Genomic DNA, 57671 nt, shown 5'->3' on the forward strand with positions numbered 1-57671 from the left:
GTCACCGAGTGGTACCTCATCCAGACCTGGCCGGCACCCGCCAGAGAAGTGACCGTACTCCGCCATACCGATAACTACGGGGCGTCGCTCCCTGCACGCTGATGAGTGAAGGCAGGCATCAAGTAGCGCAAATCGGGTGCCTGTTGATCTATTGCATCCCTTCAAATTGGTTGACATTCAGGGGTGGAATGTCGGACGTTCAGCCTTGACCCACCGATGCGCCACAGGGCCGGAGAGATGGCACGCAGATGACGTTCAGAGACAGGCACCCGAAGCCGGGGCGCGGGAGGCGCCCGGCGGCGCTTGCCGCGGTGGACGCGGGCTCGAGGGATGAGCTGATCAACCAGGGCAGCGGCAAGGCGCTGGACGTAACCGGCGCAAGTACTGCTGAGGGAACCGCCGTTCAGCAGTGGACCCGCAACGGCGGTGCCCATCAGCGGTTCCAGTTCACCGACTGGGCGGCGCCGACCAGCAAGGGCAACTGGTCTCCGTGAAGAGCGTCTCGGAGCAGGTGCACACCGCAGGTCGGGTCAAGGACCAGGGGAAGACGACGCAGTTCAGCTGGCCCGGGGTGTACTTCGAGGGCCGCTTCCGCGGGACCGGCCTCGGGGTGGTACTCGACTGCGCGGCCGCCGACTACGACGTCCAGGTCGACGGGGCCACCGTCGCCACCCTGGTCACGCCCGGCGACACCACGCACTGGATCAACGGCCTGCGGGACGGCGAGCACACGGTCCGGGTCGTCAAACGCAACGAGACCCCGGGGGACACCAGCACGTTCGGAGGGTTCGTCGCCGCGCCCGGGGGCGCCGTACTGAGCAAGCCGGCGCCCCGGGACCGCCAGATCGAGTTCATCGGGGACTCCCTCACGGTGGGCTACGGCAATGTCTCGGGCACCCGCGACTGCGATCCGGAGCAGGTCAAGCGGAACACCAACACCGACGTGAGCTACGGCGCCCTCACCGCCCAGCAGCTGGACGCCGATTACCAGATCAACGGCCTCTCCGGCCTCGGCATGGTGCGCAACGTCGCCGGCATCTCCCCGGACGTCACGTACCGGACCTTCTACGACCGCGCCCTGCTGAACGTGGACGGCGATGTCTGGCAGAACCCGGGGACGTGGCGCCCCCAGATCGTGGTCGTCAACCTCGGCGCCAACGACTTCTCCGACCTCACCCCCGGCGAACCGTGGACGCCCGACAGCCTCGCGGCCGCCTACCGCGCCGCCTACGGCGAGTTCCTCCGGAAACTGCGGACGCGCTACGGTGCCGCCACCACCCTCGTGGCCGTCGGCTTCGACGGAAACGCCGAGCATGTGCGGCAGGTGGTCGAGGCGCGCAACGACGCCGGCGACAGCGGGGTCCACTACTGGTTCCTCGATCAGTCGGGCCTGGACTTCCTCGGATGCGACCGGCACACCTCAGCTCACGACGACCGGGTGATCGCCGACCGGCTTGCCCCGTTCCTCAGCAGCCTGTCGACGGGATGGTGCGGGACATGACCACCCGTGAACCGGGCCAAGGACTGCTTTCCCGCTCGTAGCCGAACCGGACGTCGCCGATGGTCTTGCTCCCGGACATCCAGCCCTTGCCCGGGGCTGCCTGGCTGGGTAGGGCGTACTGCCGCAGATACTTGAGCACCGGGTTCTCTGGGCGAGAGTGAACTGACGCAGGCACGTCGTGGGTTCAATCGTGCCCCCCTGACAACGCCGCCAGTGGAAGATTCGCGCTTGGCCGGCCATCGACCACGCCGCAGAACTCTCTGGGCGGTGCCGGTGAGTGCCTGGTGCGGGTCACCGATGCCTAGTGCCGCATCAGGCTACGTTCGCCCTGATGAGGAACCAAGCCAACACAGCCACGCCGATGGGCATCGCAACAAGGTAGCCGACGAGGATTCCGACGCCCGGATCAGCCAGCGCAGGAAAGGCCCAGTTCACTGCCGCAGCCACGAGCAGTCTCACTGTTGCCAGCGCAAGGAGAGCGGCAACAACAGCAAGCCGACGCGGCGGGCCCGCCTCGCGGTACAACTCAGCCGCAGGCCCGATCGCGACCAGGCCCGTCACGAGGCCGACGAAACTGGTGTCGGGCAGCCACCCGAACGGCCACCCCACCAGAGCGACCAACCCGCAGAAAGCGAGGCCGACCAGTTCCAGCGCGACGGTGGACACTACCGGGTGGTCCCACGAAGGGTGTCGGATCGAGCCGCTCCCACTGTCCTTCTCATCGGCCACGTCGCCAGGGTAACCATCGACAGGGCGAACGTTGCCTGGTGCGGCACTAGCGCTGCAGGGGGGAACGGTCGGTCGAGGGACCACCGGCGTGCAGTTGTCCTGCACTGTGGTGAGGGTGCGTGGTCGTGTGTGCGGAGCTCCGTCGCCGGACAACCTGCATGTGACCTCGCTTCATTGTCGGCTGACGGTGGCAGCGGAGACGCGGCCGGAACACGGCGGAGCGGCGGCGGCGATTCAGTGGCGCGGTCGCTGAATGCGTTCTCTTTCTTCTATTGGACCTTGTGCCACGGGACGACCAGGCTGGTGTCGGTCCGGTTACCGCACGACAGCCGAGAAGAGGGGTCACGAACCCATGCCCACCCGCCGCATCGGGAACGTCGAGGTCAGCGCGATCGGTCTGGGCGCGATGCCCATGTCCATCGAGGGGCGCCCGGACGAGGCCCGTTCCCTCGCCACGATCCACACCGCGCTCGACGCCGGCGTGACCTTGATCGACACCGCGGACGCCTATCACCGGGACGCCGCCGAGGTCGGTCACAACGAGACCCTGATCGCCAAGGCCCTCGCCTCCCACGACCGGGGCAAGGACGTCCTCGTCGCCACGAAGGGCGGCCATCTGCGCCCCGGCGACGGAAGCTGGACGCTGGACGGCAGCTCCCGGTACCTCAAGGACGCCTGCGAGGCATCCCTGCGCCGGCTCGGCGTCGAGGCCATCGGGCTCTACCAGTTCCACCGCCCCGACCCGAGGGTGCCGTACGCCGAGTCGGTCGGCGCCGTACGCGACCTGCTCGACGAGGGCAAGATCCGGATGGCCGGGATCTCCAACGCGAACCCGGACCAGATCCGGCAGGCGAACGACATCCTCGGCGGCCGGCTGGTCTCCGTGCAGAACCAGTTCTCCCCGGCGTTCCGCTCCAGCGAGCCCGAACTGCGCCTGTGCGACGAACTCGGTATCGCGTTCCTGCCCTGGAGCCCGCTCGGCGGCATCTCCCGGGCGCGTGAACTTGGCTCCGCCTACGCCCCGTTCGCGCGGGTCGCCGCGGCCCGCGGGGTGAGCCCGCAGCGGGTCTGCCTGGCCTGGATGCTCGCCAAGTCGCCGGTCGTCGTACCGATCCCCGGATCGAGCCGGCCGGAGACGATCCTGGACTCGCTCGCCGCCACCGACCTCGGGCTCACCGCTGAGGAGCTGGCGGAACTGGACGCCGTCTGAACCACTGTGGGATCCGCTGCGAAACCCGCTTGTACTCCCTCCCGGAGCCGGGTAGGAAAGCGCTTGCCATGCAGGTGGCTGCAACTCATCCGGAACCCTGGGAAGGACAACGCCGATGGCGTCGTCACACGAGAGACCGCTCGACCACCGCTACCGCGGCGAACACCCCGTACACACCCTCGCCTATCTGTTCCGCGCCGACCGCCACCGCATCGCGGCGGCGGTCGGCGTGTTCACCGTCAAGCACAGCCCGGTCTGGCTGCTGCCGCTGATCACCGCGTCCATCATCGACACCGTCGTCCAGCACCAGCCGGTCAGCCGACTCTGGCTGAGCACCGGCGTCATCATGTTCATCCTGCTGGTCAACTACCCCCTGCACGTGCTGTACGTCCGCCTGCTGTACGGCAGCGTGCGCCGGATGGGCACCGGCCTGCGCTCCGCGCTGTGCACCCGCATGCAGCAGCTCTCCATCGGCTACCACTCGCGGGTCAGCGCCGGTGTGCTCCAGGCCAAGGTCGTGCGCGACGTGGAGACCGTCGAGCAGATGGTGCAGCAGACCGCGGAGACGGGGCTCGGCGCGGGCACCGTGCTCATCGGCGGCCTCGTCATCATCGCCATACGCACACCGGAGTTCGTGCCCGTCTTCCTCGTCGTCGTGCCCGCCGCCGCACTCGTCGTCGCCCGGCTGCGGGCTCGTCTGCGCACCCACAACGAGCACTTCCGCCATGAGGTGGAGACCCTGTCCTCCCGGGTGACGGAGATGACCCGTCTGATCCCGGTCACCCGCGCCCACGGTCTGGAGGGCAAGGCGCTGCGCCGCATGGACGGCACCCTGCACCGGCTGCTGACCTCCGGCATGCGCCTCGACCTGGTCAACGGCCGCTTCGGCTCGCTCGCCTGGGTCGTACTGAACGTCGTCGGCGTGCTCGTCCTGACCAGCGCGGCGCTGATCTCGTACTACGGCGTCTGGGGCGTGAGCGCCGGTGACGTCGTCATGCTGAGCGCCTTCCTGACCACCCTCACCAACTCCACGACAACGTTGGCGGGGTTGGCCCCGGTCATCACCAAGGGCCTGGAGTCGGTGCGTTCCGTCGGCGAGGTCCTCCAGGCGCCCGAGCTGGAGGACAACGAGGGCAAGGCCGAACTCACCTCGCTGCGCGGGGCGGTCACCTTCGACCACGTCGGGTTCGCGTACGAGGACGGCGGCCACCCCGCCGTACGGGACTTCAGTCTCTCCGTCACACCGGGGGAGACCATCGCCCTCGTCGGCGCGTCCGGTGCGGGCAAGTCCACCGTGCTGAACCTCGTCATCGGCTTCATCCGCCCGAACGCCGGCCGGCTGTCGCTCGACGGCACCGACATGAACACCCTCGACCTGCGCACCTACCGTCGCTTCGTCTCGGTCGTGCCGCAGGAGTCGGTCCTCTTCGACGGCACGATCCGCGAGAACGTCGCCTACGGCATGGACGACGCCGACGAGGAGACGGTGTGCGCGGCGCTGCGCGACGCCAACGCGCTGGAGTTCGTCGACCGGCTGCCGCAGGGCCTCGACACCGTGGTCGGCGAGCGCGGGGCACGGCTGTCCGGCGGGCAGCGGCAGCGCCTGGCGATCGCGCGGGCCCTGATCCGGGACCCGAGGGTGCTGATCCTCGACGAGGCGACCTCGGCCCTGGACACCCGGTCGGAGGCGCTCGTCCAGCAGGCTCTCGCCCGCCTGCTGCACGGCCGTACCACCTTCGTGGTGGCACACCGGCTGTCCACCGTGCGGGGCGCGGACCGGATCGTGGTGATGGGCGACGGCCGGATCCAGGAGATCGGCACCCACGAGGAACTCCTGGGCCGGAACGGGGCCTACACGGCCCTGCACCGGGGGCAGGTGGCCTGACGTGCCGTTCCACCCGCTCCACCTGTGAGGTCTGGTGGAGCGGGTGGATCAACCGGATCGCGGCTGGTCTGTGGCTGTCCTGTGGCGGTCCTGCGGCCGGGCTACGACCGGTCGACGACGCGGCCCAGCTCGATCCGGTCGATGTCCGGCGCCCAGGCCGTCGCGTTGCCGAACGTCACCGTGTTGGAGCCCTTCCTCAGATCGACGGGCACGCCCACCGTCCAGAAGTCGTCCGAGCTCCAGGTGTTCTTGAAGGTGACCCTCACCGGCGCCGCGAACCCCACGGTGATGTCCGCCGTACGGGACATGATGTCCGTGTTGTAGGCGTGGCCGTTGTCCCGCCGGTCGTTGTGCGCGTAGTGGACGACCAGCAGATAGCGGCCCGAACGGGGCGCGCGCACGGTGAACTCGGCCGTGCTGGAGGCACTGTTGCCGAGCTTGCCGATGTAGGAACCGGCGGACGCGTACGCCGAGTCGACGAGTTCGGCCCCGCCCGCGAGGGTGGCGGAGGCGGCCTCGTAGGAGAGCGTGCCGGACGTGGATCCGTCGCCCGAGACGTCGAGGGAGCGGACGGAGGCGTGTCCCGCCGTCACCGCGACGCGGTTGTTGCCCGCCACCAGGTAGAGCCGCAGTGGGCGTCCCGGAGCCGCCGTCACCGTCTCGCCGTGCAGCGCGAGCCGCACCGGCGCCGAGGCCCGCGGAACCACCGTGTAGTAGCCGTCACGCGGCGCGTAGACGTCGAACACCGCCTTGTCGCCGGAGCGCAGGACGAGCGAGCCGGTGCCCACGCCGGCCGACGACGCGTAGTCGTACGACGGCTTTCCGCTGATGTCCGCCAGGGTGGCCTCGTACGACGCGGAGGCCGCCCCCGCGCGGGCGGTCAGGTCGACGCGGTCGAGGGTGACCTCGGCGTCGCCCTTCGCGAGCGTGAGGACATGGGTGCCCGCGGACAGCCGCAGGGTGACGTCCTTCTTGGCGCGGTAGGTCCAGTTCTCCGTGGAGGGATAGGCCACCGTGAGCGGGGCCCCGCCGTCGACGGACAGCTGCTGCGTGGCCGGGGTGCCGGACTGGTTGCCGTACAGGATCGCCAGGTCGTACGACCCTTCGCGCGGCACCGTGACCGTGAAGTCCACCTTGCTGGTGGCCTGGTTGAGCGAGCCGACGTCCTTCGTGCCGGAGGCCGCGTAGCCGTTGGCGTTCTCGACCGTGCCCTGGGTGTAGACCCTGCCGTCGGTGATCGCGGCCGACTCGGCCTCGTACGACGCCGTCCACGGGACGGAGGCGGCGGACGGGGTGCCCGTACCGCCGGGGGTAAGGACGATCCGGTACGCGGACATCTTCCGCATGCCGCGCAGCGGGACGGTCACCGAACCGTCGTCCGCGACCTTCACCTTCGTACGGGCGAGGACCTGCGGCGTCGCGTGCTGCCCTTCGTAGCCGGACCAGGCGGCCTCGGCGACGGTCGCGGTGACCGTACGGCCGAAGACGGCACGGGGTACGTCACGCACCACCACGTCGGAGTCGCCCGCCGAGCCGCCGAGGAGGACCTGGGCCTGGCGCCGCGTGGTGTCCAGGGAGGCCAGGCCCTGGAGTGTGTCGATGGTGTTCGGCTGTGCCGGGCTCACCTTGACGGTGTCACCGGTCATCCCGGCGTACCAGCGGAACAACCACCAGCCGCCATTGGGGATGTTGGAGCGCACCACATGGCCGCTGAGGTTGCCGGCCGCGTCCCAGTACGCCATGTTCGCGTACACCTTGTTCCGCTCGAACAGCGAGACCCACTGGACCAGTTGGCCCGGCACGGAGAGGTCGCGGCGGTTGGCGTACTCGTCGATGTTGATCTTCAGCGGGGCGATGCCCGCCTCGCGTTCGAGCCGGCGGTAGTCGTCGTAGTGCGCCTGGAAGTCGCGCAGCGAGCCGGAGCCCAGCTCGTGCCAGGTCATCACCTGCGGCAGCACGTTCTCCCGCTTGGCGAAGGCGAGGAAGTCCTTCAGCAGACGGGAGTGGTAGGCGGCCTCGTTCGGGCCCGCGATCCTCGCGTCCGGGTCGACCGCGCGGATGCGCTGGTACACCGTTTTCCAGTCCTTGAAGAACCGGTCCCGGTTGGCCTCGTACTGGGTCTGGTCGGCGACGCCGAGCTTGTACCAGATCTGGTCGGGCTCGTTGAACGGGATGTAGACGAACCGCTCGCTGTTCGGGTCCGCCGCCACCTCCTTCGCGATCTTGTCGACCTTGGGGAGGTAGTCGTCGATGCCGAGATCCTCGTACGGCCACTTGGCGTAGATGTCCTGCATCATCACGTTGATCTCGCCGCCGCCGTTGCGGAAGAACGACTTCGAGACCGTGAGCGCGTCGCCGTTGGGATGCTGGGCGCCGCCCTCCGGCTTCTGCGAGACGCTGGTGACCTTCAGGGGTGCCAGCGCGGCGTCGCTGGGCACCCCGTCGTCGCTGAGCCCGTACAGCGTGCCGTTGGCGCCGAGCATCACCGGCCCCTCGGAGGCGGACAGGTCGACGGTGAGGCGCTGCGGGTCGGCAGCGGCCGCGGGGCCCGCGGCGGGGAGAGTGGCTGCCATGGTGGCTGCTCCAAGTGCGGCTGATATCAGGGCGGTTCTGGCACGGAATCTGGTACGGAATCGGGTTCGGGTGCGTGTGCGGGTGGGGGTGATCACGCTGCTGGACCTCCGGTCACTTGACGGCTCCACTGGTGATTCCGGACACGATCTTTCGCTGGCCGACGAGGAACACGACGACCATGGGCAGGCTCATCACCACGACGTACGCGAAGACGAGATGCCAGTTGTTGAGGTAGAGCTGGGCGCTGGCGACCTGGTAGAGGTTCAGCGGGAGGGTGGCCCGCTCGCCGCCGCCCAGGACGAAGAAGGCGTAGAAGACGTCGCTCCAGGCGTAGAGCATCACCATGATCGTCGCGGTGGCGATCACCGGGCGCAGCAACGGCAGGACGATCCGCCAGAAGATCCGCGACGGCGTCGCCCCGTCCATCCGGGCCGCCTCCTCCAGCTCCAGCGGAATGGCGCGGATGAAGCCGGTCATGAAGAAGATCGACGTCGACAGGTACATGCCGGTGTAGACGGCGATCATGCCGGGCCGGGTGTTCGACAGGCCCAGCTGCCGCAGCTCCATCACGATGGTGATGACCGCGGGCGGCAGCAGCAGACCGCTGATGCACAGCGCGTACGCCGCCGACACCAGCTTCGACTTGCGGCGGGCGAAGACCCAGGCGGCGCCCGCCCCGAGGAGCAGGACGAGGACGACCGAAGGCAGCACGACCAGCAGGGAGTTGAAGAAACCGCGCAGCATCTCGCCCTGGCTGACCGCGTCGGCGTAGTTGTCGGCGGGCTGCCAGGTGCGCGGCAGGTCGAGGTTGGGCCTGAGGGCCTCCGCCTGCGGCTTGGCGGAGGTGACGACGACCAGCCACAGCGGCACGCCGACGGCCAGGCCGGCGAGGAGCAGGACGAGGGCGGGGCGGCCGTACCGCCATGCCACGGACGGGTTCACAGCAGCTGCTCCCTTCGCCGCAACCCGACGACCAGGGGAATCGCCACCACGACCACGACCAGGAAGAGGACGAGGCTCATCGCGGAGGCCTGCGCGTACAGCCCCTGTCCGAAGATCCGGAACATGTAGATGTTGAAGACCTCCGTGGCGGCCGCGGGCCCGCCGCCGGTCGTGGCCTGCACGATGTCGAAGGTGTTCATCGAGCCGATCAGCGCGGTGGTGACGTTGAAGGTGACGGCCGGCGCGAGCATCGGCCAGCGCACCGACCAGAAGGTCCGCCAGGGTCCGGCGCCGTCCATCCGGGCGGCTTCGAGCATGTCGCCGGGGATGCCCTTGAGCCCGGCCAGATAGATCAGCATGGACAGGCCCATCCACTTCCAGCCGTGGATGAGGGTGACGACGACCAGGGTCCAGGTCGTCGAGCCCAGCCACGGAATGTCCGTCCCGAGCACGGAGTTGACCGCGCCGTCCTGGTCGAGGAGGGCCTGGAAGACGTAGCCGGTGGCGAGCGCCGAGATCAGCACCGGCAGGAAGAAGACCGCGCGGAAGAACCGGTTGAAGCGGCTGTCGCTCTCCAGGAGCAGCGCCAGCCCGAGCCCGAAGCCGTTCTGGAACAGCGCCGCCAGCAGGGCGTAGAGCAGGGTCGTACGGATCGCGCGGAGCAGCGAGCCGTCGTCGGCGATCGTCTTGAAGTTGTCGAGGCCGGTGAACGCGATGTCCGCGTGGTAGGAGGACCAGTTGGTGAACGGGTAGTAGAAGTTCAGCAGGTTCGGCACCAGGAAGAAGCCCGCGAAGACGGCGATCGCGGGGAGCGCGAACCACCACGGGTGGTGCACGGCGGCGCGCGGCAGCCGTCCCGCCTTCTTCGGCGGGCCGGGCACCGGCGTGTGCTTGGTACGTACGACCGTGTCAGCCATCGTCAGAAACCGGGCGCGCCCTGGGCTTTGGCCACCTGCGCGAACTGGTCCTGGATCGCCTGGGCGACCTCCTGCGGGTTCTTCTTGTCGAAGATCATGTCGGCCAGGTAGAGGTGAGTGTCGGGGGCGACGATCGCCTTGGCCTGGAAGACACCGATGGCGGTGGGCAGGGCGGCGACCTGGCCCTTGGACGTCTGCGGCAGCCCGGCGGGGGTGGGCACGGACGGCTGCACGGACGGGATCTTCATCGCCTTGATGTAGTCGGCGTAGTCCGGGCCGAGCCAGAAGGCGAGGAACTGCCGGGCGGCGTTCTGCCGTTTCTCGTCACCGGTCCTGAAGGCGACCACGCCGTTGGTCTGGTCGGGCGAGTACATGCCGGTGGCCGCGGAGTCGGCGACGGGGAACCAGCCGATCCTCTTGTCGATGTCGGCCGTGGAGTACTTGGCCTGCAACTGGCTCTGGAAGGAGGTGACGTTGAGGACCATGCCGGCCTCGCCCTTCCACAGCGCGTCGGCCTGTCCGGTGAAGGTGCCGGTCCGGTAGTTCTTCTGGGCGAGCCCCGCGTCGAGCAGCTTCTCCTTGTACTTCTTGATCGCGCCGACGACGACCGGGTCGGTCCATTTCTCCTGGTTCTTGTTGAGCCCGTCCCACCACCGCTGGTCGAGGTCGGTGAGCTGGACCTGCATCTGCCACTGAAGGGGCCATTTGTCGCCACCGGCCTCGTAGAAGGCGGCCGCGTCGGTCTTGTCGACGACCTTGTGGCCGAGGGCCAGCAGCTCGTCGTAGGACTTCGGGAAGTCCTTCTCGCTCAGCCCGGCCTGCCGGAAGACGTCCTTGTTGTAGTAGACGCCGAGCATGGCCGGGCTGGTGACGATCGCCGCGTACCGCTTGCCGTCGATCACGCCGAGCGACTTCTCCGTCTCGCCGAGCCGGGCCTCCCACGGCTCACCGTCCAGGGTGAGCAGGTTCTGCCGCGGCTGGACGAACGGCAGCGTGGAGATCGACGGCTGCCAGAACATCAGGTCAGGACGGTCGCCGGAGGCCAGCTTCGTCGGCACGTTCTGCTCGTACAGGTCCGGGATCGCCTGGGTCTCCACCTGCGCGCCGGTGGCCTTCTCGAAGGCGTCGATGACCTGCTTGGGCGCGTTGACCGTGTTCTGGGCGGTCCACATCGTCAGCTTCACGCCGTCCAGGCGGGCGGTCGGGTCGACCGCGGCCCGCTTCCCGTCCGTGCCGGAGTCGCCGGAACCGCCGGCCGTGGGGTCGCTGCACGCGGTGGCGGCGAGGCCGATGGCACATATCAGCGCCAGGGCGGGGAGAGCTCTTGTCTTCATCACGTGCCTTTCGCGAACGGGTGGTTCAGGAAGCAGGAATCAGAACAGCGGTGCTCGTGCGGTGCGTTCAGGGGCCGTGCGGCGTGTCGAACGACCCGGCGGCGGGTCGAGAGAGCGATGCGCGTTCAGGCGGTGGTTGACGGCGGCCCCGAGCTTTCCCGCACCACCAGCTCCGGTACCGGGACGGGATGCGGGGCGACCCGCGCGGACCCCTCCAGGACCCCGTGCAGCAGTGCGAACGCGGCCCGCCCGAGACCGGTGAAGTCCAGACGTACGGTCGTCAGGGACGGGGTCAGATAGGCCGAGTGCGGGGCGTCGTCGAACCCGGCCACGCTGACCTCGCCGGGGACGGAACGCCCCGCCTCGTGCAGGGCGCGCAGCACCCCGAGCGCGAGGTCGTCGTTGCCGCAGAGGATCGCCGAGACGGCCGGGTCCCGGGCCAGCCTGCCGCCCGCCGCGTGGCCGCCCGCCGGTCCCCAACTGCCCTGCACCGGCCGGGGTTCGGGCGCCCCGGCCTCGCGCAGCGCCTGCCGCCAGCCGCTGGTGCGGGCGCTGGTGCGCCGGGTGCTGGACGGGATGGCGACGTAGTGCACGGTCTCGTGCCCCAGGGACAGCAGATGGCGGGTCGCCTGGTAGGCGGCCTCGCGGTCGTCGGCCCACACCCAGGGGTGGCCCGGGCCGGGCGGGCTCGCCGGTGTCTCGACCACGCCGACGACCGGCAGTTCGGCGGGGACGGCGCCGAGCGCCCTCACCCCGGCCGGGTCGTACGCGATCACGATCAGTCCGCCGCCCGCGTCCGCCGCGCGCCGCACCTCCGCGGCGACGGCCGCCTCGTCCGCCGACTCCAGGACACCGATCCCGACCGCGTAGGACTCGGCGCGGGCGGCCTCCTCGATGCCCTGGAGGATCGAGGCGTAGCCGTAGTGCGTGGTGTTCGCCGTGAGCACGGTCACGGCCCTACTGCGTCCGCTGGCCAGGGCGAGCGCTGCGGCGCTGCGCCGGAAGCCCAGCTCGTCGATGGCGGCGAGCACGCGCTCCCGGGTGGTCGGCTTGACGCTGGGATGGCCGTTGATCACCCGCGAGACGGTCTGGTATGAGACGCCGGCGGCGGTCGCGACGTCCCGGATGCTCGCGGGACGCCTTGTGTGACCGGTCACATTCATGCCAGGATTGTGACCGGTCACATAGGGGCCGTCAAGAGACCGTAACGAGGGATTCACCAGGGGGAGCACCTTGACCGGTACGGCCGACGCGGATCTCAACGGCACGCAGGGCACGTTCTCCTGGGGGCATTCCGCCCTGGCGGCCGAGTTCGCCATCGCCCCCGACGGGACACCGCGACTGGTCCGGCTCGGTGACACCGGGGTGGCGCCCGCCGCATCCGTCCAGCCGGATTCGACCATCCCGGATGCGACCCTCCGGGATTCCGCCCTCCGGGATTCCGCCCTCCCCCTCGTCGAACTCACCGCCCTCGGGCACGGCAGCGGCTGGTCCGGCCCCCGCTTCACCGGCACGGCCCTCGGCACGCGCCTGAAGTACCGGGGCCACAGCACCGGCAGCCGGGGCGACCAGGAGTGGCTGACCGTCGAACTCCACGACCCGGCCACCGGACTGACCGCGTTCGCCGAACTGACGTCCCCCGGCGGACTGCCCGTCCTGCGCTCCCGTGTCCGGCTCCGCAACGACGGCCCGCAGCCCCTCGTCGTCCAGTCCGTCAGCAGCCTCCTCGTCGGCGGTCTGCCCGCACCGGACGCCCTCGACGTGCTGCGGGCCCGCAACGACTGGCTCGCGGAGTGCCGTTGGTACACCGAGCCGCTGCGCGACACGGTCGCCGACATCAACGTCGACGCCCACCAGCACGACAGCCGGGCCGCCCTGGTCCTCGCCGGGCGAGGCAGCTGGCCCACCGACGGTCATCTGCCGATGGGGGCGCTGAGGGAGCGGGTCAGCGGCCGGACCTGGCTGTGGCAGGTCGAGTCCCCGGCCGGCTGGCGCTGGGACCTGGGCGAACGCGCGCACGGCACCTGTCTGGCGCTCAACGGCCCCACGGACGCGGAGCACCAGTGGCAGGTCCGGCTGGCGCCGGGCGAGGAGTTCACCACCGTGCCGGGGGTCCTGGCCCTCGGAGCCGGGTTCGACGAGGCGATGGGCGCGCTCACCGCGTACCGCCGCGCCGTGCGCCGCCCGCACCCGGACCACACCGCGCTCCCGGTCGTCTTCAACGACTACATGAACACGCTCATGGGCGACCCGACCACCGAGAAGCTGCTGCCCCTGATCGACGCGGCGGCCCAGGCGGGCGCGGAATACTTCTGCGTGGACGCCGGCTGGTACGACGACTCGGCGGACGGCGGCTGGTGGGACAGCGTCGGCGCCTGGCTGCCCTCGGCGCGCCGCTTCCCCGACGGCGGCATCCGCACGGTCCTGGAGCGGATCCGGGAGCGCGGCATGGTGCCCGGGCTGTGGCTGGAGCCGGAGGTCGTCGGAGCGCGCAGCCCGGTCGCCGCCGCGCTCCCGCCGGACGCCTTCTTCCAGCGCGACGGCGTACGTCTCACGGAGCAGGGCCGCCACCAGCTCGACCTGCGCCATCCGGCCGCCCGCGCCCACCTCGACAAGGCGGTGGACCGGATCGTCGGCGACTGGGGGGTGGGCTACCTCAAGCTGGACTACAACATCGTGATCGATCCCGGCACGCTCGCGCCCGGGGACCTCGCCCCCGGAGCCGGGCTGCTCGGCCACGCCCAGGCCTACCTGGACTGGCTCTGCGAGGTACTGGACCGGCACCCGCACCTGGTGATCGAGAACTGCGCCTCGGGCGGGATGCGGATGGACGGGGCCACCCTCGCCGTCGCCCAGCTCCAGTCCACCAGCGACCAGCAGGACCCCCTGCGCTACCCGCCCATCGCCGCCGCCGCACCGACCGCCGTACCGCCGGAGCAGGGCGCCGTCTGGGCCTACCCGCAGCCCGGCTTCGACGACGACCTGATCGCCTTCACACTGGGCGGGGCGCTGCTCGGGCGGATCCATCTGTCCGGCCATCTGGACCGGATGTCGCAGCGTCAACTCGCCCTCGTGCGGGACGCGGTGACCACGTACAAGACGATCCGCACGGACCTGGCACGGGCCGTGCCGTTCTGGCCGCTGGGGCTGCCCGGCTGGACCGACGAGTGGCTGGCGCTGGGCATGCGGTCGCCCGGTGACCGTACGTCGTACCTCACGGTCTGGCGCCGGGGCGGCGAGCCCGAACTGCGCCTGCCGGTGGCGCACTTGGCGGGCCGGAAGGTTCGCGTGGAGATCCTCCACCCGTCGCACGCGCCCGCCGCCGGCTCGGCGGTCTGGGACGGGGAGGGGCTGCGGGTGTCGCTGCCCCGCACGCCTGCCGTTGTGCTGGTCCGTCTCCTCGCGTGACCGGTGGACGGACCTGACCTGCAAGACAACAGAGATATAACAACAGGCAACTAAAGGGCGGTTGCCAGGGTCTAGTCCGCCATGAAGATCTCTTTCCTGCTGCACAACGCCTACGGGATCGGAGGCACGATCACCACCACCTTCAACCTGGCGCAGGCCCTGGCCGAGCGGCACGACGTGGAGATCGTCTCGGTGCTGCGGCACCGGGAACACCCGAACTTCGCCCTGGACCCCCGCGTGTCCTTAAGGCCGCTGGTGGACCTGCGGCACGAGAAGGAACACCCCTTGCATCTCAGACCCGCCAAGGTGTTCCCCGCCGCCGAATACCGCTACGGGCAGTACAGCGAGCTGACCGACCGACGGATCGGCGAGTGTCTGGCGGCGACCGACGCCGAGGTCGTCATCGGAACCCGGCCGGGCCTCAACGTGCACCTCGCCCGCCAGGCGCCGGAACACGTCGTCCGCGTCGGGCAGGAACACCTCACCCTCGACAACCACCCGCCCCGGCTGCGCACCACGCTGCGCCGGGCGTACCGCCGACTCGACGTGCTCACCACGGTCACCGAGGCGGACGCCGCCGCCTACCGGCGCAAGATGCGGCTGCCCGGGGTGCGGGTGGAAGCACTCCCGAACAGCGTGCCCGATCCGGTGCTGCCCGCGGCCGACGGCACCGCGAAGGTGGTGGTCGCGGCCGGTCGGCTGGTCCCGGTGAAGCGCTACGACCTGCTCATCGAGGCGTTCGCCCAGGTCGCCGCCGCACACCCGGACTGGCACCTGCGCATCTACGGCAAGGGGGAGGAGCAGGCGCGGCTGCGCGGTCTCATCCAGCGGCTGGGCCTGTCCGAGAACGCTCTTCTGATGGGGGCGGCGGCCCCCATGGAGGCGGAGTGGGTCAAGGGCTCCATCGCCGCGTGCGCGTCGAACTTCGAGCCGTTCGGCATGACCATCGTCGAGGCCATGCGCTGCGGCCTGCCCGTCGTGAGCACCGACTGCCCCTACGGGCCCGGCGAGATCATCGAGGACGGCGTCGACGGCCGGCTGGTACCGGTCGGGGACCCTGCGGCGCTGGGCGCCGCGCTCCTCGACCTGGTCCGCGACGACGAACGCCGCCGGCGGATGGGCCGTACGGCCATGGAGAACGCCCGACGCTTCGCCCCGGTCCCCGTCGTGGAGCAGGCCGAGCGCCTGATCGACGAGGCCAGGTCGGCGCGCGGGACCGGGCGGGGAGCCGCACCGGCAGGCGGCCGAATACAACGCGCCCTGGTCAGCCAGGGCTTCGCCGCGCGCGACGCCGCGTACGCCATGGCCTCCGGCGCGCTGCGCACCGTACGGAGGGGACGGCGTTGAGCACGAAACCCGACACGACGAGCGGTACGCAGCTTCGTGCCGACTGCACGGCCGACACGGACGGCCGGATCGTCTTCGACCTTCCGTCGACGGCGGCCGACGACGCCCCCTCGCCCCGACTGCTGCTGCGGTTGCGCCCCAAGAAGGGCCAGCCGGAGAAGACCGTCCACGTGCTCGACCTGGAACCCGCGCACGACGGCCGTCTCCTCGCCGTCCTGGAGCCGCAGCCCGCACTCGCCGAGGGCCGCTGGGACCTGTACCTCCTGCCCGAACCCGACGCCCCGCGCCGACGCCTGCGCCCCGGCCTGCGCGACCTGCGGGCCCTGGTCGGCGGACGCCTGCGTGACCGGCCGTCGCCGGTGGCCGTGCGGGTCCCGTACGTCACCAAGGACGGCTACCTCGCGGTGCGGACATGGCTGCGCACCGCTCACGCCGAGGTCGAGGGCATCGACGTCACGGACCGGTCGATGACGGTCAGGGCCCGGCTGCACGGCGCCTCGCTCGCCGAAGGAGCCGCGGTGCGGCTGCGGCTGCGGGGCGGTGACGGCACCGTACGGAACCTGGAGCCGCGGGGCGAGAGCGACGGCCGCGCGTTCACCTTCGTCGTGGACTACCCGGAGCTGGTCGCCGACGACGCCACCGGCACCCGCGTCTGGGACGTGAGCGTCCGGGCCCGGTCCGACGGGGACCCGGCTCCGGTCAGGCTCGGCCGTCTGCTGGACGACGTCGCGGACCGCAAGGAGATCTTCGTCCTTCCGACGGCCGTGGTCGGCACCGCCGCCGTGCGGCCCTACTACACGGTGGACAACGACCTCTCGGTGGAGGTGACCCGCGCCTGAAGGCGGTGCGGGCTTGCGGACAGAAGCTGACCGCAAGCCTCCCTACGGTCGTTCCATGACACAGACGCAGAAGATCCTTGTCACCGGCGCCACCGGAACCGTCGGCCGTCAGGTCGTCGCCGAACTCCTCGCCCGCGGCCACGCGGTCCGCGCCCTCACCCGCGATGCCGCGGGGGCCGACTTCCCGGCCGGCGTCGAGGTCGTCCAGGGCGACCTGACCGAGCCCGAGAGCCTGGTTGCGGCCCTCGACGGTGTGACCGGCCTCCATCTGATCACCTTCGGCGGGGCCTACTTCGCCCCGCTGGAGACCGGCCCGCGCATCCTGGAGCTGGCCCGGGAGGCCGGGGTGCGCCGGGTCACCGTGCTGCACGGCGGCGGTCCGTCCCTGCTGGAGGACGCCGTGCGGGCGGACGAGGGTGTGGCCTGGACCGTCCTCATGCCGGTCGAGTTCATGGCCAACGCCCTGGAGTGGGCGGACGGGATCGTGACCTCGGGGGAGGTGTCCGAGCCGTTCGTCTCGCGGCTGAGCGCCATGGTCCACGAGGGCGACATCGGCGCCGTCGCCGCGGTCGCGCTCACCGAGGAGGGGCACGGGGGCCAGGAGTACGTGATCACCGGGCCCGAACTGCTCACCGTGGCCGACAAGGTGGCCGCGATCGCCGCCGCCCGGGGCCGGGAGATCGCCCTGGTCGAGCTGACCGAGGAGCAGGCCGTCGCGCGGTGGCGGGCGGCCGGCCACCCGGAGGACGTGATCGGCTTCCTGCTGGAGGCGTACGGGAACACCCCGGAGGTCGGCCGTACGGTCGTCGACACCGTGGAGAAGGTCACCGGCCGTCCGGCCCGCACCTTCGGCCAGTGGGCCGGGGCGCACGCCGACGCCTTCGCAAAGCGGCCCGGTGGGGCCGCCACGCCGTAGTCCCCGCCCTCGTGCGCGTGGCGGCGGGGCCTACCGCCCTGCCGCCAGACGGGCGGCCGCGTCGTGGACGAGCTGCGCGTGCAGTTCGAACAACGCCACGAGGTCGACGGAGTCGCCGGCCACCTCGCGGTGCACGAACAGGCCGTCGGCGCCGGCGACGGCGTAAGTGGTGAGGGTGTGAACGGCGTCCTCGTCCAGGTCGGGGAAGAGGGTGGTGGCCACTTCCGCGATCTTCTGGTGGGTGATGTGCCGGACCTGGAGGAACACGGTGCGGCCCCGGGGTTCGGTGGGGCGCCGCTCCAGGGCGAGCATGAGGCCGAGGCGGAGGAAGTCGGGCGCGTCGACCAGCGACTTGGCCACGTTGCCGGCCATGGCGGTGATCCGCTCCAGGGGCGTACCGGCCTCTTCGCCCGGCAGCTCGACGGCCGTGAGCCAGGTTTCGAAGCTACGCTCGATGACCGCGGCGATCAGGTCGTCCTTGTCCTGGAAGTGCCAGTAGATGGAGCTGGCGGGCAGCCCGCACTTGGCACTGACGGCCGCGATGGACGTGCCGTCGTAGCCACGCTCACCGGCGATCTCCACAGCGGCGTCGAGGATGCGCTGGCGTGACTCCACCCCGTTCGCGCGCTTCCTGCGCGGCGTCTCCGGCCTGGTCATGGGTGCCTCTCCGGTCGTACGGGGCCGTCGACCCGTGTGGGACGGTCATGTGCTGAAGCGTCCACTCTAATTGGAGCATCCCCTACAGGAGGAGCGGTACCCCCACCCCCTGTCGACGGCGGCGGGGCACCCGGCGGTGGTGCCCGGCCGTCCCGGTCCCGACGGCGCTCAGCCCGCCAGGGTGTCCACGACGTCGAGGTCCGGCAGTTCGAGCGAGCAGATCCGCGCGGCCTCGTCGGCGGGAATGCCGAACTGCCGCAGCAGGCCGCGGGCGACCAGGTCCGAGGACGTCGCGTCGTCACGGTCCGGCTGAGCGTGCAACAGCGAGCCGAGCGCCAGCACGGCGGCCGCCGTCATCGTGAGGGCGAGGTCCAGGTCCTCCACCTCGAAGCGCCCCGCGTCCACGGCGATGCGGATGTCGTGGAACGCGCGGGGCGCCAGGCCGTGGTCGGAGTGGGCCAGTTCGAGCCCCTGGCTCAGCAGGACGCGACTGAGCTCGGGGTGGCGGCGGTGCAGCCGGCCGGTCATGCGGAAGCTCTGGGCGTACGCCACCGCCGGGTCGTCGATGTCCGCGGTGAGGCGGTCCATGAGTGAACCCCACCACTCCAGCGCCTCCTCGACCGCGACGCGGAAGAGCTCTTCCTTGCTGTCGAAGTGGTTGTAGAACGAGCCGACCCCGATGTCGGCGAGCTCGGTGATCTCCAGGATGGGGACGTCGGTACGCCCTTCGGCCAGCAGGCGCTGTGCCGCGCCCACCAGCGCGGTGCGTGTGCGCGCCCGGCGCCGGTCGACTCGCCTGGGTGCGGTCCGCTCGCTCATCACGCCATCCTCCATCACGCCCCGTACCTCGCCTCACCCCGCACTCTAGCCGCCCGGACTTGTTTCCTGAAGATTTCTTCAGTTCTATTGACTGACGTCAGATTCGGAAGTGAATATTTCTTCAGGAGGTGATGACCGTGGGTGGGACGCACAACGACCTGCACTCCGAGCAGGGCGCTCTGGCCGGCGAGCATCCGGGCCGGGCGGTGAACCCGGTGATCAAGGTGCACGACATCGCGTGGCTGGAGTTCCACAAGCCCGACCTGGAGCGCGCCGAGGCCTTCGCCCAGGCGTTCGGCTTCGTCACGTCGTACCGCGACGGCCGCGAGCTGCACCTGCGCGGTACCCAGGCGGGCGCGCCCTGCGTGATCATCCGCAAGGGCCGCAGGTCGCGGTTCCTCGGCCCCGCCTTCCGCGCCGCCGACCCCCGCGACCTGCTGCGACTGGCCGACGCCACCGGCACCCGGGTACAGCCGCTGCCTCAGCCCCTGGGCGGGTCCGTCGTGGACCTGCTGGACCCGGGCCGCCTCAGGGTCCGCGTCGTCGCAGACACCGACGACCTGCCCGCGGTGGCCGGGCAGCGGGCGCGGACCCTCAACGTCGACGGCGGCCTCGACCGGGCCAACGCCACGCAACGACCGCCCCGGGAACCGGCCGGCGTACGGCGCCTCGGGCACGTGGTCCTCCAGTCGACCAGCTACCTGCGCACGCTGAACTGGTACCTGGAGCACCTGGGCCTGATCGTCAGCGACTTCCTCTACTACGAGGGTCAGCGCGAACGCGGCCCCACGATGAGCTTCGTCCGCTGCGACCGCGGCCGCACCCCGACCGACCACCACACCCTGGCCCTCACACTCGGCCCCTCCAACCGGTACGTGCACTCGGCGTACGAGGTCACCGACCTCGACGCGCTGGCCGCCGGCGGCCAGCACCTGCTGGACGAGGGCTACCGCCGATCCTGGGGCATCGGCCGGCACATCCAGGGCAGCCAGATCTTCGACTACTGGCGCGACCCCGACGGCTTCCTGGTCGAGCACTTCACGGACGGCGACATGTTCGACTCCACCCTGGAGCCCGGCTGGGCGCCCATGACGGCCTCCGGCCTGGCGCAGTGGGGCCCGCCGGCCACCAAGGACTTCATGGGCACGGCCCCCGGCCGCGAGTCGCTGGCCGAGCTGCGCTCGATCGTCACCGCCCTGCGATCCGACGACAACGAGTTCGACTTCCGACGCCTGCGCGGCCTGCTGAAAGTGGCTACCTCATGACCATCTCCGTCCTTCGTACCTCCGACGCGTGGTGGGTCGCGCTCGACGCGCACCGAGCCGTCCCGGTGGAGACCTCCGCGACGACGACCGCCGAACTGCTCGACGACGTGGTCACGGTCCACATGGCCCTGGCCGAGGCCCGCTCGGGCACCTCGGCGGCCGAGCCTCGCCGCATCGCCGCACTCCCGCTGCTCTCCCCGGTCACCGCGCCGTGCCGGGTGGTCGCCCAGATGACCAACTTCGTCTCCCACGTCCGCGACTCGGGGATGAACCCCGAGAGCGTGCCGCTGACGTTCTTCCGCAAGACGTCCGGCTCCATCAGCGGCCCGTTCGACGAGATCGTGAAGCCCGCCCACGTCCGCTTCCTGGACTACGAGATCGAGCTCGGCCTCGTCGTCGGACGCCCCCTCGACGTCGGCGCCACCGTGACCGCGGCCAACTGGAAGGACCACATCGCCGGCCTGGTCATCACCAACGACGTCTCCGCCCGCGACGTACAGCTCCCCAAGACACAGTTCTACGAGGCCAAGTCCTACCCGACCTTCACCCCGGTCGGCCCCGCCCTGGTCCTGCTCGACGCCGGCGAACTCGACCGGCTCTGCGAGCTGGAGCTGGTCCTCAAGGTCAACGGTGAGATCCGCCAGAACAGCGACCTGACCGACATGATCTACAACCCGCTCCAGGCCCTGAAGGAGCTCTCCCGCTTCCAGGCCCTCGCACCGGGCGACCTCATCCTCACCGGCACGCCCGGCGGAACGGCCCTCAAGGCGCCGCCCAAGCCGGTGGAGATCATCGGTGCCCTCCTGCCCCCGGCGATCAAGTGGAAGGCGTTCTTCAACTCCCAGGCGAGGAACGAGAGGTACCTGCACGACGGTGACGTGGTGGAGCTGTCCATCCGCACCCCCGACGGAGCCCTCGACCTCGGCACCCAGCAGAACAAGGTGAGGTACGCGTGACCACCGAGACCCCTGCGGCATGGCCGCGCTACGACCACCCCGACGACCTGGCCGTCATCGAGGCGACCCCGCTCGCCGATCGCGGGCTGCCCGGCACCTCGTACGACCTGCTGCGGCGAGCCGCCGAGCAGTGGCCCGAGCGGCCCGCCGTCACCGTCCTCCCCGACGCCGCGTCCTGGCGCACGCCCAGCAGCCGCACCTACGCGGACCTGCTCGCCGACGTGCACCAGGCGGCCAACGCCCTGCACCGGCTCGGCGTCCGCCGCCACGACACCGTCGCACTGTTCGCCCCGAACTGCGACGAGCTGATCACCGCACTCCTGGCCGCCCAGCTCGCCGGCATCGCCACCCCCGTCAACCCGGCACTCGCCCGTGACCATGCCACCGAACTGATCCGCCGGGCCGGCGCCCGCGTGGTTGTCACCGCCTCACCGGAGCTGGACCCCGAGGCGTTCGCGACCAGTGCCGAACTGGCCCGGCAGGGCCTGGTGGACCACGTCCTCGTCCTGCGCCCCACCGGCGGGCGGCAGGACCGCGCGCCGCTGCCGGCGGTGGAGAACGCCACTGTGGCCCACCTCACCGACGCCGCGGCCGGCCTGCCACGCGACGGCTTCATCGGAGAGCCGCCCACCGGCACCGGTCTCGCCGCCTTCTTCCACACCGGCGGCACGACCGGAGCGCCCAGACTCGCCGCCCACACGCACGCCAACGAGGTCGCCGACGCCTGGATGATCGCGGCCAACTCGGTGCTCGACGAGGACTCGGTCGTGTTCGCCGCGCTGCCGCTGTTCCATGTCAACGCCCTCGTCGTCACGCTGCTCGCACCGCTGCTGCGCGGCCAGCACGTCGTCTGGGCCGGGCCGTTGGGCTACCGCGACCTCACGCTGTACGCGGAGTTCTGGCGGATCGTCGAGCTCTACCGGATCGCCGCGATGAGCGCCGTGCCCACCGTGTACGCGGTGCTGGCCACGTGTCCCGTCGGCGCAGCGGACATCGGCTCGATGCGGTGCGCGATGGTCGGCGCCTCCGCGCTGCCCGACGGCGTGCGCACCGACTTCGAGACCGCGACCGGGATCCCGCTCCTCGAGGGGTACGGCCTGACCGAGGCCACCTGCGCCAGCGTGCGCGGATTCCTGGACGTGCGCCGACCCGGCTCGGTCGGCCAGCGGCTGCCGTACCAGAACATCAGGATCATCGACGCGGACACGGGCGGGCAGCGGGCGACCGGCGAGGTGGGCACCATCCTGATCAGCGGCCCCACCGTCTTCCCCGGATATGTCCAGGGCCGGGCCGCGGACGGCTTCCTGATCAGCGGTCAGGGCAAGGTGACCGACGGCTGGCTGGACACCGGCGACCTCGGGTACCTCGACGAGGACGGCTTCCTCTACCTCACCGGGCGTGCGAAGGACCTGATCATCCGAGGCGGCCACAACATCGACCCCGGGGTGATCGAGGACGCCCTGCTCTCGCACCCCGCGGTCACCGCGGCCCAGGCCGTCGGACAGCCGGACCAGCGGGCGGGCGAGGTCCCGGTGGCCTATGTGACGGTCACCGACCCCACCGTGAGCGAGGACGACCTCCGCGCCTGGGCGGCCGCACACGTCAGCGAGGCAGCCGCCGCCCCCAAGGCCGTACGCGTCCTCGACGCGCTCCCCGTCACCGCGGTCGGCAAGCCGTACAAGCTTCCCCTGCGCGCCGACGCGGCCCGCCGTGTCCTGACCGGCGTCCTCGCCGACATCGACGACGTGGTGGGTGTCGGCGCCGAGGCCGACTCCGGGTCGGTGAAGGTCACCGTCACACTGCGCGACTCGGCACCGGCCCGCGCTGTGGCCGAAGTCGAGCGCCGGGTCGGCAACTTCGCGGTGCCCTGCCGCGTCGTCGGACAGCACCGGGGGGACGACTGAGGTACTCCCACACGCACCTGGGGGCCGGCGACCGACTCCCCACCGTGGCACCGGCGCACGGCTCGGCCGCCGTGGTGGCGGCCTGCCTCACCGTCCTCCTGTCGACCACCAGGCCACCTGACCTGCGCGGACGGCATTTTCGTCGGCCCGGTTCCAGCTTGACCCGAAAGTGTTCCGAACTCGCCAAAAGCGGTCCGGAAGTCGTCTGGACCTCTCAGAAGTCTTGAACCCGCCTGTCCGGATCTGCTTGGGTGACGGACCAATGGCCGCCGTCCCGGCGGCCTGTAGGGGGAATGGTTTTTGTGCTGGGCCGGCAACGGGGGAACGAACGCGCCCTGCGACAGCGGTGGGCACCGACGCGTCGAGGGCGATCAGGGCCGATGACCGGGGACCGGGCATCGCGGCATCGCCTCGCGTGCGGGGGACGCGACGGGCGACCGTACCGGGACGGCGTGCCGTCCGGCTGGACTCCGCCCCGCCACTGACCAGGCAGGCGGGCCAGGCATCCCGGCCGCACATCATTCACACCCTTCATGCAGACCAGGGGAAGGTGCATGAGGTACTTCCGTCTGCTCGTCCTGGGCAACGGCATCTCGGCGTACGGCAGTTACCTGAACATGGTGGCGCTGAACGTCTTCGTCTACGACGCCACCGGCAGCGCGCTGGCCGCCGGTCTCTTCATGGCCGTACGCCTGGCGACATCCGTCGTGTCGGGCTGGGTGAGCGGCCGGCTCGTCTCCGTCCACGACCGCAAGCGCCTGATGGTCGGCGCCGACCTGTGTCAGGCCGTGGCGCTGCTGACCTTGCTGCTCGCTCCGGACGGCACACGCACCGGCTTGCTCTACGTTCTCGCCGTCGTCACCGGCGGCTGCTCGACGCTCTCGCAGGTGGCCCTGCGCAGCAGCATCCCGGAGATCGTCGGCGCGGAGCACCGTGTGCGCGCCAACGGGCTGCTGGTGACGGGCCGATCCCTCGCCATGATCGCCGGGTTCGCCTCGTCGGGCGTGGTCGTGGCGGAGCTCGGCTACTCCGCGGCGTTCGCGCTGGACGCCGCGACCTTCCTGGTCTCCGCGACGATGCTGTTCCTGCTGCCCGTCCGCACCAGGGCGGCGGGGGACGCTCCCGGCGGCGGCTCCACGGAATCCTCCGGCGCCACGCGCTGGACGGTCCGGGTGATGCTGGGCACGGCCCCGCTGCTGATGGCCATGATCGCGATCAGGGCGGTGGACGGGCTGGGCTCCTCGTCCCACAACGTCGCCCTGCCCATCTACTCCAGCAGCCTGGACCCCGACCATCCGGCCACGTTCATCAGCCAGTTCTGGGCCACCTGGGCCATCGGCAACATCGTCGCCCAGCAGGTGATCGGCCGGGTCACCAAGAAGACCGGGCGGACCCCGGGGGAGCGGGCCTTCGCGCTCGGCGCCTGTGTGATGTCGGCCGGGTTCATCGTGGTCTTCAGCGGACTGCCGACCGTGCCCGCGGTCATCGCCGCGCTCGTGGCCGGAGCCGCCGACGGCTTCACCGAGATCGTGTACGTGTCGAGGCTCCAGGCAGCCCCGGACGACCAGCGCGGCCGCCTCTTCGGGCTCTCCGCGTCGGCGGAGAACACCGGCTTCGGACTCGGCATGCTCGTGAGCGGCGCACTGCTGGAGACGTTCACCCCGCTCCAGGTGGTGGCCTCCTTCCACGGCCTGGCGATCGCCCTGTGCACGGCCCTGCTCCTGCTGCTCCTCGGCCGGCGCGGCACACGCGAGGGCGACGGCGAGGAAACGACTGGCCGGGACACATCCACGGTGCCGGAGGGACAGGGCCGATGACCACGAACGAACCCGACCCGCGGATGGCCGTCATCGGCATGGCCTTCCGGCTGCCCGGCGGCGACACGCCCGAGGAGTTCTGGCGCGTCATCCATGACGGCACGGACTGCATCACCCGCTTCACGGACGAGGAGCTGTCCGCCGCCGGGGTTCCCCCGGAGGAGTACCGGGCGGACGACTTCGTCGGAGCCTCCGGGGTGCTGGACGACATCGCGGGCTTCGACGCCCAGCACTTCGCGATGAGCGCCCGCGAAGCCCGACTCACCGACCCCCAGCACCGCATGTTCCTGGAATGCGCCCAGCACGCCCTGGAGAACGCCGGCTATCCGGACGAACGGGACGGCACCCGCGTCGGCGTCTACGCCAGCACCGGATACCACCTCTACACACTCCAGAACTACCTGCTCAACAACGTCCTGCCGCACGAGCCCGCCTCCGACTGGACGACGGGTCTGCAGATCACGGTCGCCAACTACGCCGACTTCACGGCCACCCGGGTCGCCTACCGGCTGGGCCTGACCGGACCCGCCGTCAACCTCCAGACGGGCTGCTCCAGTTCGCTGGTCGGGGTGCAGGCCGCCGCGCAGTCCCTGCTCCTGGGCGACTGCGACATCGCCCTCGTCGGCGCCACCGCCCTGCATGTGCCACAAGTCCTGGGCTACCGCTACGTCAAGGGATCGATCCTCTCCAAGTCCGGCCGGCTGAGGGCCTTCGACGCCGGAGCCGACGGCACCGTGGGCGGGACCGGCGTCCTGGCCGTCGTACTGAAGCGGCTGACCCGGGCGGTGGCCGACGGCGACACGATCCACGGCGTCGTCCGCGGCTGGGGCATCAACAACGACGGCGCGGGCAAGACGGCCTACACCGCCCCCAGCGCCCAGGGCCAGCACGCGGTCATCCGCCAGGCCCTGCGGCGCGCCGGCGTCGGCGCGGACACCATCGGCTACCTGGAGACCCACGGCACGGGCACGCTCAAGGGCGACCCGATCGAGTTCGACGGTGCCACCGGTGCCTACCGCGAGGACACCGACCGCACCGGCTACTGCGCCCTCGGCTCGACCAAGGCCAACATCGGCCACCTGGACGTCGCCTCCGGGCTCGCCGGACTCGTCAAGACCCTGCTGGTCCTGAAGCACGGTGTCATCCCGCCGATGGCGAACTTCAGCGAGCCCAACCCGCGCCTCGACCTCGACCACAGCCCCTTCTACATCCCCCGGGCCGCCCGGCCCTGGCCCCGGAGCGACGTACCCCGCCGCGCGGGCCTCACCTCACTCGGCGTCGGCGGCACCAACGTCCACCTGATCCTGGAACAGGCCCCCGCCCCGGCGCACCGGGCCGACGCCGCCGCCCCCGCGGACGTGCTCCTGGTCTCCGCTAGCAGCGAGGGCGCGCTCGCGGACAACGCCCGTGCCTTCCGCGACCGGTTACGCCAGCCGCCCGCACCGCACATGGCGGACCTCGTCACCAGCGCCGCCCTCGGCCGCTCCCACGGCCGCCACCGGCTCGCGGCCCGCGGCTCCACCCCGGCCGCCCTCGCCGACGCCCTCGACGCCTGGCTCGCCGGCACCGCGGGGGCGACGGTCACCACGGGAACGACCCCGCAGGAGGGTCCCGCCCGCATCGCCTTCCAGTTCACCGGGCAGGGCAGCCAGTACCCGGGGATGGCCGACCACCTCTACGAGCGTTGGCCCGCCGTACGCGACGTGCTCGACGCCTGCGAGCGGCCCTACCGCGACCTGACTGGCGACTCCCTGCTCGCCGCCCTGCGCACGGACGACGTACCGGAGCAGCGGCCGACGGACGAGCGGCCGTCGGAGGAGGAGCCGTCCTGGGGCACGGACACCGCGCAGCCCGCGCTGTTCGCCCTGCAATGCGCCCTCGTCCGGCTGTGGCACGACGCGGGCATCGAGCCGTGCACCGTGACCGGACACAGCGTCGGGGAGTACGCCGCGCTGTACGCGGCCGGAGCCCTGTCGCTCGACGACGGCCTGCGCCTCACCACCGAGCGCGGCCGGCTGATGCAGCAGCGCTGCGCCCGCGGCGCGATGGTCGCGGTGACGCTCGACCGGGAGTCCGCCCTCGCCCTGGCCGGTGAGGTGCCGGGCCTGGAAGTCGCCGTGACCAACGGGGAGCGCGCCCAGGTGCTCGCCGGGACGGCCGAGGCCGTGGACCGGGCGTGCGCCCTGCTGGACCGGCGCGGCACACCGGGGCAGCGGCTGGCGGTGACCCGCGCCTTCCACACCGCCCTCATGGAACCGATGCTGGACGAGTTCCGGAAGGTCCTCGACGACGTGACCTTCCGGCCGGTGCGGATCCCGTTCGTCAGCGCCGTGGACGGAGTGACCCGGCCGCCCGGCTGGACCCCGGACGCCGACTACCTCCTGAGGCACACCCGAGAGCCCGTTCGTTTCGACGAGGCCCTGCGCGGCATCGGCGCCCGACAGCCCGACGTCCTGCTGGAGATCGGGCCGCACACCACCCTCAGCGGACTGGCCCGCCGCGGGCTGCCCGCCGTGCCGTCGCTGCCGTCACTGCGGCGCGGCACCGGGCTCGGCTCCCTCTGGGGCGCGGCCGCGGGGCTGCACTTGGCGGGGGCGGACATCGGCTGGCCGGCGCTGCTGGCCGGCACCGGGGGCCGGCGCATCCCCCTGCCCGGATACCGATTCCAGCACAAGCACCACTGGACAGGGCCCGAGTCGACGGCCCTCAGCACAGGAACACCAGCGAGCAAGGGAGCCGAAGTGGTTGAGCAAGAGGCAGCGGTCGCGCCCGTACTCCACAGCATCGTCGAGGCGACGGCCCGGCACCTCGGCGAGGATCCGTCGGCGATCGTCGGTGACGCGTCCTTCTTCGACCTCGGCGCCGACTCGCTGCTGATGATCAGTGTGCTGCGGGAGCTGGAGCAGGAGCACCAGGTCAACGTCACCATGCGGCAGTTGTTCGAGGAGACGGGTACACCGCGGCGGCTCGCCGAGTTCATCGTCGCCCGCATGCCGGGTGCCACGACCGGGACGGCGCCGACCGAAGTCGCGGTGGAGCGGACGGGGTTGGCGGAACCGGCCGCGCCCCGCTTCGCGCCGCCCGCACCGGCTCCGGCACCCGCACCGGCGCCTCTCCACCAGCCCGCGCCCGTCGCCCCCGCCGCCTCCGCATCCGCGTCTGCACCCGAGTACGCGACCCGTGAGGAGCTGGAGGACCTCGCCCACAAGATCCAGCAGATGTCGCAGATACAGCTCCAGATGATGTCCCAGCTCTCCCAGCTGCTGGCCCTGCAGACCGCCTCGGTCACGGAGCGGCTCAACGGCAAGGTGGCCAAGTGACCGGGCTGAACGGCATATCCGCCGCACTGGACCAGGACCTGGCGGCGATGACCGACCTCGCGCAGCGCATCGCCGAGCAGATGGGCGAGGCGGCCGCGCCGGCCCCGGAGCGGCCCCGCGTCCACGGCCCCCGGGTGTCGGTCGCGAGGGACACCGGCATGGTGCAGGACCTCTCACCGCACACCCAGCAGGACCACCTGGCCGACCTGGTACGCCGCTACACGGCCAGGACGCCGACCTCCAAGCGGATCGCGCAGCGCTACCGCCGCGTCCTGGCCGACAGCCGTGCCGTCGTCGGATTCCGCAGCGGCACCAAGGAGATGCTGTACCCGATCGCCGGCCACCGGGCGAGCGGGGCACGGCTCCAGGACGTCGACGGCAACGAGTACGTCGACATCACGATGGGCTTCGGTGTCCTCCTCTTCGGCCATGAGCCGGACTTCGTCACCGAGGCCGTCCGCGAGCACCTCTCCCGCGGCATCCAGCTCGGCCCGCGCAACGTCGAGACCGGCGAGGCGGCCGAACTCCTCGCCGAGCTGACCGGCCTGGAGCGCGTGGCCTTCGCCAACTCCGGTACGGAGGCGAACTCCGCGGCCATCCGACTGGCCCGCGCCGCCACCGGCCGCGACAAGATCGTCACCTTTCTGGGCGCCTACCACGGCCACGCCGACAACGTCCTCGGCCGCTCATCGGGCACCGGCACCGACCGGCTCACCGTGCCCGTCTCCCGAGGCATCCCGCAGGCATCCGTCTCCGATCTGCTGGTGCTCGACTACGGCAGCGACACCGCCCTGGAGACGATCGCCCGGCACGCCGGCGACATCGCCGCGGTGGTCGTGGAGCCGGTGCAGAGCAGGCACCCCCAGCTCCAGCCGGTCGAGTTCGTACGCCGCCTGCGGGAGCTGACCCGCCGCCACGGCATCGTGCTGCTCTTCGACGAGATGCTGACCGGTTTCCGCCCCGCCGCGCGCGGCGCGCAGGAGCTGTACGGCGTCACACCGGACCTCGCCACCTACGGCAAGCTGCTCGGCGGCGGCTTCCCCATCGGGGCCATCGCGGGCCGCGCCGACATCATGGACGGCGTCGACGGCGGCCACTGGTCGTACGGCGACGACAGCTATCCGCCCGCCGACACCACGTTCTTCGGCGGCACGTACATCCAGCACCCGGTGTCCATGGTCGCCGCGCGTGCCGTGCTGACCCACCTCAAGGAACACAGCCCCCGTCTCCAGGAGCGGCTCAACGCGCGCACCGGCGAACTGGCCGCCACGCTCAACGGGTTCTTCGAGGCCGAGGAGTTCCCGCTGCGGATGAGCCACTTCGGCTCCCAGTTCCGCTTCGAGCACCGCGCCGACATGGAGCTCCTCTACCACCACCTGATGCTCCGCGGCGTGCACGTCTGGGAGTGGCGCAACTTCTTCCTGTCCACCGCCCACTCGGACGGCGACATCGAGTTCGTGGCGGACGCCGTACGGGACTCCCTGCGCGAGCTCCGCGCCGCGGGCTTCTTCCCGGGCGGACGACCCGTGGCGCCGAGGACCGCACCACCGAAGCCGGTTCCGGCCGCGCCCGCGCCGACACCGGTGCCGAAACCCGTACCGGCAGCCCCGCCGGAGCCCGCCCCGGCACCCGCCCCGGTGGCCTCCATGGCGTGGAACGCCGCGGCCGTCACGGGCTCCCGCCCGGCTCCCGTCGGCGAAGTCGCCCCGCGCACCGCCGACTTCAGCGTCTACTTCTTCGGCGACTACCCCCAGGACGCCTCGGCGCCGCGGCACGACGGCCCGTACGAACTCCTCATGGATGTCGCCCGTTTCGCCGACCGGCACGGCTTTCACGCGCTCTGGATGCCCGAGCGCCACTTCCACTCCTTCGGCGGCCTCTTCCCCAACCCGGCGGTGCTCGCCGCAGCGCTGTCCCGTGAGACCGAGCGCATCCGCCTCAACGCGGGCTCCGTCGTCCTGCCGCTGCACGATCCCATCCGGGTCGCCGAGGAGTGGTCGATGGTCGACAACCTCTCCGGCGGTCGCGTCGGAATCGGCGTCGCCAGCGGCTGGAGCGCCAACGACTTCGTCTTCTTCCCCGACCGGTTCGGCCGGCACAAGGAGCTGATGTACGAACAGCTGGAGGAGGTGCGCACGTTCTGGCGCGGGGACGGCATACGCCGGGCCAGTGGCGACGGCGAGGCCGAGGTGCGGCTCTTCCCGCGTCCGGTGCAGGACGCCCCGCCGATGTACACCGCGGTCGTCGGCAACCCCGCGTCGTACGAACTCGCCGCCCGCCACGACCTGGGCATCGTCACCAACCTGATGACCCAGAGCGTCGAACAGCTCGGCGAGAACATCGCCCGCTACCGGCGTACCCGCGCCCGGCACGGCCTGGACCCGGACGCCGGGCGGGTAGCCGTCCTGCTGCACACCTACCTCGCGGACGACCACGACACCGCGCGGACCGAGGCGTACGAACCGCTGTCCCGCTATATGCGCGCGTCCCTCTCCGTGTTCAGCGGCGTCACCAACAGCCTCGGACACAACATCGACCTGGCCGCCCTGAGCGAGGACGACCTGGAGACGGTGTTCCGGCGGGCCTACGGCCGCTACTGCGACCAGCGGGCTCTGATCGGGACCGTGGACAGTGTTCGCCCGGTGGTGGACGCGGTCACGGCGGCGGGTGCCGACGAGATCGTCGCCCTCGTCGACTTCGGTGTCGCGCCGGACGACCTGCGTGCGGGCCTGCCGCGCCTGGACGCGTTGCGCCGCCGGCACAGGCAGTCGTCCGCCGTCCGCCCGGCGCCCGCCGCGGACCGGGTGCCTGCCCCCGTTCCCGCCGAACCGGCTCCCGTGGACGCGCCCTTGTCACCCGGCCAGGAACGGATCTGGTTCCTGGAGCGCCTGCTGCCCGGCCGTACCGCCTACAACGAGATCAAGGCGATCCGCCTCGACGGCCCCCTGGACGTACCCGCCCTGCGCGCGGCGCTGCACGGTGTCGTCGCCCGGCACGAGGGCCTGCGCACCGTCTTCCGGGAGACCGGAGGCGAGCCACGCCAGGTGGTGCGGGCGGCCGCCGAGCCCGACTTCGCGGTGATCGACGGCACCGGCAGCCCTCGCACCACGCTCCAGGACGTCCTCGCGGCCGAGAGCGCACGCCGCTTCGACCTGGCGGACGGCCCGCTGTTCGTGACGCGGCTGGTGAGGCTCGCCGAGGCGGAGCACGTCCTCGTGCTGTCCCTGCACCACATCGTGGTCGACGCGGCCTCCGCGACCGTCCTCGCCCGGGACCTCTCCGCCCTCTACCGAGGCGAACGCGACGGCACGGCACCCGAACTGCCCGAGCTCACCTGGAGCTACGCCGACCACGCCAGGGAACAGGCGGCGTCCGCGAACAGCCCCGCGGCCGACGAGGACCTGGCCTACTGGCGCCGCACCCTCGGCGGCGACCTGCCCGTCCTCGCCCTGCCCGCCGACCGGCCCCGCCCGACGACGATGACCTCCAACGGCCGGGCCGTCTTCCACACCCTCGACCCGGAACTCTCCCGACAGCTGCGCGAGTTGAGCCGCGCCCGCCGCAGCACGCTGTTCATGACCCTGCTCACCGGGTACGCGGCGATGCTGCACCGGGTCACCGGCCAGACCGACCTCGTGGTCGGCACCCCGATCTCGGACCGCCCCGAGCGGGCCGAGAACCTGCTCGGGTTCTTCGTGAACACCCTCGCGCTGCGCCTGGACGTGTCCGGCGATCCCGCCTTCGGCACGCTGCTCGACCGTGTGCGCTCGGTCGCCCTCGACGCGTACGACCATGCGCGGGTGCCCTTCGAGACGGTGGTGCGCGAACTCGCCCCGCCCAGGGCGGTGGACCGGACGCCGGTGTTCCAGGCGTTCGCCGAGTACCAGCGCGCCGAGCCGTTCCGCTTCGACCTGCCCGGCATCGAGGCCACACCGATGGACGCGGGGCCCGACAAGTCGCTGACGGATCTGACCGTCTACTTCACCGACCAGCCGCACGGCGTGCGCTGCCATCTGGAGTACAACACCGACCTGTTCGACCAGGAGACCGTCGAGCGGTTCTTCACCACCTTCCGGGACCTGCTCGCGGCGGCGGTCGAATACCCCGAGGTACCGCTGTCCCGGCTCGCCCCGGCGACCGTCGACACCGCCGCCGACGGGGACCCCGTACCGCTCTCCTGGCAGCGCGGCGCGTCCCGTCCGCTCGCGGACACCACCGTCCACGACCTCGTCGCCCGCCAGGTGGCCGCCCAGCCGCACAGCCCCGCCGTGATCAGCGCGGACACCCGGCTGACCTACCGCGAACTGGACGACCGCGCCGAGCGCTTGGCCGCCGCCCTGCGGGAACGGCACCCCACGGACGGTGACGCGGAGGTGGTCGCCCTCTGGCTGCCGCGCTCCGCCGACCTCGTCGTCGCCATGCTCGCCGTGCTCAGGACGGGCCGCGCCTATGTGCCGCTGGACCCGTCCCTCGGCCGGGCACGCGCCGAGCAGGTCATCGCCGAGTGCGGTGCCCGGATCGTGGTGTCGGAGCACACGGAGACGGCCGCTCTGACGCTGCCCGCGGGCGTGTGGGTCGTACCGCCGGACGCGACCGCGGCGCACCCGCCGCGCCCCGCTTCGGTCACGGGCACCCCCTCAGCCTGCTGTGTCCTCTACACCTCGGGCAGCACCGGCACGCCCAAGGGCGTCGTCGTGGCCCACCGCGCGGTCGTCGACCTGTGCGGGTGGCACCACCGGCGCTTCGCCTTCACCCCGGCCGACCGCAGCGCCCTCGTGTGCAGCCAGAGTTTCGACGCCTCGATCATGGAGATCTGGCCGGCGCTGACCGCGGGAGCGTCGGTCACCATCGCCGACGAGGACGTCCGCCGGGACCAGCTCGCCCTCGCCCGGTGGTACACCGACCAGGGCGTCACCTTCTCCGTCCTGCCCACCGCCCTGGGCGAACAGCTGCTGCGGCTGCCGCCGGGTGACCAGCCGCCCCTGCGGCACCTGCTGCTGGGCGGTGACGTGCTGCGCACGCGGCCACGCCCCGAGGCGCCGTACGAGACGGTGAACGTGTACGGGCCCACCGAGATCACCGTGCTGTGCACCACGCAGACCGTCTCCGCGCACAGCGACGATTCCGCCCGTCCGATCGCGATCGGACGCCCCGTCGACAACGTACGGCTGAGCGTGCTCGACGAGTCGGGCAGTCCGGTGCCGGTCGGCGCGGTGGGGGAGTTGTACGTCGGCGGCCCAGGCGTGTCGCTCGGCTATCTGCACCGCCCCGAGCTCACCGCCGAGGGCTTCCTGCCCGACCCGGACGGCGGTCCGGGCGCCCTCAGGTACCGCACCGGCGATCTGGTCCGCTGGACCGGCGACGGGACGCTGGAGTTCTGCGGACGGGCCGACGACCAGGTGAAGATCCGGGGCTTCAGGGTCGAGCCGGAGGAGGTCTCCCGGGTACTCAACGCCCTGGACGGCGTGCGCGAGGCGTCCGTACTGGCCCGCCGCAACGACCATGGCGACGCCTACCTCGCCGCCTACGCCGTCCCGGGCGACCCCGTAGGCGAAGCCGCCGACGACCGGCAGGCCTACGCGGACCTCCTCGCCGAGGAACTGGCGGCGCGGCTCCCCGAGTACCTCGTGCCGCGCGCCTGGCGCATCCTGCCCGCCCTGCCCGTGACGGGCAACGGCAAGCTGGACCGGGTCGCGCTGCCGGCCCCCGACCTCGTCACCACGGCACCGCCCCGCCGGCCCGGCGCCGCCGGTGGGGAACCGGAGACCGGTCAGCGGTCGGGCACCGAACGACGGGTACGGGAGCTCTGGGCGGACGAGTTCGGCATCGATGCCGACGGCATCGCGGCCGACGCCTCGTTCTTCGACCTGGGCGGCCACTCGATCACCGCGATGCGGCTGGTCAACCGGGTCAGGGAGGAGTTCGGCACCGACTACCCGATGCTGAGCTTCTACCAGGCGCCGACCCTGCGGGCCATGACGGCCCAACTGGCCGCGGACACGGGCGTACCGTCCGGGTCCGACGACGGGACCGGTGCTCCCGGCCTCGTGGAGCGCCGCGCACCCGCCACCGCGCAGCAGGCCCGCTTCGCCACCGTGCACGCGGAGCACCTCCTCCCGCAGGTCTTCAACGTCGCCCTGCGGATCACCCTCACCGGTGACCTGGACGTGGCGGCCCTTCGCACCGCCCTGACCGGGCTCGTCGAGCGGCACGAGGGCCTGCGGACCCGGCTGGCCCGCGGCGGGGACGGCTGGGAGCAGCAGGTGCTGCGGCCCGGGCAGGTGGAACTGCCTGTCGAGGACCTCACCGCACGGCCGGCCGAGGAGCGGCGGCCCGCCCTGGAACGGGCCAGTGCGAAGGCGGCGGAGACACCGATCGATCCCACCGGGCAGCCGATGGCGCTGCGCCTGCTGCGCACCGGCGACAGCACCTGGGTCCTGCTCCTCGTCCTGCACCACTCCGCCTGCGACGGCTGGTCTGTCAGCCTGCTGCTGAAGGAACTGGCCGCGCTCTACGGCTCGGCCGTCACCGGAGCACCCCACACCCTGCCGCCTGTGCGGTGCCAGCCTGTGGAGTACGCCCGGTGGCAGCGGGACCAGGGCGACGGGGCCGCCGACGAACGGAAGGTGGCGTTCTGGCTGCGCGAGCTCGACGGAGTGCCGCTCACCGTCGACCTGCCGCTGGACCGGCCCCGGCCGAAGACCGCGAGCGGACGGGGCGGTGTCGTGATGTTCACCGTCCCGGCCGGGACGCGGGCCGCCGTGGAGCGGCTGGCGAAGGAGCGGGGGACGACGCCCTTCGTGGTCACGGTGGCGGCCCTGGGACGGATGCTCGCGCGGAAGTCCGGACAGGACGACGTCGTGTTCAACATCTCCTACGCCAACCGCGAGCGCCGCGCGTTCGAGTCCCTGCTGGCCTGCACGGGCACCGGGTTCGCGCTGCCGGTGCGGGACGGCGCCGCCGGTTCCTTCACCGAACTGACGGACCAGGTCGCCCGTAGGGCGGTGGAGTGCATGGACCGGGCCCTGCCGATACGCCGGATCGCCCCTGCCCTGCGGGAGCGCACGGGCGTCGAGGTGCCGGACCGGCTGGACGTCGGCTTCGCCTACCAGAGCTCCCTGGAGACGGAGGTGGAACTGCCCGGGCTGACCACGGCGATCGAGGACCTCGCACCGGCCGCGGCGCGCACGGAGCTCTCCTTCGGGCTCGTCCCGGCCGGCGACGAACTCACGGGGTTCGTGGAGTACTCGGCCGACCTGTGGGACCGCGGCACGATCGAGGGCTGGACCCGCGACTACGTCGCCCTCCTGAAGGAGGAGGCCGACCGCGCCCCCGGGCGCTGACGCTCACGCGGCGCTGCTGCTCCGGGGCATCCCGTGCCGGCAGGTCACGTCGTGCTCGCTGCCGAGGCTCGTCCACCATCGTTCGCAGCACGCGGAGTCGAGCTCCGCACGGACGATCGCCTCGGCGGCGTCGCCCCCGCGCCCGGTTCGCGAGACCAACTCCAGGAGCCAGCGCCGCTGTTCGCCGATCACGGTCTCCCGTACGACGGCGATGATCGGCACGATACTGGCGGCGGCGAACAGGCACGCCGCCCATACGGGGCCGTACCGGACTTCGAGGACCGAGGTCCAGGCGAGCCCCGTGCTCGTGGCGATGTAGAGGGAGCAGAGGAGGCGGCTGGAGCAGTTCATGGGAGTACACCGTCCTTGGGGAGGATCGATACCCCTTGTCCAACTGCTAACGGCCCGTGTGGACTCGGGTGATTTATCCCACCGTGACTGACGACGTCCCCCTGAAGGCGGCCCGGTAGGCGTGCGGCGTGGTGCCGACCACCCGGCGGAAGCGCTCACGGAACGCCGTCGGTGACCCGAACCCCGCCTGCCGGGCGATCCGTTCGATCGGGTGGTCGCTGTTCTCCAGCAGGTACTGCGCCCGCCGCACCCGCGCCCGCAGCAGCCACTGCAGGGGCGTGGTACCGGTCTGCTCGCGGAACCGGCGGCTGAAGGTGCGCTCGCTCATCCCCGAGCGCACCGCCATCGCTCCCAGGGTGATCTCCCCGGCCAGATGGTCCTCGATCCACTCCAGCAGGGGTTCGAGCGCCGAGCCGCGCGGTACGGGCGGGTGCTCGTGCACGATGAACTGCGCCTGCCCGCCCTCCCGTTCCAGCGGTACGACGGACATGCGCGCCGTGTGCGCGGCCACGGCCGACCCGAGGTCCCGCCGGATCATGTGCAGGCACAGGTCCAGTCCCGCGGCGGCTCCGGCGGAGGTGAGGATCTGACCGTTGTCGACGTACAGCACGTCCGGCTCCACCTGGACGTCCGGGAAGCGCCGTGCCAACTCGTCGGTGGCCATCCAGTGGGTGGTGGCGCGCAGTCCGTCCAGCAGTCCGGCCTCGGCCAGGACGAAGGCGCCCACGCACACGGACGCGATCCGCGTGCCGGCCTGTGCCGCCTGCCGCAGGGCCTTGATCACGGCGGGCGAGGGCGGCCCGGTCTCGTCGCAGCCCGGCACGATGACGGTGTCCGCGTCCGCCAGCCCGTCGAGCCCCCGCTCGATCCGCAGGGCGAAACCCTCCGTGGGTACCTCCGGGGACTCGGCGCACAGCCGGACCCGGTAGGGGCTGCGGCCGTCCGGCAGCCGGGTCCAGCCGAACATCTGGAAGGGCGTCGCCATGTCGAACGGCACCACGTTGTCGAGAACCAGGATCGCCACGGTGTGCATGAACGACACCCTAGGCGGATTCCCGCCAGTGCCATAAGGCCAGGTCACATGAGCCGGGTGTGCTGAGAGGCGGGGCGGAGCTGTTGGCGGGAACCCGTTGGAAGCTGTCGTTTCAGCCTCTGTTCGGGCACCTGTGAGATCCCTAGCGTGGGGCGGGTGACCAAGATCCTCCTCACTCTTCACGTCCTGGCCGCCATCGTCGCCGTCGGCCCCGTCACCGTCGCGGCCAGCATGTTCCCGCCGGCCGCGCGCCGCGTCCCGGCGACGGACGGGGCGGTGGCGGTGGGCACCGTCCAGCTCCTGCACCGCATCTGCCGTGTCTACGCGGCCATCGGGGTGTCGGTCCCCGTCCTGGGCCTGGCCACCGCCCTGGCGATGGGGGTGCTGGGCAGCGGATGGCTCATCACGTCCGTCGCCCTGACCGCCGCGGCCGCCGGGATCCTGATCGCCTTCGTCCTGCCCCGCCAGGAGGAACTCCTCGACCGGTTGCACGCCGAGAAGGCGGTCGAGCACGCGGCCACGGTACGGCTCGCCATGTTCACCGGCGTCTTCAACCTCCTGTGGGCGACCGTCACCGTCCTGATGATCGTCCGGCCCGGCTCGACGACGGGTGCCTGACCCGGCCGGTGGGCGGGTCTCGTGAGGGTGCCGTAGTGCCCCTGCGTCCGCCGTCAAGCGCTCTGGCAGAATTCGTACTTCAGTGTGCGTCGGCGCCTAGAATCGACAGCCGTGCCCAAATGCACACAGGGCCACGACATGAAAGGCGCGTGACGGGTGTTCCAGGATTCTCCCATCTACGACCGGCTCATCGCGGAGCGCGGCGACATCCCCCTCCAGGTGCGCAGGGAGGCCGAACGCGTCAGCAGGGAAGTCGAGTTCGCCATGCAGCCGCTGCTCCAGTCCGGCGGCGGCCACGCGCCGGCTCCCGGACGCCCGGCGCCGTCGGCCCCGACCTGGCAGCGCAGTGCCCTGCCGCCCGGGCCGCAGCAGCGCTGAGCCCGGTCAGGGGACCTTCGCGCTCGCCCCGTTGGCGTGTGGCTGTTCCCCGGAGGCGGGCCGGGCGAGCCACTGGGCGATCCCCAGCGATATCGGCTGGCCCGTGTCCACCTCGATGAACCCGAACTGACCCGACTGGTTGCACTCCAGGAACCACCACGTTCCGTCGGCGTCCTCGACGAAGTCGAAGGCGCCGTAGGCGAGTTCCGCCTCCCGCATATAGCCGCGGACCGCCTCGGCGACGCGCGGTGCGACCTCGACGGGGTACCACGGAGCCTCGGACGCGGCGAAGCGGACGTCCACCTCGGCCTCCGCCTCGGTCGTCGCCTTGCCGGCCGCGAGCAACTTCTCGCCCACCACGGTGAGCCGGATGTCGGCCCGCTTGTCCACCCGTCGTTGCAGCAGGGTGGGCCCGAGCGCGACGGCGGAGAAGTCCGCGTCCGGGGCCACCCTGCTGGTCGGCACCGCCCGGGGCGGATCCTGCGGATGCGTCCCGGACACCGGCTTGACCACCAGATCCGGGTAGCGCTCGGCGAACTCGCGGGCGGCCTGCGGGAAGGACGTGATCAGGGTGGCCGGAACGGGCAGACCGCACCGCTGGGCCAGCCGCAGCTGCCACGGCTTGTAGCGTGCCCGGCGCGCCGCGTCGGGGTGGTTCATCCAGCGCACGTCACAGCCGCGGAGCATGCCGTACAGCGCCTGCCCCGCCTCCTCCGTCAGCCACGCGGAGGGCGTGGCCGCCCGCGCCGCCGCCACTCCCGGTCGGCGCATCCATATCGACCGCAGCCCGTTGATGCTCACCAGGCGTCCCGCGGACGACAGATGGCCGCGGAAGGCACCGTGCACATACTCGCCCGACAGGGCGACCCCGCCGGTCAGGTCGGCGGGGTCGAGCCGGACCACCGGAACGCCGGACGCGTTCAGATGCACGACCACCATGTCCGCCGTCACGTCTTCTTCGTTCGTCACAATCAAGACGGTCATCGTCGGCGATCTGCGTTCAGTCGTCGAAGTGGGTCTTGGAGCCCGCCGTGGATGTCGTGGTCCCCAACTCCCGCAAGAGCGCGTGATCACGAGCGGCTATCCGCCCGTCACACAGCACGTTCAACTGCAGACCGGAGTCGTAGACGTACGCAGCGGTGACCTCCAACTCCGCCGCCGGCCGTGCATAGTTGAGCGCGAACGGTTGCATCGTCTCTCCCTCACAGGTGCTGCTCCGATCGAGCCGGGTCACCCAGTGGCGTCACTCGGCCGCCGACGCACTCAGGGTCCCTCTTACTTAAACGAATCGAACGAGTGATTGGTTTCCTTACTTTCTGTAATCAACGGCGTCCGGCGGTCCCGCTTCGGGAGAACGGCGCAGGGTACGCAGTGCCAGCAAGAGCACGCCGATGTCGTCCAGATACACCGGATCGGGCACCAGATCGGCGGGCAGCACGAAGTACAGGACGGCGCCCCAGAACACCCAGCGGGGCCCGGTCGGCAGCCCGGCGCGCTGCATCAGTCGCCGGGTCCGCACGAGCCGCACCAGCAACCTGACGGCCACGGCGAGCACGACGGCCGCCAGGACCACGGCGACGACGATCACCTCGGTGGTCGACCCCACGGACCCTCCTCCTGCCGACGGCGCGCACCGATGCGCACCTGTCGGTCGGATTCCCCCAAGCGGCAGGTGCATTGCATGGCGGCCGTCACTCGGCCGCACACCATCACTCGTCAGGACGGAAGACGCACAATCGGCCCGGTCACCTGCTCGTGCGGGCGCGCGGCCCGTCCACCCACGCTCCGAAGCGAGCCCGCTCGACGCAGTACGCCCCACCACGGATCCGTCGCAGGAGCCCTACGCCCACGCCCCACGGCACGCGGTGCCGCTCCGCGCCGGGCCGAGGACTAACGGTCCGCCGCCTCCGGCTGCTCCTCGGCGGCCCTGCCCTCCTGCGTGTCGCCCGGGTCGGAGACGGGCTTGCGGGTCCGGGCGGAGCCCTTGAGGCGTTCGAAGGTGCGGGTCAGCTGCTGGAGCGGGGACGCGGCCGGGGCGGCGGACGGCTGGGGGCGGGGCTCGGGTACGGCGTCGGCGGACTCCCGGAAGGCGACCAGCGCGGCGTGCGCCTGCTCGGCGGCCTCCCGGTACAGGTCGCGGGACCTCGTCATCGAGTCGAGCGCCTCGGCGTACATCGCCACGAGCCTGCGTTCCCGGTCGAGTTCCTCCTCCAGGGTCAGCAGCCGCCAGTCCTCGCGCAGGGCGGTGACGGCCTCCTCGGCGCCGTCCGGCGACGGGCGCGGCAGCGCGGCGAACCGCGTCACGGCGTGGATGAGCTCGGCCGGCTCGGAGCCGTCCAGGAAGACACTGCGTACGGCGAAGTCGTCCGCGTCGTAGTCCGCCGGTGCCGGAGACCCGGGCAGCACGGCGGCACCGCCCCGCGGCACCTCCACGCCGAACTCCCGCAGCGCCCAGTTCACGACGCGCAGCTGGCTGGGCGCGGCGCGATGCTCGACCACCCGGTGCCGCAGGCCCGGCGGGAGCATCCCGGCCAGCGGCACACGGCCGCGCTGGTCGGTCGTCATGGCCTCGTGGACCACGACATGGATGTTCCAGCGGTCGCGTGCGGAGTCCCGCAGGACGCGCCGGACGGCCTTGTCGTCCGCGGGCAGAGGGTTGATGTCCGTCAGGAGCAGGCCCGTGGCCGCCTCGTGGTGCCACGCCGCGTCCGGTTCCCGCGGCCAGAACATGGTGACCGGGGACGGCCACCGAGGATCCCAGGGGGCCTCCGCCTCGGCGACCAGTACCCACTCCTGCCCGCTGCCGGAGCCGTGCTGGACGGTCAGCCGCGCGCGGACGGTCACCGACCCGGCTACCCGCCATCGGGCCTCGAAGACCCGTTCCTGGGCGCCCTCGGTCTCGGGGAGCTCCAGATAGTCGTCTATGGCCCGACTGTCCTTGAGCTGCCGCAGACTGAGCCGGAGTACGTCTTCCGCGGCGGTCCCGGCGTGGCGGCCACGGGCCGACCACACCGAAGGCGGAGTGGTGGGGCGGGTACTGGAAGAGCTGGGCATGAGTCCATCTGCTGAGCGGGGGCACGTGTGCGTACCAGTATCGTCGCCGCAGGTGGATCCGGGCCAGCTGGGGTCCGCACACGGGGTGTGCGCGCTCCGCACCGGCCGAGGGCCGCTCACTCGTGGTCCGTACCGCGTCCGGTCATCACAATGACTCGGTGAGCAGGACCCGCCCACCATCCGCGTTGGGGCGGGTCCTGCTCACGCGCGGCCCGCGAGCGGTCAGCCGTGGTAGGTGATGTAGCCGTTCCCGTCCCGGTCGTTGCCGCTCTTGGTGTACGCGTGCGAGTCGGCGCCCGCGCCCGAGGGCTTGTACAGCTTGATGGTGTCCTTGTCGTTGTTCCACAGGAAGTTGCAGTTGTCGCGGTACACGACGTTCTTGCTGTCGGAGTCGGTGCCGTGGCCGCCGCGGAGCTTCACGTAGTCGCCGGGCTGCAGAGAGTGGTTCGCGGTGAAGACGAACTTGTTGGTGCTGCTGGCGTCCCGCACGACGTAGCCCTTGAGGTTCACCGTGGTGCTCGACGAATAGTTCTTGATCGTCAGGTATTCCTCGTCGGTGTTGCCGGTGGAGCAGTTGTTGGAGTCGCGGCCGGGCGCGTCGTACTGGATGCCCTTGACCTTCAGCGCGGACGAGTACTCGGTGGCCTGGGCCGGGGCGGCGGAGAGCGCGGCGAGCGTGCCGGCCGCGACCACGGTTGTGGCGGCGATGCGTATACGCATGGAGAAAATCCCCCCTGTGTGGAACTCCTGTGAAGATCAGGAGTGTATGCAGCTCATACGGGTCCTGGGGCGACTTCACCGGAATGTGAGACAAAAGCGCTTCAGTGCGGGTAGGCCCGCGGTGGCCGCTGACGCGGGAGCTCGTCGCGGAACTCCGCGATGACCGAGCTGATCTGGCGCATCAGGGCGGTGTTCCCGAGCCGGTCGAGATAGAGGTTGCGCCGGGCGAGGGCGAGCGCGTCGACGCAGAAGTACAGGGCCATGAGCGGATTGACGAACAGCTCGCTGTCCTTGGTGCGTTCGGTGAACCGGACATCGCCGAAGTCACCGCGTACGGCGGCGGCGACGGAACCCTGGACGATGCTCGGGTGGTCCGGCGTGGCCCGCTAGGCGTGCTCGACCGCGTCGAGGAACAGGCTCCCCTCGCGGCTCTGACGCGGCAGCGAGAACGTGCCGAGGTAGCCGCCCTCCCGGTCCAGCGCGGCGAGATTCTCCAGCACCAGGGAGTGGTTGACCCCGTGGTAGGAGTCCACGCCGAACCCGAGACACGCCACGAGCCGCACCGCGACCTCGTCGAGCCCGGCCACGGCCGCCAGGCTCGCCATGTCCTCCTCCGGGGTGCCCAGCCCGTGCTCGTCGCCGCGCATCAGGATGTCGGTGCCGCCGTCCACCAGCACGATGGCGTCCACACCGCCCAGGTGCGCCAGGAGGGCCCGGTAGGCGGCCGTGAGCGGCTGGACGCCCGTGCGGGGAAAGGCGTACACCGTGTCGGGCAGGTCCTGGAGGGCGAGCCAGCGCGCGAGAGCCCGCTCGGGGAAGTAGTCGCCGCGGATCGTGGTGTCCGGGCGTATCGCCGCGACGTCGTGGTCCACCCACACGTCGAGGTCCAGCCCGTACAGCTCCGAGAAGGACAGGCTGGCCAGATGGACCTCCTTGCCGGCCGCCTGGAGGGCGAGGGCCAGCGGCACACCGGCGTACACGTCGAAGCCGCCGCCCGCACCGGCGACGAGCACCCGGCGCGCATCGCGCAGCCGGGTGAAGAAAGGGGGCTCCAGGAGTGAGAACACCGGGGGACGTTAACAGGGGACGATCACCTCGGAGAACGGGAAATCGAGAGAGGGCCGGGGAACGAACCCCGGCCCTCCCGCTGCTCCTTCGGCGACGACTTACGCGCCGCTCTCCCGCAGCATGTCCTCGCGCTCGACGATCTTCACGCGCTCACGGCCCTGCGGCTCGCCCAGCGCCTTCTCGGCGGCGTCGAGCTTGTACCAGCCGTCCCAGGTGGTGAAGCGGATCTCGCGCTCGGCGAGGAACGCCTCCACGGCCTCCGGCTCGGGCGAATCCGGCGTCTGCAGACGGCCGTTCGCGAAGTCGTCCAGCAGGTTCGACACCGTCTCGTTGGCGTCGCCCTTGGTGTGGCCGATCAGACCCACCGGACCGCGCCGGATCCAGCCGGTGACGTACGTCGACTGGAGGTGCTCGCCGCTCTCCTGTATGACGCGGCCGCCCTCGTCCGGGACCGTGCCCGAGTCGATGTCCCAGGGCAGCTTGGGGAGCTTGTCGGAGAGGTAGCCGACGGCACGGTAGATCCCGGTGACGTCCCAGTCCTTGAACTCGCCGGTGCCCTTGACGTTGCCGGTGCCGTCGAGGGCGGTGCGCTCGGTGCGCAGACCGACGACCTTGCCGTCCTCGCCGAGGATCTCGGTCGGCGACTCGAAGAAGTGCAGGAACAGCTTGTGCGGCCGGTCGCCGACGTCGCGGATCGCCCAGTTCTCCAGGGTCTTGGCGACCATGTCGGCCTGCTTGTTGCCACGCCGGGTCTCGATCGAGCCCTCGTCGTAGTCGATGTCCTCGGGGTCGACGATGACCTCGATGTTGGGGGAGTGATCCAGCTCGCGCAGCTCCATCGGCGAGAACTTCGCCTGCGCCGGGCCACGGCGGCCGAACACGTGGATCTCCACGGCCTTGTTGGCCTTCAGGCCGTCGTGGACGTTCGCCGGGATCTCCGTCGGCAGCAGCTCGTCCGCCGTCTTGGCCAGGACGCGGGCCACGTCGAGGGCGACGTTGCCGACACCGAGGACGGCGACCTTCTCCGCTTCCAGCGGCCAGGTGCGCGGCACGTCCGGGTGGCCGTCGTACCAGGAGACGAAGTCCGCGGCGCCGTACGACCCGTCGAGCTCGATGCCCGGGATCGGCAGCGCACGGTCGGCCGTGGCGCCGGTCGAGAAGATCACGGCGTCGTAGAACGCGCGCAGGTCGTCCAGGTTGAGGTCGGTCGGGTAGTCGACGTTGCCGAAGAGACGGATCTGCGGCTTGTCGAGCACCTGATGGAGGGCCGTGATGATGCCCTTGATGCGGGGGTGGTCGGGCGCCACGCCGTAACGGATCAGGCCGAACGGCGCCGGCATGCGCTCGAAGAGGTCGATGGACACGCCGGGTTCGGCGGCCACGTCGGACTTGAGCAGGGCGTCGGCGGCGTAGATCCCGGCCGGGCCGGCTCCGACAATGGCTACCCGCAGGGGGCGGGGCATGATCAGGGTCCCTTCGAGCGGTGACAAGCGATCTCGTCGGGAAGCCTAAGCTAAGGCAAGCCTAAGTCGGTACGCGGGTCCACTCTATGAGCTCATAAAGCTACTTTATGAGGCATCGGGGCCGTGCCGGTCACTCTCTCACAGCGCCGAGAGGGGGGTCCGGCGAGGTCCGGCGCCCCGTTTCCGGGGCGCCGGGTGCCGCTCAGTCGATGTGGTAACTGTCCCCGTACACCTTCCAGTCGAGCGGCGGATCGAGGTCGAGGTTGCCCTCGCGCAGGAAGACCCGCTGGGCCGTGTCGACCCGGCTGGTGTCGCTGTGGGCCTCCTCCTGCTTCATGGCCCACACCCGCGCGTCCAGGTAGGCGTGCAGGTAGGCGACCTCGTCGCCGCCCTGCGCCGGCGGCCGGGCCCGGTTCAGGGCGCGCCCGCGGATGCTGCGGAAGCTGGTCGGGTCGGTGCCGTCGCCGTGCATGACGATGGCGTCGTAGTACGCGAACTGGCCCAGCACGCCCAGCCCGTCCGTCCTGCCCTGGCGCACGGCCGGACCGAAGTACACACGGTCGCGCTCGTCGTCCTGCGCCCGCCGGAACTGCTGGTCCTGCGCGGCCCGGGCCCAGTCGCGCGGGAAGCCCGGGTCGAGTCCGTCGTGCGAGTCGGTGCCGTTCACCCGGCGCAGCGCCGGGAGGTAGGCGGCGAGGACGTTGCCGGGGCGGCGGTCGGTGTACAGCTCGACCAGGTCGAGCATGTCGCCCGTGCCGGAGCAGAAACCGATGATCCCGGCCGTGTAACCGCGGCCGTCACCGATGTCCTCGATGTACCTGTACTGCGCTTTCCAGTCGAGCGAGGAGTTCTCCGCGCTCGACACCAGCTGCATGGCGATCTCCTTCTTCGCCGGGTCGTCGAGCCCCGCCGCGGCGCAGAGCGCGGCGGCGGGAGGGGGATCGAGGAACGGGGCCGACGCCAGGGACGCGCCGAACAGGGCGAGGAGAGTGCGGCGCGACGTGCGCGCGGGGTGCTTCACGGCGGCTCCAGGTGATGGTGGGGGGTGGGGAGTTGGGCCGTACCGACACTGATAGGAAAGTTTCCTACCAGAAGCAGGCGCCAGAGGCACCGGTCGCGTCAAAGGTTCGTACCTATGTACAAACAGCCGCCGGCTACGGCAGCGGCTGCTCCGCCCAGATCACCTTGCCCGCGGGCAGGTACCGCGTGCCCCAGCGGTCCGCCAGCTGCGCGACCAGGAACAGGCCGCGCCCGCCCTCGTCCGTCATGGTCGCGTAGCGCAGATGCGGCGAGGTGCTGCTGCTGTCGAAGACCTCGCAGATCAGACTGCGGTCGCGCAGCATGCGCACCCGGATCGGCTCACCGCCGTACCGGATCGCGTTGGTGACCAGCTCACTCAGGATCAGCTCCGTGGCGAAGGACAGCTCCTCCAGCCCCCACGCCTGAAGGGTCCGCGTCACGGCGGAGCGCACCTGGGCCACGGCCGCCGGATCGGACGGCACCTGCCACTCGGCGACCAGCTCCGACCCGAGCGCCCGGGTGCGCGCCACGAGCAGCGCGATGTCGTCGCTCGCCCGGCCCGGCTGCCGGGCGTCCAGTACGGCCTGGCAGGTCTCCTCCGGCGACCGGCCGGCCCGGCCCAGCGCGGCGCGCAGCAGCTCGAGCCCCTCGTCGATGTCGCGCTCGCGGTCCTCCACCAGCCCGTCGGTATAGAGCACGAGCCGGCTGTCCTCCGCCAGCTCCAGCTCGGCCGTCTCGAACGGCAGCCCGCCCAGGCCCAGCGGGGGACCGGCGGGCACGTCCGGGAAGTCGACCGAGCCGTCCGGCTGGATCAGGGCCGGCGGCGGATGCCCCGCGCGGGCGATCGTGCACCGCTGGGAGACCGGGTCGTAGACCGCGTACAGACACGTCGCGCCGGTCACGGGGGCGGTGTCACCCTCCTCCTCCGTCTCGTCCTGGTCGATCCGGGCGACCAGTTCGTCGAGGAGCGCGAGCAGTTCGTCGGGCGGCAGGTCCAGGGCGGAGAAGTTGTGCACCGCCGTCCGCAGCCGGCCCATCGTCGCCGCCGCGTGCAGCCCGTGGCCGACGACGTCGCCCACCACCAGCGCGACCCGCGCACCGGACAGTGGCAGCACGTCGAACCAGTCCCCGCCCACACCGGCCTGCGCCGGCAGATACCGGTAGGCGATGTCCAGCGCGTTCTGCTCCGGCAGGCTGCGGGGCAGCAGACTGCGCTGGAGGGTGACGGCCATGCTGTGCTCGCGCGTGTACCGGCGGGCGTTGTCGATGGACACCGCGGCCCGGGCGACCAGCTCCTCCGCGAGCGCCACCTCGTCGGTGTCGAACGGCCCGGCCCCGCGCGACCGCCAGAAGCTGACCACGCCCAGCACCAGGGACCCCGCCCGGAGCGGCACCGCGACCAGCGAGTGGATGCCGAAGTCCACGACCTGCGCCGACCGCTCCAGATCCTGGGCCCGCCAGCCCGGCGCCTCGTCCAGCCGCGGCTCGATGACGGCCTGCCCGTCCTTGAGCGCGCGGGCCTGCGGCGAGGAGTCCACGAACCGGATCTTCTCGCCCACCGGGTACAGCGGCGCGTCCTTGCTGATCCCGCCGGACGCCGTGCGGCGCAGCCCGGTCGCCGCCTCCGGCTGCCCGCCGCCCAGCACCGCCTCGAACAGGTCGACGGTGGCGAAGTCCGCGAACCGGGGCACCGCCAGCTCCGCCAGTTCCTCGGCGGTACGGGTGACGTCCAGGCTGGTGCCGATGCCCACACCGGCGTCGTACAGCATGTTCAGGCGTTCGCGGGCCTCCTCGGCGCGGCCGGACAGGGCCCGCAGCTCGGTCGAGTCGCGGAGCGTGGCGACGCTGCCGGACGGGCGGCCCCTGAGGGTGGTCGGGCGCTGGTTGACCGCCAGCAGCCGGTCCTTGACCAGGTGCACCTCGTCCGTGGCCATGCGGCCGGAGTCCAGCAGCTCGGCCGTGTCGGGGGCGAGGCCGAGATGGAGCACCCGGTGTCCCTCGGCGTCCTCGGGCAGGTCGAGGAGGCGGTGCGCCTCGTCGTTGGCGAGCAGCAGCCGGCCCTCGGCGCCGACGATGATCACGCCCTCCCGGACGGCGTGCAGGACGGCGTCGTGGTGCTCGTACATCCGGGTCATCTCGTCCGGCCCGAGGCCGTGTGTCTGCCGCAGCAGCCGCTTGCTGACCAGCGCGGTGCCCGCCGTGGACAGGGCGAGGGCGGCCGCCGCCGCGGCCAGCAGGAGCGGCAGCTGCCGATCCGCCGTACCGCCCACGGTCGCCTTCGTCACCCCGGCCGACACCAGCCCGACGACCTTGCCGTCGGGGTCCTTGATGGGCACCACCGCCTGCACCAGCGGCCCGAGCGTGCCCGTGATCTCCTCGACCACGACCCGGCCGGCCAGCGCGGGCTCGATGGTCCCGACGAATGTCTTGCCGATACGGTCCGGCTTGGGATGGGTGTAGCGGACACCGTCGGTGTTCATGACGACGATGAAGTCCACGTCCGTCGCCTCGCGCGCCGCCTCCGCCCGCGGTTGCAGCACGGCGGTCGGATCCGGGCTGTCCAGTGCCTCCCGGGTGCCCGGCGCGTTCGCGAACGCCTCGGCGACCGCCACCGATCGATGACGGGCCTCCTGCGTGGTGTCGTAGCGCACCTGCAGCACCAGCGCCGCCACCGCGGCGACGACCAGCAGCAGCACGATCACCACTTGCAGCAGGAACACCTGACCGGCCAGGCTGCGCCCGCCGAGTGTGGCCCGTACCGCGGAGAACCGTCCCGCGCGCCGCCCCTCGGCCAGTGCCTCGCGCGGCAGCCCGGTCCCGGGCACCGCGAGGCCGCGGTCGGGCGCACCCCGTATGCGCTCACCGCTCGGACGACGGGCCGACCGGGCCCCGGAGCGACCCCACAGTCGGACCATGTGCCCATGTCTACACTGCCGGGCCTCTGGAGGCGAGAGACGTAACAGAACGTGACAGGGCCTGCCGCGTCCCCCACACATCGGCCACAGGTGTGAAGCCCTCGACCGGGCAACTCCCGTCCCCGCCACAGGGTTACACGTCCGTACGCCGCCGACGTGTGCCCTCACTCGCGGTGGGGGGAGTGGCCCGTCGCGTGGCGAGCAGCAGCGCGATGTCGTCGGGGCGGTCCGCCGTGTGCCGGGCGGTCGCGGTGAGCCGGTCGGCCATGCCCGCCAGCGAGCGCCCGCCCGGGCGGGCGCCGGGGGAACCGGCCCTGGCCAGCGCCACCCGCAGCGCGCTGATGCCGTCGTCGATGTCGACACCGGGCCGCTCGACCAGCCCGTCCGTGTACAGGGCCAGCACGGCACCCGGCTCCATCCGCAGCTCCGTCACCGGGTACGTCGCCTGCGGGTCCACCCCGAGCACGACCCCACCGGGCAGGTCGAGGACATGTGTACGGCCGTCCGGGCGGCGCAGCAGCGGCCGCGGGTGCCCGGCCACGGCCGCCTGGGCGACGCCGGTCACCGGATCGAGCCGGATGTAGCAGCAGCTCGCGAACAGGCCGGCGTCCAGGTCGATGAGCAGGTGGTTGGTGCCGCTCATGACCTCGTCGGGCGGCCGGTCACCCAGGGCGAAGGCGCGGACCGCGCTGCGCAGCTGGCCCATGGTGGCCGCCGCCTGCACGCCGTGCCCCTGCACGTCGCCGATGACCAGGGCCAGACCGTCGCCGGCGGCGACGACGTCGTACCAGTCACCGCCCACCTCCATGCCCTGGGTGCCGGGCAGATAGCGTCCGGCGGTCTCCACCAGCGGGTGCTGCGACAGCCGCCGGGGGAGCAGCGCCTGCTGGAGCCCACGGGCCAGCGCGGCCTCGCTCTCGTAGCGTTGCGCCTTCTCCATCGCGTGGGCGATCAGCCCGGCCATCGCGGTGAGGACCGTGCGTTCCTCGGTGCTGAAGCTGCGCGGCCGGTCGAAGCCGAGGATGCAGGAGCCGACGGGCCGCCCGGAGGCGATCAGCGGCAGGAAGGCGCGTGCCCCCTCCGTCGCGTCCAGCGCGATCCCCGGGTAGGCGTCGGCGAGTTGCTGCATCGAGTCGTAGAACAGCGGGCGCCCGCTGGTGAGCGTCTCGACCCCGGGCAGCCGCTCGTCCAGCTCCACACCGTCGAACGGGGCGAGGAACCCCTTGGGGAAGCCGGTCTCCCAGGCCAGGTACAGATGCCGCTCCTGGAGCAGGTAGATGGCCAGCCGACGGCCGCCGAACGCGGGCAGCAGCTCGCGCATCACCACGGCGGACACCTGGCGGGCGGTGACCGCCTCGGTGAGGGCGATGGCGAGCACGATGGGGCGGTACAGCGGAGAGAGCGACGGGGCACCGGGCGTCTCCGGCGCGCCGAGCACGTCGGGGAGAGCGGACGGGCTGTCCGTCACCCGGTGCCCCAGCCGGATCGTGCAGGTCAGCAGGTCCGGGCCGGGATAGACGGACAGGGCGAGCCAGTCCCCCTCGGTCGCGTGGGGCTCGCGCCCATGGGCGGACGGCCTTCGGACATGGAAGTGGACCGGGTCCGGGGACAGCAACGCCCCGCGCAGATGGTCTTCGAGGGTCGGCTGGTTCAGCCACGGCACGCCCTCCCAGAGCGGCCGGCCCAGCAGCTCGGTGCGCGGCCTGCGCAGCAGCCGGGCCGCGTGCGGATTCGCGTAGACGACCGTCCCCAGCCGGTCCAGGCACAGTACGCCGTCCGGCAGCAGATCGGCCGCCGCGTCCGCCACCGTGCCCGGCCCCGGATCGAGCACGACACCCCGCACGGTCGTCGCCCGGGTACGGGCCGTGTCGTCGTAGGGCCCCCACACCTCGACCAGCCGTGGCCCGCCGTCCGGGCCGCGCACGAACAGCGGCAGAGCCGGCGGCCGCCCGCGGGCCGCCTCCCGCAGCGCCGCGAGGATCCGCTCCGCGTCCCCCGGGGCGACGGCGTCCGCGAACGCCTCCGCGGTGCCCTGGGCTTCCGCCGCGGCCGAACCCAGGACGACGTTCAGCCGCTCGTCCGCCGTCAGCAGACCCGTCACCGGATCCCAGGCGAACCGTCCCAGGTGCCCGGAGGGCGGCCGGCTGGCCGGCGGCCGCAGACACAGGGGCCCGTCCTCCCAGGACACCGCCGACGCGTCCTCGTCCTCCAGCTTGTCCAGGGCCATCCCCAGCTCCTCGGCCAGCCGGGCCATGCGCTCGCGCACGGGCAGCAGCTCCGTGGCGTCCGCCGCCGACGGGCGCAGCACGGTCAGTACGCCGAAGACGCCGGCCCTGCCCGCGACGGGCACGTACAGGGACCCGAACGGGAACGGCAGGCCGGCCGCGTACTGCGGATAGCGGCGCATCGCCTCCGTCGCGTTCGGCAGCACGACCTCGACCCCGAGCCGGTAGGCGTCCGCGACGGGGAACGGCCGGTCCACATGCAGCCGCCACCACGGCCGGAACAACGGCCCCGGCAACCCCTCCAGCACCGCCAGTCGCAGCAGCCCGGGCGTGCGGGAGCGCAGATAGACCCCTCCGGCGTGGCCACCGGCCGCGCTGATCGCCTCCGCCGAGGCATCGATCAGCAGCGCCGTCAGCCTGCCGGGCGTGCGCTCTGCGCCCTCGGCGCTCCCAGTCATCGGCCCTACCTCGTCCGTACGCCCTCACGCGCGCGACACAGCAAGAATGCGCCACGTGCCCCCTCGCCCGCACCTGGGCGGCACGACCCGGCGCCGCGGGGCCGGGTACCCACGGGGCGGAGACCGACGCCCGGACGATGCCGGCCGCGACCGCTGCCACCTGCTCCTTCGCCATCGGAGAGCCCCGGCCCGCAACCGCGCCATGGCTCACCCCGTTGTCGGTGCGAGACCCGAGGCTCTCCGGAAGACTCGGGAACGGACGCGCCGGGCGCAGCACAGGCAGGAGACAGACCATGGAGTACTACGACCTTGGCACCTACACCCGCTCCGTGACCACGTCCTCCGCCGACGCGCAACTCTGGTTCGACCGCGGACTGACGTGGACGTACGCCTTCCACCACGAGGAGGCCGTCGCCTGCTTCGAGGCCGCCGTCGAGGCGGATCCCGACTGCGCCATGGCCCACTGGGGCATCGCCTACGCGCTCGGCCCGAACTACAACAAACCCTGGGAGTTCTTCGACGACCAGGACCTGGTCCGCACCGTCGACCGGACCCACGCGGCCGTCGAGCTGGCACATGAGAAGGCGGGCGGCGCCACCCCTGTCGAGCAGGCGCTGATCGCCGCGCTGCGGGCCCGCTACCCGCAGGCCGAGGCCGTCCAGGACTGCTCGGTCTGGAACGCCCCCTACGCCGACAGCATGCGCACGGTCTACGAGCTGGCCCCGGACGACCCGGACATCGCCACCCTGTACGCCGACGCCCTGATGAACCTCACGCCCTGGCAGCTGTGGGACCTGCGGACGGGCGAACCGGCCGCGGGCGCACGCACGTCGGAGGCCAAGGCCGTCCTCGACGGTGCCCTCGCCACCGACGCCGGACGCGGGCACACGGGGGTGGTCCACATGTACATCCACCTGATGGAGATGTCCCCGACCCCCGAGGCGGCGCTGGCCGTCGCGGACCGCCTGCGCGGCCTGGTGCCGGACGCCGGGCACCTCCTGCACATGCCCTCGCACCTGGAGGTGCTGTGCGGCGACTACCGGCGCGTGGTCTCCGACAACACCGCGGCGATCGCGGCCGACGAGAAGTACCACGCCCGGGCCGGGGCGATGAACTTCTACACCCTGTACCGCTCGCACAACTACCACTTCAAGATCTACGGCGCGATGTTCCTCGGCCAGAGCGAGGTCGCCCTCAGGACCGCGGACGAACTGGAGGCGTCCATCCCGGAAGACCTGCTGCGCGTGCCGAGCCCTCCCATGGCCGACTGGCTGGAGGCGTTCCTCGCCATGCGGGTGCACGTCCTGATCCGCTTCGGCCGCTGGGACGACATCCTGGCGCTGCCGGTCCCCGGCGACCCCGAGCTGTACTCCATGACGACGGCGATGCGCCACTACGCGCGAGGCGTCGCCCTGTCCTCGACCCACCGCGTCGACGAGGCGGAGGCGGAACGCCGGTACTTCCGGGAGGCCGTCGCCCGGGTCCCCGAGACCCGCATGCTCTTCAACAACACCTGCGCGGACATCCTCGCGATCGCCTCGGCGATGCTCGACGGCGAACTGGAGTACCGCAAGGGCAACCACGACGTCGCCTTCGCCGCCCTGGAACGCTCCATCGAACTGGACGACAACCTCCCCTACGACGAACCGTGGGGCTGGATGCAGCCCACCCGGCACGCCTACGGCGCACTCCTCCTCGAACAGGGACGGGTCGAGGAGGCGGAAGCGGTCTACCGGGCCGACCTCGGCCTGGACGGCACCCTGCCGCGCGCGTTGCAGCACCCGGGCAACGTCTGGTCCCTGCACGGCCTCCACGAATGCCTGCTGCGACTGGGCCGGACCGGTCAGGCCCAGATGGTGGCCCAGCAGTTGCGGCTCGCCGCCGCGCTGGCGGACGTACCGATCGAGGCATCCTGCTTCTGCCGGCTCGACACGACCGCACAAGGGCCCGCCGAGCGCGAGTGCTGCGCCGGCTGAGTCAGCGGTCCGCGGGCGGGCCGGGCAGGGGCTGTTCGAACCAGACCACCTTGCCCGTGCTCACCCTCGTAGCGCCCCAGCGCTGGGACAGCTGGTCGACCAGGAACAGCCCCCGGCCGCCCTCGTCGCTCAGCCGGGCGTGCCGCATCCTCGGCACCACCGGGGAGTCGTCACCGACTTCGCAGCGCAGTACGTCCGTGCAGAGCAGCCGCAGGGTGATGGGCCGGGACGCGAAACGTACGGCGTTCGCCACCACCTCGCTGACCATGAGCTCGGTGGTCTCCACCAGGGAGTCCAGACCCCAGTGACCGAGCGTCCTGCGGGTCAGCCGACGGGCCTGGCCCGCGGTCTGCGGGCGCGGCGCCATGTACCAGTACGCGACGGTCTCCGGCAGGATGCCCTCGAACCGGGCGGCGAGCAGCGCGATGTCGTCCTCCCGGTCACCCGATCCCAGGGTGCCGAGCGCCTCGTCGCACAGCTTCTCCAGCTCCGCGGGCGCGGATCCGGAGGCGGCGGCGCGCAGCCGTGCGCACAGCCGCTCCACACCGGTCAGTACGTCCGAGTCGCGGGACTCGACCAGGCCGTCGGTGTACAGCAGCAGCGCCGCCCCGGCGGGCGCGTGCGTCTCGACGGACTCGAATCCGCCGCCGCCGACGCCGATCGGCGCGCCGGGCGGGACCCGGAGGACCTCCGTGGTGCCGTCGGGGTGCAGCAGTACCGGCGGCAGGTGGCCGGCGTTGGACACCAGCAGCCGGTGCAGCACGGGGTCGTACATGGCGTACAGGCAGGTCGCGGTGTGCTCGCTGCCCAGCCGGCCCGCCTGCTCGTCGAGGTGGTGCAGTACCTCGTCCGGGGGCAGATCGAGTCCGGCCAGGGTCTGCACGCTGGTGCGCAGCTGACCCATGATCGCGGCCGAGGTCATGGAGTGGCCCATCACATCGCCGATCACCAGCGCGACGCGGTTGCCGGGCAGCGGGATCGCGTCGTACCAGTCGCCGCCGACCTGCGCGGTCCGCGAGGACGGCAGATAGCGGCTGGCCAGCCGGACGCCGGGCGGCTCCGGAAGCGACGGCGGGAGCATCGTGCGTTGCAACGCGTCCGCGATGGACGCCTCGCGCTCGTACAGCATCGCCTTCTCCAGCCCGAGGGCCGTGTGGGTGGCGAGCTGGGAGGCCACGAGCAGGTCGTCGCCGGTGAAGTCAGGGCGGCCGGGGCCGCGGACGAGGACGACGCTGCCCAGGACATGGCTGCGGCCGTGCAGCGGGGCGATGACGAGCCGCTGTCCGGGCCGCGCCGTGGACCGATCGCTCTCCGTTCCCAGCAGCTCGGCCGCCGCGGACGCGGTGTCCTGGGAGTCCGCGAGCACCGGCCGCCCGTCCCGGAGCAGTGCGGCGAGGGGGCCGTCGGCCGTCGGGTGGACGACCGCCGCCGCCGAGGCCGGGTGCGGGCCGGCCGGGGGCGGGGACCGGTCCACGGTGTGCAGCCGCAGGACACCGGGGGCGGCGTCGGTCTCCTCGCCGACCGGCAGCGGCGCGTACAGATGAACGAACGCGGTGTCGGCGAAGGCCGGGACGGCCGCCCGGCACAGCTCGTACAGGGTCTCGTCGAGATCCATGCCACGGGCGATCTGGCGGGTCGCCGCGTCGAGGTAGCGGAGCCGGTCCGTCTGCGGCTCGCCGGGACCGGACCCGTCGCCGCGCGGGGTTGAGCGCAGCGCTTTTGCGGGCAGGGGCGATGCGGGCGGCTGCGGCCGACACGCGAGAGCGGCACGTTCCCGCACGCCGGGTGCCTGGCCCCGGACGTTCTCACCGGCTCCGTGCTGCTTCGTCATGCCTGCCCTTCCGGCCGTGCGGCCCCGCCGCGCTCTCCGAGCGGATCAGGTGTCTTCAGGCGCGCCGCCCGCACCGCAGGAAGATCTGCACCTCGGGCTGGATGTCGGCGGCTGCCGGAGCGTAGGTGTACGAGGACTCCCCGATGATCTCGAAGTCCGCCGTCTCGACCACTTCGCGCAGCTCGTCCCGCAGATAGCCGGAGACGCGGATGTTCGCCCCGAGGAACGGGATCGTGAAGTCGTCCACATCGGCCTCCACCATCGACAGCGCGAACAGGCCCTTGGGAACCAGCAGGTGGCGGATGGTCCGCAGGGTGCGGGGAATCTCGGCGCGCGGCAGCATCAGCAGGGAGAAGAAGGCGGTCACCGCGTCGAAGCGGCCGAGGTCCAGCGGCCCGCCGGGGCGCAGGTCCGCGAGGTCGGCCTGATGGAACTCCCCCTCGGGCACGTTGGCGCGGGCCAGCGCGACCATCGCGCCCGACAGGTCCACGCCCACGACCTCGACGCCCGCCGCCGCCAGCTGGCCCGCGGTCGGCAGCCCGGTGCCGCAGCCCAGGTCCAGCACCCGGGATCCGGCCGGTAGCGATCGGATGAGCCACTCGGCGGCCTCGACTTGTCCTTCCTTGTGCGGGAAGGCCTTGTCATAGCGCTCGCCGATGGCGTCGAAGGCCTCGGCCTGACCTGTGCGGTCGGGCCGTAGGGTCCCGTGGTCGAGTTCGTCGGCAGGGTTGCTCACAAGGCTTCTCCTTTGAGGCATTATGGGGCATTTTTCAGGAACGAGACAGGTGTGCCGGTGCATGCGGGGATGTCCGCGTCATGGTGCCCCGGCTCAGAAGACGCCCTGGCCCGGGACCAGGATCCCCCGCGGGTCGTACGCGCGCTTCGCCCGCTCCAGCCGTCGCCACTCGGGGCCGAAGTGGGCACGCCAGTCCGCGCGGGTGAAGGGGATGCTGCCGACCGGATACCGGGTGCCGCCCGCCGCCGCGGTGAGCTCGTAGGCGGAACGGTTGGCGGCCAGGAGCCGGTCGACGGTGGCGGTGTCCTCGGGCGGGGTGGCGCGCAGCAAGGCGAAGAGGTACGGCGTCGGGTCGTCCGGGGCGCGCAGGAGCGGGGTGGTGAGGCGCTCCCGCAGGAGCGGGTAGACGAGGACGAGGCCGGGTCCCAGGTCGGCGGGCCCGAGCGTCTCCAGCATCCGTGACGCGAGGGCGGCGGCCGACCGCCCGGGGAGCAGCAGGTTGAGCCAGGGGTGGGCGTACGACCAGAGGCCGGCCTCCTTCAGGGCGGCGACGGCGGGAGCCAGCCGGTCGAGGAAGTCGTAGTAGGAGAGGTCGGCGCGCTGGACGCCGGAGGCGTTGTGGCGCAGGCCCCGGAGCAGGACGGTGTCGTCCGGCGCCGGGCCGACCGGCGGACCGTAGGCCACGGCCTCCAGCGTGGGGACGCGGAACGCGCCGCCGGCATCCGCCGCGACCTGGCCCTCGACATAGTCGAAGCGGCCCTCCCGCACCAGGGCGAGCTGGTCGTCGAGGAAGGTCTCCAGGTCGTCGTAGGGCAGCAGGTAGTGGCGTACGGTCTCCGGCGCGGGCACCAGCCGGACGGTGGCGCCCACGATGACGGCGCACTGGCCGAGCCCGGCCAGGACCGCGTGGAACAGGTCGGGGCGCCGGGACCGGGAGCAGCGCACGAGCTCGCCGGCGCCGGTGACGACCTGGAGTTCGGTGACGTTGTCGACCTGGGCGCCGTGCCGGTGGGTCTGGCCGCCCAGGCCGCCGACGGAGAGGGTGCCGCCGACGGACAGTTCGAGATAGTCGGTGAAGACGGGCGGGGTCAGGCCATGGGCGATCGTGGCCTTGGCCAGCTCACTCCATCTGACGCCGGCGCCGACGGTCACCGTGGTGCTGTCCGCCCGGACGGGGCCGATGTCCGCGAGGGGTGCGGTCTCGATCACCAGCCCGCCCGCCACCTGTGCCTGGCCGTTGGTGGCGTGTCCCTGGCCGCGCGGTGCGACCGGCAGGTCATGGGTCTGGCAGAACCGGACCATGGCCATGACGTCGCGGACCGACCCGGGGCGCAGCACGGCGACGGGACGGCGGTGCACGATGTGCCCGAAGTCGTCGGAGGCGGCCGCGAGCGACGACTCGTCCGTGGTCAGCGACCCGTCCAGCGGGGGAGTCCCCACCAGGCGGCCCGGTCCGCCCGCGGATGCGGTCGTGGCCCAGCTGCGGGTGGCGGGGGCGAAGCCGATCACCGCCGCTCCGGTGGCGGTGAGCCCGCCGGCTGTGAGTCCGCGCAGAACGGTACGTCGTGACGGCGTGTGGGACATGTACGGCCACCTCACCCATAGTTCGGGAATCAGCAAGTCCGCTTGATGCTAGGCGAGTTGACTGTGAAGACACGTGACGAAACACCCGGCTCCGAGGCTCCGCGGCAATACTTCGGAGCTCTCCTGCAACCCCTGGGCCACGTCGGGCGTCTGCTGTGTATGGGGACTGGTGTTCCCCCGCAGTTCATTCGTCCGCAACCGTCGATCGACCAGAGGACCTCATGTTCCCTCCCGCCCCCGGCTCGCGTGTGTTCCGACAGACCGCCGGCGCGGTCGGCGCCGTCGCCCTGATCGCGCTGGGCGCCTCGCCAGTGGCCGCCGAAGACACCGCCCCCGGACTGGTTCTGGGAGAGATCGCTCCCGTCAAGGGGGTGAAGCCGGGCAGCTCCTTCGCGGTGCCCGCGACTTTCACGAACACGGGCACCGAGGCTCTCGCCAAGGTGTGGATGTCGTACGAGGTCAGCCACGGACTGAGCCACGCCGAGCTGCCCTCCAACTGCCTTGCCTGGAAGGTCGGCGGGTTCGACGAGATCCCGGTCAGCACGAAGGCGGTCTGCG

The 57671-nt window shown here is 71.7% G+C and carries 40 protein-coding genes and 1 pseudogene (1 of these 41 running past the window's edge); 18 read left to right on the top strand and 23 right to left on the bottom strand.

The window, feature by feature from the left end:
* Positions 1 to 248 precede the first annotated feature (248 nt).
* Positions 249 to 494: an RICIN domain-containing protein gene (locus ACFU95_RS30945; RefSeq protein ID WP_383834048.1), complete on the top strand. Its 246-nt coding sequence runs from the start codon at positions 249 to 251 to the stop codon at positions 492 to 494.
* Positions 491 to 1501 carry an SGNH/GDSL hydrolase family protein gene (locus ACFU95_RS30950; protein ID WP_383834051.1) on the top strand — a complete coding sequence of 337 codons (1011 nt, stop codon included), beginning with the start codon at positions 491 to 493 and terminating at the stop codon, positions 1499 to 1501. The genes ACFU95_RS30945 and ACFU95_RS30950 overlap by 4 nt, the downstream gene beginning before the upstream one ends.
* Before the next feature lie 312 nt (positions 1502 to 1813).
* Here the strand turns inward: ACFU95_RS30950 and ACFU95_RS30955 are convergent, their stop codons facing one another.
* Positions 1814 to 2230, bottom strand: a complete 417-nt coding sequence (locus ACFU95_RS30955) for a hypothetical protein (RefSeq protein ID WP_383834053.1) — start codon at positions 2228 to 2230, stop codon at positions 1814 to 1816.
* Positions 2231 to 2582: 352 nt separating this feature from the next.
* On the opposite strand from ACFU95_RS30955, the gene ACFU95_RS30960 reads away from it, so the two are divergent.
* Positions 2583 to 3440: an aldo/keto reductase gene (locus ACFU95_RS30960; protein ID WP_383834056.1), complete on the top strand. Its 858-nt coding sequence runs from the start codon at positions 2583 to 2585 to the stop codon at positions 3438 to 3440.
* 115 nt (positions 3441 to 3555) lie between these two features.
* Positions 3556 to 5325 carry an ABC transporter ATP-binding protein gene (locus tag ACFU95_RS30965; RefSeq protein ID WP_383834065.1) on the top strand — a complete coding sequence of 590 codons (1770 nt, stop codon included), beginning with the start codon at positions 3556 to 3558 and terminating at the stop codon, positions 5323 to 5325.
* Between the two features lie 101 nt (positions 5326 to 5426).
* On the opposite strand, the gene ACFU95_RS30970 is transcribed toward ACFU95_RS30965, so the two are convergent.
* The 5 genes from ACFU95_RS30970 to ACFU95_RS30990 form a co-directional block, all read right to left on the bottom strand.
* Entirely contained in the window at positions 5427 to 7898 is a 2472-nt protein-coding gene (locus tag ACFU95_RS30970; protein ID WP_383834068.1) for a CBM35 domain-containing protein, read from the bottom strand.
* 112 nt (positions 7899 to 8010) lie between these two features.
* Positions 8011 to 8841 carry a carbohydrate ABC transporter permease gene (locus ACFU95_RS30975; RefSeq protein ID WP_383834071.1) on the bottom strand — a complete coding sequence of 277 codons (831 nt, stop codon included), beginning with the start codon at positions 8839 to 8841 and terminating at the stop codon, positions 8011 to 8013.
* A complete protein-coding gene (locus tag ACFU95_RS30980; RefSeq protein ID WP_383834074.1) occupies positions 8838 to 9758 on the bottom strand; it encodes a carbohydrate ABC transporter permease in 921 nt (306 codons plus the stop codon). Before ACFU95_RS30980 ends, ACFU95_RS30975 begins: the two co-directional genes overlap by 4 nt.
* A 2-nt stretch (positions 9759 to 9760) precedes the next feature.
* Entirely contained in the window at positions 9761 to 11092 is a 1332-nt protein-coding gene (locus ACFU95_RS30985) for an ABC transporter substrate-binding protein (protein ID WP_383834078.1), read from the bottom strand.
* A gap of 125 nt (positions 11093 to 11217) precedes the next feature.
* On the bottom strand, positions 11218 to 12255 hold the full coding sequence (locus ACFU95_RS30990) for a LacI family DNA-binding transcriptional regulator (protein WP_383834081.1): 1038 nt from the start codon (positions 12253 to 12255) through the stop codon (positions 11218 to 11220).
* 70 nt (positions 12256 to 12325) lie between these two features.
* Here ACFU95_RS30990 and ACFU95_RS30995 point away from each other — a divergent pair, with 70 nt between their 5' ends.
* The 4 genes from ACFU95_RS30995 to ACFU95_RS31010 all read left to right on the top strand — a co-directional run bounded on the left by ACFU95_RS30995 (position 12326) and on the right by ACFU95_RS31010 (position 17602).
* A complete protein-coding gene (locus tag ACFU95_RS30995; RefSeq protein WP_383834084.1) occupies positions 12326 to 14500 on the top strand; it encodes a glycoside hydrolase family 36 protein in 2175 nt (724 codons plus the stop codon).
* Between the two features lie 81 nt (positions 14501 to 14581).
* Positions 14582 to 15847 carry a glycosyltransferase family 4 protein gene (locus ACFU95_RS31000; protein ID WP_383834087.1) on the top strand — a complete coding sequence of 422 codons (1266 nt, stop codon included), beginning with the start codon at positions 14582 to 14584 and terminating at the stop codon, positions 15845 to 15847.
* Positions 15844 to 16686, top strand: a complete 843-nt coding sequence (locus tag ACFU95_RS31005) for a transferase (protein WP_383834090.1) — start codon at positions 15844 to 15846, stop codon at positions 16684 to 16686. Before ACFU95_RS31000 ends, ACFU95_RS31005 begins: the two co-directional genes overlap by 4 nt.
* Positions 16687 to 16741: 55 nt before the next feature.
* Entirely contained in the window at positions 16742 to 17602 is an 861-nt protein-coding gene (locus ACFU95_RS31010) for an NmrA family NAD(P)-binding protein (RefSeq protein WP_383834093.1), read from the top strand.
* A 30-nt stretch (positions 17603 to 17632) separates the two neighbouring features.
* Here ACFU95_RS31010 and ACFU95_RS31015 read toward each other — a convergent pair whose 3' ends face one another.
* Positions 17633 to 18259 carry a TetR/AcrR family transcriptional regulator gene (locus tag ACFU95_RS31015; RefSeq protein ID WP_383834096.1) on the bottom strand — a complete coding sequence of 209 codons (627 nt, stop codon included), beginning with the start codon at positions 18257 to 18259 and terminating at the stop codon, positions 17633 to 17635.
* Positions 18260 to 18427: 168 nt separating this feature from the next.
* On the bottom strand, positions 18428 to 19078 hold the full coding sequence (locus tag ACFU95_RS31020) for a TetR/AcrR family transcriptional regulator (protein ID WP_383834099.1): 651 nt from the start codon (positions 19076 to 19078) through the stop codon (positions 18428 to 18430).
* A 131-nt stretch (positions 19079 to 19209) separates the two neighbouring features.
* Between ACFU95_RS31020 and ACFU95_RS31025 the strand changes: the two genes are divergently transcribed.
* The 6 genes from ACFU95_RS31025 (at position 19210) to ACFU95_RS31050 (ending at position 35683) form a co-directional block, all read left to right on the top strand.
* The gene (locus ACFU95_RS31025; protein WP_383834102.1) at positions 19210 to 20343 is read left to right on the top strand and encodes a VOC family protein; all 1134 of its coding nucleotides are present in this window, start codon (positions 19210 to 19212) and stop codon (positions 20341 to 20343) included.
* Positions 20340 to 21299: a fumarylacetoacetate hydrolase family protein gene (locus tag ACFU95_RS31030; RefSeq protein WP_383834105.1), complete on the top strand. Its 960-nt coding sequence runs from the start codon at positions 20340 to 20342 to the stop codon at positions 21297 to 21299. Before ACFU95_RS31025 ends, ACFU95_RS31030 begins: the two co-directional genes overlap by 4 nt.
* Entirely contained in the window at positions 21296 to 23203 is a 1908-nt protein-coding gene (locus ACFU95_RS31035; protein ID WP_383834108.1) for an acyl-CoA synthetase, read from the top strand. Before ACFU95_RS31030 ends, ACFU95_RS31035 begins: the two co-directional genes overlap by 4 nt.
* Before the next feature lie 554 nt (positions 23204 to 23757).
* Entirely contained in the window at positions 23758 to 25020 is a 1263-nt protein-coding gene (locus ACFU95_RS31040) for an MFS transporter (RefSeq protein ID WP_383834111.1), read from the top strand.
* Positions 25017 to 28340 (top strand): type I polyketide synthase, encoded by a 3324-nt coding sequence (locus ACFU95_RS31045; RefSeq protein WP_383834114.1) that lies wholly within the window; start codon positions 25017 to 25019, stop codon positions 28338 to 28340. Before ACFU95_RS31040 ends, ACFU95_RS31045 begins: the two co-directional genes overlap by 4 nt.
* A 47-nt stretch (positions 28341 to 28387) precedes the next feature.
* On the top strand, positions 28388 to 35683 hold the full coding sequence (locus ACFU95_RS31050; RefSeq protein ID WP_383834267.1) for a MupA/Atu3671 family FMN-dependent luciferase-like monooxygenase: 7296 nt from the start codon (positions 28388 to 28390) through the stop codon (positions 35681 to 35683).
* A gap of 3 nt (positions 35684 to 35686) precedes the next feature.
* On the opposite strand, the gene ACFU95_RS31055 is transcribed toward ACFU95_RS31050, so the two are convergent.
* Both ACFU95_RS31055 and ACFU95_RS31060 read right to left on the bottom strand, forming a co-directional pair.
* Positions 35687 to 36034 (bottom strand): hypothetical protein, encoded by a 348-nt coding sequence (locus ACFU95_RS31055; protein WP_383834117.1) that lies wholly within the window; start codon positions 36032 to 36034, stop codon positions 35687 to 35689.
* Between the two features lie 73 nt (positions 36035 to 36107).
* Positions 36108 to 37067, bottom strand: a complete 960-nt coding sequence (locus tag ACFU95_RS31060) for a GlxA family transcriptional regulator (protein ID WP_383834120.1) — start codon at positions 37065 to 37067, stop codon at positions 36108 to 36110.
* A gap of 156 nt (positions 37068 to 37223) precedes the next feature.
* On the opposite strand from ACFU95_RS31060, the gene ACFU95_RS31065 reads away from it, so the two are divergent.
* Entirely contained in the window at positions 37224 to 37685 is a 462-nt protein-coding gene (locus ACFU95_RS31065; RefSeq protein ID WP_383834123.1) for a DUF2269 family protein, read from the top strand.
* Between the two features lie 156 nt (positions 37686 to 37841).
* On the top strand, positions 37842 to 38063 hold the full coding sequence (locus ACFU95_RS31070) for a hypothetical protein (RefSeq protein WP_383834126.1): 222 nt from the start codon (positions 37842 to 37844) through the stop codon (positions 38061 to 38063).
* A 6-nt stretch (positions 38064 to 38069) separates the two neighbouring features.
* On the opposite strand, the gene tgmB is transcribed toward ACFU95_RS31070, so the two are convergent.
* The 10 genes and pseudogenes from tgmB to ACFU95_RS31120 form a co-directional block, all read right to left on the bottom strand.
* Positions 38070 to 39047 carry an ATP-grasp ribosomal peptide maturase gene (tgmB, locus tag ACFU95_RS31075; protein WP_383834129.1) on the bottom strand — a complete coding sequence of 326 codons (978 nt, stop codon included), beginning with the start codon at positions 39045 to 39047 and terminating at the stop codon, positions 38070 to 38072.
* Positions 39048 to 39063: 16 nt separating this feature from the next.
* Positions 39064 to 39255: a putative ATP-grasp-modified RiPP gene (gene tgmA, locus ACFU95_RS31080; protein WP_383834132.1), complete on the bottom strand. Its 192-nt coding sequence runs from the start codon at positions 39253 to 39255 to the stop codon at positions 39064 to 39066.
* Between the two features lie 117 nt (positions 39256 to 39372).
* The gene (locus tag ACFU95_RS31085) at positions 39373 to 39669 is read right to left on the bottom strand and encodes a DUF1232 domain-containing protein (protein WP_383834135.1); all 297 of its coding nucleotides are present in this window, start codon (positions 39667 to 39669) and stop codon (positions 39373 to 39375) included.
* Positions 39670 to 39953: 284 nt separating this feature from the next.
* Positions 39954 to 41117, bottom strand: coding sequence for a hypothetical protein (locus ACFU95_RS31090; protein WP_383834138.1), 1164 nt, complete (start codon positions 41115 to 41117; stop codon positions 39954 to 39956).
* A 222-nt stretch (positions 41118 to 41339) separates the two neighbouring features.
* Entirely contained in the window at positions 41340 to 41837 is a 498-nt protein-coding gene (locus tag ACFU95_RS31095) for a lamin tail domain-containing protein (protein ID WP_383834141.1), read from the bottom strand.
* A gap of 101 nt (positions 41838 to 41938) precedes the next feature.
* Positions 41939 to 42904, bottom strand: a pseudogene (locus ACFU95_RS31100) (DUF1152 domain-containing protein).
* Between the two features lie 99 nt (positions 42905 to 43003).
* Positions 43004 to 44368, bottom strand: a complete 1365-nt coding sequence (locus ACFU95_RS31105) for an FAD-dependent oxidoreductase (protein ID WP_383834144.1) — start codon at positions 44366 to 44368, stop codon at positions 43004 to 43006.
* Positions 44369 to 44570: 202 nt separating this feature from the next.
* Positions 44571 to 45389: a chitosanase gene (locus ACFU95_RS31110; RefSeq protein ID WP_383834147.1), complete on the bottom strand. Its 819-nt coding sequence runs from the start codon at positions 45387 to 45389 to the stop codon at positions 44571 to 44573.
* Positions 45390 to 45522: 133 nt separating this feature from the next.
* Positions 45523 to 48303: a SpoIIE family protein phosphatase gene (locus ACFU95_RS31115; protein ID WP_383834150.1), complete on the bottom strand. Its 2781-nt coding sequence runs from the start codon at positions 48301 to 48303 to the stop codon at positions 45523 to 45525.
* A gap of 133 nt (positions 48304 to 48436) precedes the next feature.
* Positions 48437 to 50986 carry a SpoIIE family protein phosphatase gene (locus ACFU95_RS31120; RefSeq protein WP_383834153.1) on the bottom strand — a complete coding sequence of 850 codons (2550 nt, stop codon included), beginning with the start codon at positions 50984 to 50986 and terminating at the stop codon, positions 48437 to 48439.
* Between the two features lie 293 nt (positions 50987 to 51279).
* Between ACFU95_RS31120 and ACFU95_RS31125 the strand changes: the two genes are divergently transcribed.
* Positions 51280 to 52962 carry a hypothetical protein gene (locus ACFU95_RS31125; protein ID WP_383834156.1) on the top strand — a complete coding sequence of 561 codons (1683 nt, stop codon included), beginning with the start codon at positions 51280 to 51282 and terminating at the stop codon, positions 52960 to 52962.
* 1 nt (position 52963) lies between these two features.
* Here ACFU95_RS31125 and ACFU95_RS31130 read toward each other — a convergent pair whose 3' ends face one another.
* The 3 genes from ACFU95_RS31130 to ACFU95_RS31140 all read right to left on the bottom strand — a co-directional run bounded on the left by ACFU95_RS31130 (position 52964) and on the right by ACFU95_RS31140 (position 57113).
* On the bottom strand, positions 52964 to 54793 hold the full coding sequence (locus ACFU95_RS31130) for a SpoIIE family protein phosphatase (RefSeq protein WP_383834159.1): 1830 nt from the start codon (positions 54791 to 54793) through the stop codon (positions 52964 to 52966).
* A 55-nt stretch (positions 54794 to 54848) separates the two neighbouring features.
* Positions 54849 to 55550 (bottom strand): class I SAM-dependent DNA methyltransferase, encoded by a 702-nt coding sequence (locus tag ACFU95_RS31135; protein WP_383834162.1) that lies wholly within the window; start codon positions 55548 to 55550, stop codon positions 54849 to 54851.
* A 72-nt stretch (positions 55551 to 55622) separates the two neighbouring features.
* Positions 55623 to 57113, bottom strand: a complete 1491-nt coding sequence (locus tag ACFU95_RS31140) for an FAD-binding protein (protein WP_383834165.1) — start codon at positions 57111 to 57113, stop codon at positions 55623 to 55625.
* Positions 57114 to 57361: 248 nt separating this feature from the next.
* On the opposite strand from ACFU95_RS31140, the gene ACFU95_RS31145 reads away from it, so the two are divergent.
* Positions 57362 to 57671, top strand: the start of a protein-coding gene (locus tag ACFU95_RS31145) for a hypothetical protein (protein ID WP_383834168.1). The gene runs 956 nt beyond the window's last position; 310 of the gene's 1266 nt are visible here — the first part of the coding sequence; its start codon is at positions 57362 to 57364; the stop codon falls past the right edge of the window.

It is taken from the genome of Streptomyces sp. NPDC057623 (assembly GCF_042800355.1).
GTDB lineage: Bacteria > Actinomycetota > Actinomycetes > Streptomycetales > Streptomycetaceae > Streptomyces.

Coding starts and splice junctions, on each gene's coding strand:
- ACFU95_RS30945 (WP_383834048.1), top strand. CDS start 249: ATGACGTTCAGAGACAGGCACCCGAAGCCGGGGCGCGGGAGGCGCCCG.
- ACFU95_RS30960 (WP_383834056.1), top strand. CDS start 2,583: ATGCCCACCCGCCGCATCGGGAACGTCGAGGTCAGCGCGATCGGTCTG.
- ACFU95_RS30965 (WP_383834065.1), top strand. CDS start 3,556: ATGGCGTCGTCACACGAGAGACCGCTCGACCACCGCTACCGCGGCGAA.
- ACFU95_RS30970 (WP_383834068.1), bottom strand. CDS start 7,898: ATGGCAGCCACTCTCCCCGCCGCGGGCCCCGCGGCCGCTGCCGACCCG.
- ACFU95_RS30980 (WP_383834074.1), bottom strand. CDS start 9,758: ATGGCTGACACGGTCGTACGTACCAAGCACACGCCGGTGCCCGGCCCG.
- ACFU95_RS30985 (WP_383834078.1), bottom strand. CDS start 11,092: ATGAAGACAAGAGCTCTCCCCGCCCTGGCGCTGATATGTGCCATCGGC.
- ACFU95_RS30990 (WP_383834081.1), bottom strand. CDS start 12,255: ATGAATGTGACCGGTCACACAAGGCGTCCCGCGAGCATCCGGGACGTC.
- ACFU95_RS31000 (WP_383834087.1), top strand. CDS start 14,582: ATGAAGATCTCTTTCCTGCTGCACAACGCCTACGGGATCGGAGGCACG.
- ACFU95_RS31010 (WP_383834093.1), top strand. CDS start 16,742: ATGACACAGACGCAGAAGATCCTTGTCACCGGCGCCACCGGAACCGTC.
- ACFU95_RS31015 (WP_383834096.1), bottom strand. CDS start 18,259: ATGACCAGGCCGGAGACGCCGCGCAGGAAGCGCGCGAACGGGGTGGAG.
- ACFU95_RS31020 (WP_383834099.1), bottom strand. CDS start 19,078: ATGAGCGAGCGGACCGCACCCAGGCGAGTCGACCGGCGCCGGGCGCGC.
- ACFU95_RS31025 (WP_383834102.1), top strand. CDS start 19,210: ATGACCGTGGGTGGGACGCACAACGACCTGCACTCCGAGCAGGGCGCT.
- ACFU95_RS31030 (WP_383834105.1), top strand. CDS start 20,340: ATGACCATCTCCGTCCTTCGTACCTCCGACGCGTGGTGGGTCGCGCTC.
- ACFU95_RS31040 (WP_383834111.1), top strand. CDS start 23,758: ATGAGGTACTTCCGTCTGCTCGTCCTGGGCAACGGCATCTCGGCGTAC.
- ACFU95_RS31045 (WP_383834114.1), top strand. CDS start 25,017: ATGACCACGAACGAACCCGACCCGCGGATGGCCGTCATCGGCATGGCC.
- ACFU95_RS31050 (WP_383834267.1), top strand. CDS start 28,388: ATGACCGACCTCGCGCAGCGCATCGCCGAGCAGATGGGCGAGGCGGCC.
- ACFU95_RS31055 (WP_383834117.1), bottom strand. CDS start 36,034: ATGAACTGCTCCAGCCGCCTCCTCTGCTCCCTCTACATCGCCACGAGC.
- ACFU95_RS31060 (WP_383834120.1), bottom strand. CDS start 37,067: ATGCACACCGTGGCGATCCTGGTTCTCGACAACGTGGTGCCGTTCGAC.
- tgmB (WP_383834129.1), bottom strand. CDS start 39,047: ATGACCGTCTTGATTGTGACGAACGAAGAAGACGTGACGGCGGACATG.
- tgmA (WP_383834132.1), bottom strand. CDS start 39,255: ATGCAACCGTTCGCGCTCAACTATGCACGGCCGGCGGCGGAGTTGGAG.
- ACFU95_RS31090 (WP_383834138.1), bottom strand. CDS start 41,117: ATGCCCAGCTCTTCCAGTACCCGCCCCACCACTCCGCCTTCGGTGTGG.
- ACFU95_RS31095 (WP_383834141.1), bottom strand. CDS start 41,837: ATGCGTATACGCATCGCCGCCACAACCGTGGTCGCGGCCGGCACGCTC.
- ACFU95_RS31105 (WP_383834144.1), bottom strand. CDS start 44,368: ATGCCCCGCCCCCTGCGGGTAGCCATTGTCGGAGCCGGCCCGGCCGGG.
- ACFU95_RS31115 (WP_383834150.1), bottom strand. CDS start 48,303: ATGGTCCGACTGTGGGGTCGCTCCGGGGCCCGGTCGGCCCGTCGTCCG.
- ACFU95_RS31120 (WP_383834153.1), bottom strand. CDS start 50,986: ATGACTGGGAGCGCCGAGGGCGCAGAGCGCACGCCCGGCAGGCTGACG.
- ACFU95_RS31125 (WP_383834156.1), top strand. CDS start 51,280: ATGGAGTACTACGACCTTGGCACCTACACCCGCTCCGTGACCACGTCC.
- ACFU95_RS31130 (WP_383834159.1), bottom strand. CDS start 54,793: ATGACGAAGCAGCACGGAGCCGGTGAGAACGTCCGGGGCCAGGCACCC.
- ACFU95_RS31135 (WP_383834162.1), bottom strand. CDS start 55,550: ATGCCTCAAAGGAGAAGCCTTGTGAGCAACCCTGCCGACGAACTCGAC.
- ACFU95_RS31140 (WP_383834165.1), bottom strand. CDS start 57,113: ATGTCCCACACGCCGTCACGACGTACCGTTCTGCGCGGACTCACAGCC.